Source organism: Paraburkholderia humisilvae (genome assembly GCF_902859855.1).
Lineage (GTDB): Bacteria > Pseudomonadota > Gammaproteobacteria > Burkholderiales > Burkholderiaceae > Paraburkholderia > Paraburkholderia humisilvae.
Genome location: NZ_CADIKH010000035.1, coordinates 1 through 55,718 on the forward strand (window position 1 = coordinate 1; position 55,718 = coordinate 55,718).

A 55,718-nucleotide genomic window follows, 5' to 3' on the forward strand; every position below is an offset into this window, starting at 1 on the left:
GGTGGTGTCGCCCTTCGGGAAGAAGGCCGGCGCGAAGTACAGCGCGCAGAACGAGTAGACGTAGAAATCGAACCACTCGACGAGATTGCCCGACGATGCGCCGACGATGGCCATGACGCGGCGACGCGTGTCACGAGCGGTGATTTCGGTGGGAATATTGAGATTGGTCATTGGCGTATGTGCTCCTACATGTTCCCCTGATTTTCTGATATGGATAACGAATTATTAAGACGCTCTCGCGGCGACTTGATTCGGCATTCTAATTGATGAAGGATTAAATGTTGGGAAAATATCTGTGCGTTTGGGTATTGCCTGGTTGTCGCCGCACCAGGATGCGGAGCAGCTGCGCCGCACAGTTGCCTTGTGATAGCCGCGCGAAGGGGAACTCAGGCAAAGCCTTGAAAAGCTCGAGGAAGACGCGATCCCTAACCTGAACGAGCTGAAGCAACAGGTCGCGATAGCGACAAGCGTTGGGTGTCACGAAGACCTGCAGTCGGAAACGAAGCTTGCAAAGCGGGATAAGCTGCCGTGCTCAATACCGCGTCGCGGGCAATGGTTTGCGTGACGACGCGCTCGACGGAGTATTGAGAGACGCATCCCGATTCGCAGAGGGGCGTTTGCAAGCCGGATGCCGGAACGGATGCGTGGCCGTTGGCTGCAACGGTTGCCGGCGAAAGCCGGCAACTGCGGGTTCGTTCAAACGCAGGTGACTACTGCCCGCTGCTTTGCCGCGATCCGACCGATGTGAATGCGGCAGTAGTCCGTGCTGCACGGGGGAATCAGGCCGATGCGCTGCCGCCGAGACCGCCCAGGATACCCGAGGCCATACCGCCCGCGCCGCCGCCGCCCGAACCGCCGCCCATCAAGCTCATCAGTGGAGTCAGCAGTCCCATCACCATCTGCATGATCTGGGCAGGGTCCATCTGTTGCCCTGAGCCGCTTGCCTGTGCACCGCTACACTGCCCGCCGCTACATGGCCCACCGCTTCCTTGTGCGCCGCTTTCGCTTGCTTCCCCTTGGTCTGCTGCGTCCAGAGCTGCGCCACCCTGCGAAGCGCCTTCTGGAGAAAAGATGCGAGGACCCGCCATCGCGTTAGTACCGCTCATCGCGTTGACCGCATCCGATACACCTTGCAGCCGGCCTGAATCATACGCCGTCGCTGCGCGATTACCCGGTGCGAATCCCGCGCCTGACGACATATAACCGCCGTTGCCGCCTATCGCGTTGACCGCGTCGGATAGACCTTGAAGTCGGCCGGAGTCATAAGCCGCCGTTGCGTGATTACCCGATGCAAAGCCCGCTCCGGACGACATAAAAGCGGGTTGATTGTAGGAATACGAAGTCGACGTAGTTTGAACCTGCATAAAATGATTTCCTTTGAAGGTTGCCCTGACCACGGCCAGGGTGAATTCTGAAGGGTCCGTATGGCCCGAGTACAAGGGGATTTTTTTTTACATGTAGATCTCCTGAATGCCGGATGCGGATTTCTTTCGACCATCCTTCAACCCGCCGGCCTATCCATTCACTGAACGTCGCGCGTATCCGCCAGACCAGACGAACTGGCGGCTCCGTCGACGGGCATCGACCCGGAACGCTTCATCAGTTGCACCACGCAGATTACTCGCACGTAGCCAGTGAAGTTCCACACATCTTCGTGCGCGAGATCCATCTCCAGTGCCCAGCGGGAAATCAGTTTTCCCACGGTCAGAGACTCTTCACGTGCGAGTTTTTCGATGATCGTCCAGTAGACCTCTTCAAGCCTTAGACATGTCGCGAGACCGTTGACGCGCACCGACCGCTGTCGCGGCCTCGCGAGGTCCGCGCTGAAATTGCAATACTGTGTAATGGGCATTTGAACCTGCTCAGAAATTTCGAAGCTGCTCAAAGTTATCGTTTGAATGCAAAGTGGAACTTTCTGCAATCCTCTTTCCAGAGACAGTTAGTTAGGCATATTGATGAAATAAGCTAAAGAACATTTGCCTGCTGGTGTGTCGTCTATCGTCGCGCAGTTCGCGGCGGTCCGGTGATACATTTGTATGACCGTGATCTATGCGTGCACAACTAAAGTTCCGTCATGACGAAGCCGGCCTTTGCCGGCAGAGGAGCTTTAATGTTCATGACGTGGTGCAGCGCGAGCAAAGAGAGACGATGTCGTTCCCGGCGACGCTATTCGACGGGTGCCGCGGTACGCCGTCTCGCGTTCGCATGGGTCACGTTGCACGCGTGTACGGCGCATGCAGGCGAGCCGCCCTGGCGCAATGCGCCGATGCATTATTTCGCGCGCAACTCGCAGCTCTCTGATGTATTGAAGGATGTCGCGAGCGCGGGCGGTCTGTCCGTCGATATTGCGAAGAACGTCAAAGGCGTCGTGAATGGCACATTCGACGAGCCGCCCGCGAACGTGTTCGCGAAGCTGACGGAGGCCTATGGCCTCGCATGGTATTTCGACGGCAGGACGCTGCATGTATCCGCAGGTTCGGACGTGAAAACCAGAACGATCCCGTTTGCGCCGATGAAGCAGGACGCCGTTTCGGGTTTGCTGCGCAGCCTCGATCTCGACGATTCACATCTACCGGTCCGCTATTCGGACACGACGGCGAAAGCCACGGGGCCGTCGCGCTACGTCGATTCGATTGCGGATGCGATCGAAAAGGCCCGTCAGCAGGCGGCGATCGAAACGCCCTTCGATCAGACCCAGATTCGTGTGTTTCGCTTGCGCTATGCGCAGGCCCAAGACATCACCTACACCACCGGCTATCGCACGACCACGATTCCCGGCGTCGCATCGCTGCTGCGCAAGTTGATGGGCGATACCTTCGTGCCACGTCCTGCTGCCCGCACCCCTCAGGCGAAGGAGGCGCGCACACAGCGCAATGGTCCGCCCCCGCTGCCGAGTCTGCGCGGCCTGGGACTCGCGGGCGGCGACGGCGCGGCCGACATGCTGTCGCCCGATCCGATCGCCACCACGCAGGTTGAACTCACGATGCCGTCGAACGTGACGTCATCGAGGCGCAACATCGTGGCGGACGCACGCACGAACTCGGTGGTCGTCTATGACGTTCCCGAGATGATGCCCAACTACGAGCGTGCCATCGCGATGCTCGATCAACCACAGGATCTCGTCGAGATCACTGCGGCGGTGATCGACGTGTCGACCGACGCGGTGCGCGAACTCGGCATTCGCTGGGGCGGCGGCACATCAGGAAGCGACGGCGGCGCGCATGCGATGGTCAATGCGAATCCGCCTGTCAGCGAGTCGGTGGTATCGGGCGTGCAAAGCGCGTTGCAGGGTGTAAGCCTGACGACGCTGATCGGCAACTCCGTGAACTACCTGTTTGCGCAAATCCGCGCGCTCGAAGAAAACGGCAAAGCACGCATCCTGTCGCGGCCGCAAGTGCTGACGCTGAACAATTCGGAAGCCGTGCTGTCGTCGCGCAACTCGGTCTATGTGCGCGTTGCAGGAAATCAGGACGTCGATCTGTTCAATGTCGATACCGGGCTGACCTTGAAGGTGACGCCGACCGTCGAGTCGGCGGGCGACCTTCGTCGAAACATCCTGCTCAATGTGCAGATCGAGGATGGCGGATTCGATTCGACGCTGATCGTCGATGGGATTCCACGTGTCAACAACCATTCGATCGTCACGCAAGCGATCGTGGCGGATGGCGAGAGTCTGCTGATCGGAGGGTATGAGTATGAGCGCAGTGAAACGTCGCGATCGCAGGTGCCGGTACTGGGCGATATTCCCTATGTCGGTGCGATTTTCAGCAGCACGCAGACGACGTCGCAACGTCTCGAACGACTCATTCTGATCACGCCGCGTTTGAAGCGGATGAGCGGTGAGGTCGCGGGCGCAGCACCGATCGATGTTGCTTCCGTGCGGCCTGCACCCGCTACGGTCGATCCCGCCGGGGCACACCGCGCGGACGTGGCTGTCACGGGCGCGCTGCTGTCGCTGTCGCGGCCCGCGAGTTTGTCCGGGCAGCCGCTGCTGCCGGACTCGTCGGTGGTCCTGCCGTCAGCGCTGGGTCAAACGCGATGAACGGCAATGCGCTGATCCTCGTGACCGACGGGCTTCATAAGGGAGCGAGTGTGCTGCTGTCAGAGGGCCACGATCTGTCGATCGGCAGCGGCGACGGCGTCGATCTTGTGTTGATCGACGATAGTGTCGCCGCGCATCACGCGACGATTCGTCTCGTCGGAGAAAGGCTCCGGGTCACCGCGCTGCAGGATCGCGTGTCGATGTTCGGCCACCCGTTGCACGCGGGAAAATCCACGGAATTGCGCGATGGCGCGACATTCGTGCTCGGCGTGGTCACGTTGCAGTTCAGCGGGCGCGACGCGATGACACCGCTCGCGGCGCGCAAGGCCGAACTTGGTTGGCTGCTTACGCATGCGCCATTGGCGTACGTGGCAAGACGCGGTGCACTGATGCCGGCTCCCGCGAAGGTGGGGGTGGCGGCGCTGGTACTGCTGCTGATGGTCGGCGCCGGCTGGCCGCTGATGTCGTCGCTATTTGGCGCGAAAGAACAGCCGCATGCGGCCAACCCCGCGTTCCGGCTTGTGCGCACGCACGTCGATGTGAAGACCGGGGCGACCGTGTACGAAGGGTATGTGCAGAGCTACGCCGATCTTGCGGCGCTTGCGATTGCGGCACGCGGCGCGTCGCGTGCGCCGGTGCTGCGTGTGATCGTGATCGATCAGTTGAGAGAGCAGTTGCGCACCTTTCTCGACAAGTACTACAGGCTTGCGGAACTGCGAGCTGGCGAAGCGGGCTCATTCGCGGAATGCCTCCGCCAGCCGATGGCTTTCTGCAGCCGGAATCATGGGACTACGCGCGTATTGCACGGCTTGCACATGCCGAGATCGATGGCTTGCAGAGCTTGAGCTTTGTAGGTCATCAGGCAAGCGAAGGGCCCGTGCGTGTACCGCTCGAATCGATCGGCATGAACCTCATGCGGTCGTCGCATGGTGCGTGGCTGGTCGATCAGCAAGGGGGAATGTATTTCGCCGGGGCGCGGTTGCGGATCGGAAAGCTGACGCGGATATCGGAGTGCGGCGCGGAAGTTGTGCGCGACGACGATGGTTCGGTATACGAATTTGTTACCAAAGGTGCTCAAGATACAAACGGATGTTGACCCGATGCGGAACATGGTCGACGTGCGAGGAACGGGCGGTCGCCGTTCTCCGCCTGATGAAACATCAAGAAATCGGGTACGCCGTGTCGGGCGTCCTGTTCCGCTTGCCTCGCGTGCGCGTCGCTTTGCAGGCGGTAGACGGAGCAATCGCTCCGCAATACGCGTGATCAAACTTTAAGGATGGAAATCATGGCTATAGGTGGAATCAGTCCGTTCGGCGGTCAGTATGGCATGACGCAAGGCGGCGGTTACGACAACAACGGTACGACGTACAACGCACTCGCGAACGCGGGTGCAAACGCGAATTCGACGGCGGCGCAATCGGCCCAGTCCGGCAGCCCGCAGGACGCTCAAAAGGCGAAGCAGGCCGCTAACAAGGAGCAGGAAGCGGCGCAAATGGCTGCAATGCTCGAAGAGAAGCGAAACGGCGCGGTGATGGCGTTGCTGCGATAACCCGGCTTAGTACTGGAAAAGGATTGAAGCGCTTCCGACGGGGCGCTTCAATGGGCCCGCGCATCCGGCTACGGTCCATGCGCGGCCAGGTGTTCCTGATCTAACCCAAAACGTTACTTGAAAGAGAAGAAGATGGTGCCGCACATTTCCGCCATTGCAATGAATATCCCAGAAGTTCGGCCAGCGACGCCCCCGTTGGAAGCAGCGGGCGCGGTGGCGAACAGCTTCGTCAGTTCGTTTGTCGAACCGCCGCGAGCATCTTTCGAGTCTCGTCAGGCCGCGTCCGCGGACGATATGTCCTCGCGCGTCGCCGACTTGATCGCACAGGGCGAAGAACGCTCCAGGGAGTCGCAGGAAGGTCTGGATAAAGAATGCGAACGCTTGCTTGGCAGCGGGGGCGCATTGAGGCCCGCCGACATGTTCCGGCTACGCCAGCACGCAAACATGAATTCGGAGATGCTGCAGTTTTACAAGAAAGTAGCCGACCAGTTCACTAACGGCGTGCAAACCTTGGCGCGAGGCAATTGATGCGTCGCTTGCTGATCGTGCTGTCGTTCGTGTTTCTTGCCGGCTGCAAAACGTCACTGTTCGAGGGCCTCGACGAAGACCAGGCGAACCGCATCGTCGCCGTGCTGAGTCATCACGGTATCGAGGGCGTCAAGCAACGCAATCCCGATAAGACATGGACCGTATCGGTTGACAGCAACGACGCAGTCGCTGCTACCGAGCTGGCCGGCGCTTATGCTCTGCCGCGTAGCAGTCACTCGAATCTCGGCGAACTTTTCAGTCGCCAGGGCCTGATTTCAAACCCGGACGAAGACCGCGTTCGCTTCATTTTCGGTGTTTCGCAGGAGCTTTCGGAGACGCTGGAGAAAATCGACGGCGTACTGGTTGCGCGCGTGCACATCGTGCAGCCTGAGCGGGACCCGGTCCTCGGCCTGATTACGCCGCCGTCCGCCTCGGTGATGCTGCGTTATCGCACCGACTACAACCTCGAGTTGATGCGCGACAAGATTCGCGGGCTCGTCGCGGGGGGCGTCGAAGGTCTGACGCCCGATCGCGTGAATCTGACGCTGATTCCCGTCACGCCGGTGCTCGTGGCAGGCGACGCTTGCGGCACGAGCAGTGCATGCGCGGGCGGGCGCGAACAGGATGAACACGCGAGCGCAACACTCGTAATGATGGCGACGTCCGTCGCCGTCATGTTGCTCAGCATTTCGGTGTGGATATGGCGCCGCGGCATCCGCTCGTTTCCGATCAGGTTATTCGGGCGTGGCGGGCGACTGCGCACCAAGCGTTCAGCGGCAAACGGCGATGCGCTGAGCGCGGAAGTGAAAGGAGATACCCCTTGACCCGTCTGTCTGCTTTATCGATCGGCGCATGGGCACATCACAGCTGGTTGATGCGGGAAAAGCCGATTCGCGGTGAGCGTGCGCTTGCCGAGGCGAGTGCACGACTCGTTGCCGAGTATCCGCAGTTGACGCGCATCGATTTCACGCAAACGCTGCCCTGCATCGGAGATCTGCCGCGTGCCGCGTGCGCGCGGCTGTTCCGGATCAGTGCCGCATTGGCCTGTTCCCGTTCTTTACGCCGCGTCGTAGCGGGATCGGCTCATCGGTGGTTCGCGAGGAACGTTGCGCCGCACGTGCTGCGCGAAATCCAGAAGCATGTGCGTGGCGAATCGGACGATCTGCCCGTGGGCGGGCCGCCGAATTTCTACGACCGCCGCGAACTGACTGCTGCTGGACTCGCGTTGTCGCTGCGCGGCCTGGGCGACAGCGGCGAGGTGCAGCACATATGGCTGAGACTGCGCATGCCGCGCGACATCGTTGAAGCCTCGGCACGCTTCAACGCCGGCGATATCACCACGGAGGCCGCACGTGCGCTGATCGACGACGCAAGGCAATTGATGCGAGGTGAGTCGTGCTGATCTGCAAGAAAGGAGGCTGGCGAATCGAGTCGGACGGCTATCTGTCCGCGGCCGAGCTCGTCGAGTTGGAGGATTTACGTGCGCTTGATGATGCGCGCGCGCAAGACGCCGCTCGTGAGACATCGCGTCTTGCCGCGCGCGTCCGCGAAATGAAGCGCCGCGCGTGGCGTCGCGGCTATGACGCGGGACGAGCTGCCGCAGTACGCGAATTCGTGGTGCCGCATGCGGCTGCATCCTTCGTCGCGCGCTGCGTCGAGGAGCGTCTTGCGCGGATCGTGCTGGACGCGCTCGTGCTGATCATCGGCAAGCTGCCGCCGGCCGCTGCGTTGCCGAATCAGTTACGGCGCTGTATCGCCGCGTCGCGCTCGCAGCAGGTGATGTCGCTGCGCGTATCGAACGTCGACTATCGCGAGGCAAAGCGCCTGATTGCCCGGCTGGAGCAGGAACTCGCCACGCCGTTGTTTACCGTATTGGCGGACGCGGGTCTGCCGCCGCACTCATGCATCGTCGAAACCGAGCGGGGAGTGATAGATGGCAGCCTGCGTATGCAATTGAACGCGCTGGAGCGAGGCATCAGAGATGCGATCGATACGATGCTTGGCGAGTATCGCGGTCTCGACGAGGCGCTCGACAGGCAGTTTGCCGTGGTCGAGCAGGGGCTACGCGACGTGATCGACGCGATCAACCTGGGCGAGCAAGACCGGCCGGAACTGCGAGACGTGCATGTTGCGCATGATGGAGGGGGGCGGTGAATCCATGGTCCTGCATGAGCCGTCTGTCGCATACCGATGCTGAACGTCTGAACGTAGCGGCGCTGCATTTCGGCGCGCCCTATCCGGTGAGCGTCGGCGTGCGCCGCTATGTGCTGCAGTTCGAAACGTGCCGCGCACGATATCCGCTAAGGCTCGCAGGCAGCGCGTCAGGACAGCCGTTCACACTGGATTGCGATGCGAGCGCGTTGCTGCCCACGTTGCCGGTGCGTGCATTGTCGCGTGAGGACGCAGACATGCGCGACCTGATCGAGGACGCACTGGAGGACTGGTTATCCGTGCTCGAAGGCGTGTTCGGATTTTCCATCGCGCTTCAACACATCTCTTTTGATGCCGCACCGCCAGCCGGCATCTACGGCATGGTGCTGACGCACGTGCAAAGCGGACGAATGGCGCATTTCTCGTTTCACTGCGAAGCGGTCGATCAATGGCTGCGGCGCCGGCCTGCGCCGGCGGCCGGCTCTGTTGAAACCGGACGGCGCCTGACGGTGTCGGCACCGGTGTGCATGGCGGGTCCGTCATTGTCGCTCGCACGCTTGCGGCGCATCAGACCAGGTGACGCGTTGCTGCTCGATCGAACGTCGTATTACTTGCGCGTGCCGCTGCGCGGCGGCGCGCGCCGCATATTGCTGAAAATATCTGGAGAGCAAATCTTGGTAGACCGCCCGCTGATCGACGACGAAAAGGATCAACCGGAAATGACCAGTGAGTTCATCGCGGTCGACGCGTTGACCTTTGCGTTTGATGCCGTTCTCGGCACGCTTTCGCTATCGCTTCATGATCTCGCCCATTTGCGGACCGGCTCGATTCTGTCGCTCCAGATTCCGACGCGGGAGCGCGCGGTGACATTACTGTGCCAGGGCGTACCTTTCGCACGCGGCGAATTAATCGACATCGACGATGCGCTCGGCGTGCGCATCACCGACATGATGCAGCACAAGAGCACGGACGCGGACGCATGAACGCGGCGCTCGATCCGCTCTCGATCATCGGCCTGATCACAGTGCTTGGCCTGATGCCGTTTATCGTCGTGATGGTCACATCGTTCACGAAGTTCAGCATCGTATTGACGCTGCTGCGCTCGGCGCTCGGCGTACAGCAGGCGCCGGGCAATACCGCCATCGCAGGTCTTGCGATGGCGGCCACGCTCGTCGTGATGGCGCCGGTGATGTCGAAGATCGGTGCGGAGTTGTCGATCGACGAGCGGATCGAAAGCGGCACGATGCCGGGCATCGCGGAGACGCTCAGGGCGGTGCGCGGTCCACTCGGCGAGTTCCTGTTCGCTCATTCGCGACCCTCCGAGCGCGCATTTCTCGTGAACGCGACCAGGCGGATCGACCCCTCGCGCGACGTGCAGGAAACGGACTTCTCACTGCTGATTCCCGCGTTTCTGATCAGCGAGATATCGAGTGGCTTCGAAGCAGGCTTCCTGCTTTACATCGCGTTTCTGGTGATCGACCTCGTGGTGGCCAACGTGCTCACCGCGATGGGGATGATGATGTTATCGCCGAGCACCGTGTCGATCCCGCTCAAGCTATTCGTGCTGGTGTCGGTGTCCGGTATCTCCCGATTGATTCACGGTCTGATTGTCAGTTACATCGCATGAACTCGTTTCCCTCGCTTGCTTCTCTTTCGAGCGACGCGCTGCTGCTCGTGTTCTGGCTGTCGCTACCGTCGCTCGCGGTGGCGACGGGCATTGGCCTGATCCTTGGCCTCGTGCAATCGATTCTGCAAATCCAGGACCAGAGCCTTCCGTACGGTGCGAAGATCATCGGTGTAGGCATTACGTTGATCGTTACCGCACCATGGGCAAGCCGTGAGGTAACGCGTTTTCTGGAACATGTATTCGAATTCGTAGCCGCGGGGCGCATGCATTGACCATGGAAGTGTTCGGTTATCTCGAGGGACTCGCGTTCTGCTCGATCCGTCCCGCTGTGGCACTGAGCCTCGTGCCGTTCGCATTCGGCGATTCGCTGGGCACGAAATTGCGTGTTCCGCTGGTGCTGCTGTTCGCCGTGCTGCCGCTAAAAGTCGGAGTACCGGCACCGCTCATTCTGGCGGCGCTCATGGAGGCACTGGTGGGACTCGCGCTCGGATTGCTGCTTGGCGCGGTGTTTCATGTGGCATCGTGCGCCGGCGCGCTGCTCGACCAGCAAGGCGGCTACTCGATTGCGGCCGTGTACGACCCGAACTTCCAGCAGGAATCCGCGCTTTTCGAAACGTTGTTCACGCAGTTCGCCGCGCTCACGTTCTTCACCGGCCCCGGCCTGCGCTGTGTGTGCGGATTTTTTGCCGACGCGTGGGCAATCTGTCCGCCCGGTGCGACCCGCGTCGACATGACGCAGCTCTTTCAGCAGATTTCTGTTGAGCATGTTGCCGCGTGGTTCACGGAAGGTGTGCGGCTCGCGATGCCGCTGATTGGCCTGATGGTGATGGTCGATCTGTCTCTCGGTCTGATGTCGCGTCACGTGAAGCGGCTCAATCCGTTTGCGACCGCGCGCACCGTGAAGGCGATGGTGATCTCGTTCGCGGCAATGTCCTGCGTGCCGGTGTTTATCGACCGGTTATTCGTCCTGTTCAGGCAGAGTCTGCTTCTGCGATGAGCGATAAGACCGAAGCGCCAACCCCACAGCGGCTCATCAAGGCGATCAGGGACGGCGACATCGCGAAGAGCGCGCATGCGACCGTCGCGGCAAGCGGGCTGATCTGGTGGCTTTTTCTTGTGATCGAGGCGCCGCACCTGTACCAGCTGTTTCAGACGCTGATCCGGGAGGTCACCGGTATCGATGAAGCGCGCACCTTCGCGGAGCGACTCGCACAAGTCGTTTCGTCGTTCCGCGTACTGCTGCCTGCGACGCTCGTCACGCTGGCGGCAGGCGTGCTAGCCGCGGTGGTGCCGGAAGTCGCGCAGACACGCGGCGTCATTGCGTGGAAGCGCGCGGCGCCCGATCTGAAGCGCGTCAATCCGGTGGCCGGGCTGAAGAACCTCTTCAGTACGCGTGTCGTCATCGATACGCTGATCGCGCTCGCCCAGTTCGTGATTCTGCTCGCCGTGTTCTGGTACGCATTCGTGAAATGGTGCGCGCAACTGGTGCCTTCGTTCACGCTGCCGATGCCGATGCTGCTTGCTGACCAGAGCGTGTCGAGTGCATCGTTGCTCGCGATGATGTCGGCGTCGCAACTGGTGCCGGCGATTGGCGACTTCGTGATGCAGCGCGTGCTGTGGAAGCGCCGGCTGCGGATGGACAAGGAAGAAATCAAGCGTGAATACCGCGACAGCGAAGGCGATCCTCACGTGAAGGGCCGGCGCCGTGCATTACATAGAGAGTTGAGCCGCTGATATGCAAAACCCGACGCAAAACCCGAAGCAAAGCCGCTGGATATTCGCACGCGCCGATATTCCAGGGCTACTTGGCCGCCACGCGGACCTAGCAGTAGGCCTCGGCATTCTGTTCGTGCTCGTACTGCTGATCCTGCCGGTTCCCGCGTTTGTGCTCGACTTCTTTATCTGTGTGAGCTTTTGCGCGAGCTTTGTGATGCTAAGCACGACCATCTACGTGACGAAGGCCGCGGAACTGTCGAGCTTTCCGTCGCTACTGCTCGTGACGACGCTGTTGCGCCTTGCGCTCGCCATCGCGTCAACCAAGATGATCCTGCTCTACGCGCACGCTGGCGACATCATTGGCGCGTTTGGCGAGATGGTCGTGGGTGGCAATGTTGCGGTCGGCATCGTGGTATTCGTCGTGTTGTCTGCGATTCAGTTCATCGTCGTCGCGAAAGGTGCGGATCGCGTGGCCGAGGTGTCCGCGCGTTTCACGCTGGACGGCATTCCGGGCAGGCAGATGAGCATCGATGCCGATTTGCGCAGTGGGCTGATCGCACCGCATGACGCAGGGCGGTTGCGTGGCGAACTGGAGCGCGAGACGTATTTCTACGGTTCGCTCGATGGCGCGATGAAGTTCGTCAAGGGCGACGCGGTCGCCGGCCTCGTCGTCGCGCTGGTCAACATTGCCGGGGGGCTCGCGGTGGGCATCGCGCAGCGTGGCATGTCGTTCAGCGACGCGTTGCATACGTACACGATTCTCACGGTCGGCGATGGGCTCGTGTCGCAGATCCCGTCGCTGATTGTGTCGATCGCGGCGGGCCTGCTGGTGACGCGCGTCTCGTCCGGTGGGCCGCCGACGAACCTCGGCGGCGATATCTTCCGGCAACTCTCGCTGCATCCGAAAGCGCTGGCGATGGCCGGTGTGGGCTGCTTTGCGCTGGGCGCGATTCCGGGTTTCCCGCATCTGCAGTTCGTGCTTGCGGGCGGCGCGTTGATCGGCCTATCGCTGCTGATGATGCGCGAGGCGAGGAGCCGCGAGCGCATGCTGCGACCGTTCATGCCGGCGATGACGCGCGACGGCGGCACCTATACGCAGCGCATCCTCGATGATGTCGAGCTGGGCACGAGCGCGATACTGAGGGTGCGCATGGGACACAAAGCTTATGAAGCATTGCGTCCAAAAGTGCTCGATGCGCAGCTTGGCAGGGTGCGTCGCGATCTGATGACGCGTCTGGGTTTGCCGTTTCCGGGGCTCGCATTACAGCGAGATGCACGCCTTGAAGCGCAGCGCTACATCATCGACATCGAGGAGGTGCCGTACGCGAGTGGCTCGCTCGTGGCCGATCACGTGCTCGTGAGCGGCAGCCACGAGCAAATCGCGCTGGCGGGTATGTCCGGCCATAGTCCAGGCGCACCGAAAGCGGTATGGGTCAGTGTGGCCGATGCGACCGCGCTCGACGATCCGCAGATCGGCAAGGCAAGCGTAGAAGAGGCGCTATGCGCGCATCTCGCCGAAGTATGCGAACAGAGTGCGGCGGAATGCATGGGCACGCAGGAAGCGCGCTTTCTGCTGAATCAGATCGGCATCGAGTTTCGCGAGCTTGCGGGGCAGGTCGATCAGGCGGTTGGACCGGTGCTGCTCGCGAGCGTGCTGCGCCGCTTGCTCGAAGAGCATGTGCCCATCCGCAACCTGCGCGCGATTATCGAGGCCGTCATCCGGATTCCAGATGGCGAACGCACGGTCGACCGTATGGTCCGCGAAGCGCGCATCGCACTTGGAACGCGCCTCGCGCGCCGTTATGCGGACCTCGACGCGTGGCGCATCGATGCGGCCGTGTTCGAGCCGTCGTGGGAGGCGGAGCTCGAAGACCAGATCCGCAGTGGCCCGGACGGCGAGCCGTACTGCATGCTCGGTATCGACGATCTCGAGCGCCTGCAGCGTGCCTTCGCGGATGCGTACGCGCGAGGTGTGCGTTTGCTGGTCACCACGGCCGTGTTGCGGCCGCATCTGCGCCGCCACCTGAAGACATTCGGCATTCGCATCGATACGCTGGCGATCGAGGAGATTCCGCTCGATACCTTCAGCGTGCGAACGGTCTTTACGCTTTCCTCGAACGGATCGGAGCGCGTGTGAAGACGTCCCAGCATCTCGTTCCCGTGCTGAACGGTGAGCCGACGTTGTATGGCCGCGTCGCGGAAGCGCGCGGCGTCGTCGTGCGCGCGGTCGGGGTGTCGCTGCGCATCGGCGAGATGGTGCGGCTGGTACGGCCCGATACGCTCGATATGCAATTGGGCGAAGTCGTCGGGTTCACCGACGACGGTGCGCTCGTGATGCCGCTCGACGGTCTCGCGGGCCTGTCGAATATCACGCAAGTCCACGGGTGTGGTCTCGCGTGGGGCCAGTTCGATGCGCCCGATCTGCTCGGACGCACCGTCGACGGACTGGGACAACCGCTCGATGGCGGTCCTGCATTGAAAGAGGCAAGCGGAGCGCAACACGGCGCGCCGCTCGCGAGCATCAATCCGCTGGCGCGGCCGGTCATTGCGCAGCCGTTCGCGACCGGCGTGCGGGCAATCGACGGATTGCTGACATGTGGCGTTGGGCAGCGCGTCGGCATATTCGCACCCGCTGGCGGCGGTAAAAGCACGTTGATGGGGATGATCGCAAACGGTGCGAATGTGGATGCGATTGTCGTTGCGTTGATTGGTGAGCGGGGCCGTGAGGTGTCGGAGTTCATTCACGATCATTTGTCGGGGCGGCGCGATTCGTCGGTGGTCGTTGCGTCGACTTCGGAACGGCCGGCTGCGGAACGGCTCAAGGCGGCTGAACTGGCATGCGAAGTCGCGAGCGGTTTGCGTGCGACCGGGCGCCGCGTGCTGCTGCTGTTTGACTCGCTGACGCGCTATGCACGTGCTCTACGTGAAGTGGGGCTCGCGGTTGGCGAGCCGCCGGTGCGGCGCGGCTACCCGCCGCGCGTGTTCGCCGAGCTTCCAAAGCTGATCGAATCGACTGGATTGACGCATGAAGGTAGCGTGACCGCGTTCTTCACGGTGCTGGCCGAAGACGAAGAACTGTCCGATCCGATCGCTGAAGAAGCGCGTTCGCTGCTCGATGGGCATATTCAGCTTTCGAGCAAGCTCGGTGGCGCGGGGCATTATCCGGCGATCGATATTCTGAAGAGCAAGAGCCGGGTGATGACGCGCGTGACGGATGCGGTTCATCGAGCGGAAGCGGATCGTGTGCGTAGCTGGATCAGCCGTTATCAGGAACTCGAACTGCTGATTCAGATCGGCGAGTATCAGCGCGGCAGCGATCCGGTGAGTGATCTGGCGATCGACCGGCAGCCTGAAATCGTGCGATTTCTGCGGCAGCGTCATGACGAGCACTGTGCCGTGCAAGACACTCGCTCGATGCTTCGAGCGCTTTGCGGCGTCACGACACGATGATCGACGCGCAGCGTAACGCGCGACTATGGCGGCTGCTCGCTCGCGTGCGGGAATTGCGTGTGCAGCGCAAACGGCGCACGCTTAACGCGGCTCGTGATGCATTACAGCGGGCCGATGCGCTGGTCGATCAGCGACGGGCGGAAATAACGCGGCATGAGCTGCAACGCCGATCGATCTTGCAGTTGTGTGGACATGACAAACGCATCGGTCGCTTGTGGCGCGACGCGTTGCGTTGGCATGACGAACGTACGCCAGCGCTGCATCGGGCACTGGCGTTGGCGATACACGAGCAAGCGGCTGCGGCCGGGAACGTGTCGAAGGCGTCCATGCAACTGCAGCGGGAAACGATTGGGCGCGATGACGCGATTGAGCGCGCACGCCGCTTCAAGGCGGCGCTGGTCGAGCGGGATTAACCGCCGAGGCGATCGCTGCGCAGGGGCCGTGGAAGGCCCCATGCATTTTCGATTCCGATTAATGCGCGTTGATGTCCGCGTTGGTAATCGCCTTATGGGTCGTTGAATCGATCATCTGACCGTTGCTGTACGTTGCGGTGTGCGCGTTGTTGGCAATGTTGCGCAGCTCACTCTGTTCGCCCGCATCCGTCACCTCGCGGTAAGTCGGGTTCGACGACTTGTCCGTCTGGCTAAGGTGTTCCATCACGTACATCGACCCGTCCTTCTGCTGAATAACGGCTTTGTCCAGATACGGAGCGGGACCGTTATTGCTCTTTTTCACTTCCGGGATCATCGTGACATCTGTGTCGCCAGCCTGCACACGGAACGGATCCTTGTAGTCGCCCTTTGCGACTTCCTTTCCGTCGATGGACAGGCTTGCGTGCGGATCACCTTTTGACGAGATCGAGATATCGTGACCGTCTTTCGTTTTCGTATTGATGATGAGGTCGGAGTCGGATTTTTTGGTGTCCAGGGTTGCATTGTTGCCCATGCGAACATTCAGATCGTTACCTTTCGAGGTCACCGACATCGGCAAGTGCGACGTCTGTTGGGAGGGTTTGTCCCAGCATCGGTCGTCGAAGCCACGGTGACGCGAATCCGGTATCGAGTCACGTTGAGAGGCGGGTTGCTGGACCCGGGTGAACGATGTCTTCGACATCATGCCGCCATCCGGGGTTCTCGTGACCTCTCTCGAGAAGTTCGTCATGGATGCCGCTTGTGCGCTGCCAAAGCCGGAATTCGAGTACGGATTGCCGCGCGACATCTGCGAATGGATCGCCGGCTGACTGAACGCGCGCGATGAACCGAATGGATTGAACGCGCTGCCTGATGGCGAACTGAATGGGTTCTGTGAACGTGCCTGGTTGAACGTTTTGGCGAAATTCCATTGATTGTTGAATGTCTCAATCGAACGGCTGTCGAACGTAGGTTGCATGTGCGAATCCTCTAACAGGACAATGCGTTAAACAAAAAAATTATGATTTGCAGGACGCGCCGGCCGCGCACACGCACGTACCGTCGATTCCGCATGCAGAGTCTAGATTTAGAGAGCGGCACAAGGGCACTACATACGTAGTGCTACAGGATCGCACACGCTTTTAACGAACAGACGCACTAAAGAAAACAGGCCCGCGCGTTCGGTGCGCGGGCCTGTTTTTCTTCCCAGCGGCGATTTTTCTACTGCACGCTCACGGTCGCAAAGTTCTGCCGACCAAACGCACTCACCTGATACCCGCTCACGTTCTTCGTCGTAATCGCCGTCGCGGTCGGATACCCAAGCGGAATCCACAGCGCCGCATCGTGAATGATCTGTTGCGCGGCTTCGTAGGCTTTCGTGCGCTTGGCCTGGTCGGACGTGCGCTTGCCCTGGTCAATCAGCTTGTCGAGATCCGGGTCGCAGAAGCGAGAGAAATTGATGCCCGACTTCACCCCGTTACAGCTGAAAAGCGGCGTCAGGTAGTCGTCCGGGTCACCGTTGTCGCCGGCCCAGCCCATGAACAGCGTGTCATGCTGACCCTGCTTGGCTTCCTTGATCAGTTCGCCCCATTCGATCACCTTCACGTCGGCCTTCACGCCGATCTTCGCGAAGTCCGCCTGCAACAGTTCCGCGCCGGCTTTCGGGCTCGGATTCAGCGAACTGCCGGTTGGGCGCACCCAGATCGTGGTCGAGAAGCCGTTCGGATAGCCCGCGTCGGCGAGCAGTTTCTTTGCCTTTGCGACGTCGTAAGGCCACGGTTTGACCGCCTTGTCGTAGCTCCATGTGTTCGGCGGATACGGGTTGGTCGCGGGCATGGCGGTATCGTTGAACACCACCTTCAGGTACGTTGCGCGATCGAATGCCATGTTCAGCGCGGCGCGGACCTTCTGGTTGTCGAGCGGCTTCTTTTCAGTGTTCAGCGCGACGAACGCTGTCATGAAGGCCGGCGTTTGCACGATCTTGAGTGCCTTGTCGTTCTTCGCGTCGGCGATATCCTGCGGTTTCGGCGACAACGCGATCTGGCATTCGCCCGCCTTCACCTTCTGCGCGCGCACCGTCGGGTCCGGCGTGATCGCGTAAATCAGCCGGTCGATCTTCGGCTTCGGCCCCCAGTAGGTCGGGTTCACGTCATAGCGGATCACCGCGTCCTTCGTATAGCTTTTCAGGACGAACGGGCCGGTGCCGATGGGTTTCGAGTTCAGGTCGTTCTGTTTGCCGGCTTTGAGTAACTGGTCCGCATATTCGGCCGGGTAGATCGATGCGAAGCCCATCGTCATCACCGACAGGAATGGCGCGTCCGGTTCGGTCAGTTCGAACCTGACCGTCTGATCATCGACCTTCGTGATCGACTTCACGAGCTTCGTGAGGCCCATCGACTGCGCGTGGGGAAAGCCGTTCGCGCCCGCCACCTTATGCCACGGGTTGCTGTCGTCGAGCATCCGGTTGAACGTGAAGAGGACGTCGTCCGCATTGAGCGGCCGGGTCGGTTTGAAGTAGTCGGTGGTCTGGAATGGCACGTTCGGACGCAGATGGAACGTGTACGTGAGGCCATCGGCGCTGATCTCCCACTTGTCGGCGAGGCTCGGCACGACCTTCTTCGATGCTTCATCAAACGCAACGAGCGTGTTGAAGATCACGTCGGACGATGCATTGCTCGTGACGAGCGAGTTGTACTGGACGACATCGAAGCCGTCGGGGCTCGCTTCGGTGCAGACGGTGAGCGGCTTGGCCAGCGCGAGTGCGGGCGAAGCGAGGAGGACGGCGGCAAGTACGGCAAAAGCAGCGGCAGCGGACGGCTTGAAGCGCATGACATCTCCCGGAACGATCGTGGTCAGGTAAGGCGGCTGGCGTGTTGGCCGGTTCGAAGACGGTTACGGCAACGGCCGCTAACGATGGCTAGTGGGTGGCTAGTGGGTCGTTGGTGGCCGATGGTGTGCGACCCGCGATGGACGTGCCACACCGCGATGGCGAAAGCTTATCGAACGGTCGTTGCGGCGACAACCACGCATGGTACATACCGATATGGTCGCATGACACGCCGTTCAGTGCCGTGAGGCATACCGTTGCAGATAGCCGATGCCCTCGATCGCGCGCGAGCCGTACCACGACACCTGTTCGCCGTCGATCAGCTCGATTCGCTTGCCGGCCAGTCCGCCGGCGACCTGCGGATTCTGCGTGAGCGTGTCGCAGTGCGATTGAGTGAAGCGGTACGGTTCACTTGATAGCAGCACACGGTCGACGTCGGCTAGCCATCGTGCGTTCAGATCGAAGGCCGGATAGCGCTGCGCGCCTGTCGGTCCGCCATCGATGTCGGGCAGCGTGTGCCAGTTCACCAGACGCAACATCGCGGAGATATAGGTGTCGCGCGCGACGGTCATCCACGGATCGCGCCAGATCGCGTAAAGCACGCGTTGTCGCGGCCAGGTGCGCGCCGTGACCGCGTCCAGCTCTGTGCGCAACGCATCGCTCAAGCGCTGCGCCGCGTCGCGGCGGCCGAATATCGCGCCAAGCAGCGCGAATAACGCAACGTTGTCTTCAGGTGCCAGCGGATGCGTGACCACAATGTGCGGGACAAATGTGCGCAGTGCATCGACCGTCGTCCGTTCGTTTTCGTCGATGTTGACGATCGCATGCGTTGGCCGCAGCGCGCGCACTGCATCGATGCGTATGGACTTCGTGCCGCCCACTTTGGGTATCGCGCGCACGCGTTCGCGTGGATGCACGCAAAAGCCGGTGCGCCCGACGATCTGCCGATCGAGGCCGAGCGCGAACAGCAGTTCGGTAATGCTCGGCACCAGCGAGACGATCCGTGCGTCGTCACCGGCGCTTGCGTGCTCGACGCCCGCTGCATCGACTGTCTGCTCGCTCATCGCGGATTCCGTCGACAGTAGGAAGCTTTCAATCGTTCAATCAGCCGCCGCGCGCGGCTTGTGCGGGGCTTTTTTCATTGCTGCATCGTAGAGCCAGCGCGGCATGATATGCAACATGATGGCGACGAAGCGCATCTGCCATGGCAGCACGACATAGCGCTTCCGGTGTTCGATCGCGTCGGCCGCCTCGCGCGCGAAGCGTTCGGCGTCCATCAGGAACGGCATCCGGTACGGGTTGCGCGCGGTCATCGGCGTGCGGATAAAGCCGGGCGCGATCGTCACGACCGCGACGCCTCGCGACCGCATCTCGACGCGCAGCGCCTCCAGATACGTGCGGGCGGCGGCCTTCGAGGCGCTATATGCGCCCGAGCCCGGCAGGCCACGCACGCCCGCGACGCTCGATATGCCGACCAGCGTGCCTTGGCGCGCGGCGGCCATCGCAGCCGCGAACGGCTCGAAGGTCGCGACCATGCCGAAGTAGTTGATGTCCATCACGTCGCGGAAGATCTGCAAGTCGCCGAGACCGGTGACGGTGCCGCGGCTGACGCCGGCGTTTGCGATCACGATGTCCGGGCAGCCGTACCGGGCGACGAAGTCCTGCGCGGCGGCCGCGAGCGCATCAGCGTCGCGAACGTCCGCGGGATAGATTGAGACCGGGTGTTCAGGATGCGCTTGCCGGAAGCGCTCGAGCGCGTCGCCGCGCCGTGCGACGAGGGCGAGAATCGCGCCGCGCCGCGCATATTCGGCGGCGATTGCGAGGCCGATGCCGCTCGATGCGCCGGTAATGAAGACCTTTAGCGGTGTACCCATACCGGCGCGTCGCAATGTCACGCGTTACATCTTCTTCGCGCGAACCTGGCTGACAAGGTAGTCGAGCACCTGGATCGTGCCCGGCAGGCTGTTCGTCTGCGCGGGACCGGTTTCATACTTGCCCTGCACAGCGAGGGTCGGCACGCCGTCGATCTTGTAGTCGTTGATCAGCTTCGTGTCGCGCTGCAGCGCCGTTTGCGTCGAGAATGAGTTGTACGCGTCCATGTACTTCTTCGGATCCACGCCGTTCTTTGACAGGAATGCCGCCTGGGCTTCCGGCGTCAGCAGGTAGTCCTTGTTGACGTGGATTTCGTGGAAGATTTTCGGCGTCAGTTCCTGGGCGAGGCCGAGCGCATCGACCGCGTGATACATCTTCGAATGCGGGATGAAATCATCGCGGAACGCGACCGGCACGCGCTTGAACACGACATCCGGACCCTGCTTCTTGATCCAGTCTTCGAGATACGGGTCGAATTCGTTGCAGTGCGGGCAGCCGTACCACATGAATTCGATCACTTCGATTTTGCCGGCCGGCACTTCGACCGGCTGCGGCGATGACAGCACGGTGTAGTCCTTGCCGGCGACCGGTGCGGTCGGGCTGGCGCCTGCCGTGGCAGTGATGAGACCTAGCGAGAGGCAAAGAAGGCTAAGCAGCTTTTTCATGTCTTGTCATCCCAATCGGGAAATAGCGTGGACAGTTGAATGGCTGGCGACGGGCCTGTTACCGTGAACGCTGCGACGGACGGCAGGCTTTCGCCGTGCTTGAGACTGCGCGTGCGCGCCGAAGGTTCAGCGGCGCGCACGAATTCGTACGGCGGATTACTGCTTGGTGAAGCGGATGACGGCCGTGTCGATACCGGCGTCGGACAGGCGTTGACGTGTGGCGTTCATGTCCTCGAACTTCGAGAACGGTCCGATCCGTACGCGATAGTACGTGATACCGCCCGCATCGCGCTGCGTGACCTTCGATTCGAACCCTTGGAATGCGAGCCGCGCGCGCTGCTGCTCGGCGTCCGCGGACGTCTTGTACGCGCCCACCTGCAGCAGATAGCCGGTGTTCGCGTCGGCGGCGGACGGCGGCGCGGACGCGGCGCCAGGCTTGGTCGGCGGCGGAATATTGGCCACCGTCGTGCCGCTCGAGCCCGGTTTCTTCGCACCGGCGGCGGCAGCCGACGACGCGTTGCTGTTCGGCGCGGGCGCGACGCCGCTGGCAGCCGGCGGCACCTCGACGATCTGCGGTTCTTCCAGGATGCCGGACGATTGCGTCTGATTGTTGGTCTGCCCCGGCGCGGTATTGGGTGGCGCCGGCTGCACGGCTTGCGGTACCGGCTGGCCTGGGCTCTTGCCCTGCAACGGCCGGTTCGGATCGAATTGCGGCTGGCTTGCACCCGCGTCCGACGCGGCGGGCGGCGCAACCTTCGCGACGAACGGCGTCGGCGCGCGCGTGATGTACAGCGCGACCACTACGGCGATGGCCAGACCGACGATCAGGCCCAGCACGATGCCGAGAAACGTCCCCCCGGTTTGCTTCGACTGCTTCGTTGTGCGGCGTGGCTTTGCCATTGTCTGAATCACCTGCAAAAGGAAAAACTTGAATGACGGTCGATTATAGCGACGGCAACCGGCGGTGCTGCCGCTGCCGCCGCTTTGCTACGACCGCGCGTTATGGTCGCATAAGCGAATGCCGGGGGCGAGTCGAATTTACATCTTGGGCGGAGCCGATACGCCGATGATGGCGAGGCCGTTCGCCAGCACCTGGCGGGTGGCCGCGAGCAGTGCGATGCGCGCGTTGCGGGTCGCTTCATCGTCGACCAGCACGCGTTCGGCATTGTAGAACGAGTGAAATTCGCTCGCGAGGTCGCGCAGGTAGAACGCAACCGCATGCGGTGCGAGCTCATCGGCCGCATGCGACAGCATATCGGGGAATTCCGCGAGCTTTTGCAGCAGCGCCATCGCGCGGTCGCTCGAAAGCGGCGCGAGCTCGACCGACGGCAGCACCGCTTCGTCCGCGTTGAAGCGTGACTTCCATTCGCCGAGCACCGAGCAGATACGCGCGTGCGCGTACTGCACGTAGTACACCGGGTTTTCGTCGTTTTGCTTCAGCGCGAGATCGATGTCGAACACGAACTCGGTGTCGGCCTTGCGCGAGATCAGGAAGAAGCGCACCGCGTCGCGGCCGCGGCGGATGGTTTCTTCATCGAGCAAATCCGGCGCCGCTTCCTGGCCGGGCACGGCGCCACCCGACCATTCGATCAGGTCGCGCACCGTCACATAGCTGCCCGCGCGCTTCGAGATTTTCACTTCCTGGCCGTCGCGCATCACGGTGACCATCTTGTGCAGCACGTAGTCCGGGTAGCCCTTCGGAATGCCGATGCCGAGACCCTGCAGGCCGGCGCGCACGCGTGCAATCGTGCCGTGATGGTCCGAACCCTGAACGTTGATGACCTTAGTGAAGCCACGCTGCCACTTCGCCACGTGGTACGCGACGTCTGGCACGAAATACGTGTACGTGCCGTCTTTCTTGCGCATCACGCGATCTTTGTCGTCGCCGTCGTCGGTGGTGCGCAGCCATAGCGCGCCCTCTTCCTCATAGGTTTTGCCGGCGGCAATGAGCGCGTCGACCGTCTGTTCGACGCGCCCTTCCGTGTACAGCGACGATTCGAGATAGTACTGGTCGAACTCGACGCCGAATGCCTGCAGGTCCATATCCTGTTCGTGCCGCAGATAGGCGACCGCGAAGCGGCGGATCGCTTCGAGGTTTTCAACGTCGCCCGCGCCTTTGACCGGCTCGCCGTCGCGCGCGGAGACGGTCTCGCCGTTCAGATAGTCGCGTGCGATATCGGCGATGTACTCGCCGTTGTACGAGGATTCAGGCCAGCCCGCGTCGCCCGGTTTCAGGCCGCGTGCGCGCGCCTGCGTGGACACCGCGAGGGTATGGATCTGCACGCCGGCGTCGTTGTAGTAGAACTCGCGATGCACGTCCCAGCCCTGCGACGCGAGCACATTCGACAGCGCGTCGCCGAGCGCGGCCTGGCGGCCATGGCCGACGTGCAGCGGACCGGTTGGGTTCGCCGATACGAATTCGACCAGCACATGCTTGCCGGCTTCGCGCTGCGAGCGGCCGAACGCCTGCTGCTGCGCGAACACCTCGCGCACGACGGCCTGCTTCGCGGCCGGTGCGATACGCAGGTTGATGAAGCCGGGGCCCGCGACGTCGGCGCTTTCGATCAGGCCTTTTGCCTGCGGATGCGCGAGCACCGCATCGACAATCTGCTGCGCCAGCTGACGCGGATTCGCGCGCAGCGGCTTGGCGAGCTGCATCGCGACATTGCACGCGATGTCGCCGTGCGCGGCGACCTTCGGCCGTTCGAGCGTGATCGTCGGTGTGACGAAGGCGGCTTCGGACGCGCCCGCGGTGGCCGTGGCGATCTGCTTCACAGTGTCGGCGAGCAGGGTTTCGAGAGTGTGTTTATGTGCAGGCAGCATGCTTGTTGCGAGTCCAGTGAGGCAGTCGGGTAAGGCAAGATTGCGCCGGAATGCGGCAACTTCCAGTGCGGCAAATTGACGGCGGCCTCGCGCGGACGGCGTGCGTCTGAGTCGACCGCGTTCGCTTGCCGGCGCAGACGAAGTGCCGGGTGCCGTTTGCGCATAACTCGCGCAATGCGACGCGAAGTCCGCGCACCACCGGCGGCCTTGCCACTCATCATTCGGTCCGCGGCTCGATGGCACGCCCCGGACCGCGCCGGCCCAGCGTACGCGTGCGCCGCGCGGCGGGCTTTTCCGTCAGGACGGATTTTAGCAGGTGCTAATATGTCCATTGACGCGCCCGGTCCAGACGAGGCGGCCCGGCGCGGCCGGACGGGCTCCCCGGAACAGTTGGGAGCAGGGGGTGGAAAACCCGGTGGCAAGTCTGTTTCAAACCGCGGTTGAAACCCTGTTTGAAGTCCCGGCCAATACGCCGCGAAGGGACCTGCGGAGCGCACCGCGGAGAGCCGCTTCGCCGCCGGCCGGCGAGGGAGAGGTCAACAGAACGAAAAGGGAACAGTCATGCTGATTACTTTCAAATGTCGTGCCGCGCCGGACGTGGTGATGTTGGAGAACCTGGCTCAGTATCTTGTCGGCATTGTCGGCAAGAGGCTGGGTCAACGCGGCGTCATCACGCATGACGAACTCGGCGACGCGATTACGAAGCTCGAAGCGGCAATCGTCACCGACAAGCAGGAGCGCGCCGAACACGAAGGCCATTTTCATGAGGGCGAAGAGGGACACGACCGGCATGAAGTCCCGATCGGCCTTGCGCAACGCGCGTATCCGTTCCTCGACATGCTGCGCGTCGCGAAGAAGGAAAACGCGGATATCGTCTGGGGGATTTAACGCGCGGCGCGCGCCCGGTTGATCCGCGGTCCAGTATCGAAGCCCGCCTTGCATCCGATGCAGGCGGGCTTTTTCGCTGTGCCTGGCGTTATTGGCTTGCGCCTTGCGGCGTGGCGGCCGGTGTCGATGCGCCTTTCTTCGCCTTCTTGTGCTTCGGCTTCTTCACATGCTGCTCGGTCGGCGGCGAATACGAACTCACCGAACTGGACCCGCCTTGCGCGAGCGCCGGCATGGTGCCGACAGCAAGCGATGCGGCCATCAAGATCAGCGACAGCTTCTTCATACAATTTTCTCCGGGACGGTTGCGAGTCGACATGCCGTGCGTTCTTGACGACGCACTCGGCGAGATGAGGCCGCTGCAGTTTACAAAGCCGAAAACTGCACCGCCGGAAATATTCGGGCTTTGCGCGCCGATATAGTGGGGGGCGGCGCCCGCGCGCGTGTCGCTCGCGGGCGCGTCGTGTGACCGGTTACAGCAGGGGTGCGAGCGCGCGTTGCGCGTCCGTCCTGGACAACGCCATGCGCTGTGCGTAGTCTTCCAGCTGATCCTCGCCGATCTTGCCGACCGAGAAGTACGTGCTGTCCGGATGCGCAAGGTAAAAGCCCGACACGCTCGCGGCCGGCAGCATCGCCAGCGACTCGGTTACGCTCATGCCGATCTCGCCGGCCTGCAACACGTCGAACATGTCGCGCTTCACCAGATGGTCCGGGCACGCTGGGTAGCCCGGTGCGGGACGAATGCCGCGATACTTCTCGTCGATCAGTTCATCGCTGGTCAGCGACTCGCTTGCCGCGTAACCCCACAAGTCGCGCCGCACGCGCGCATGCATCGCTTCGGCAAACGCTTCCGCAAAGCGGTCGGCAAGCGCCTTCAGCATGATCGCGCTGTAGTCGTCATGGTCCTGTTCGAACTGCTTTTCCTTCGCGTCGACGCCGATACCCGCCGTGACCGCGAACAGGCCGATATAGTCGGCCACGCCCGAGTCTTTCGGTGCGATGAAATCGGCAAGCGACCGGTTCGGCCGCATGACGCCGTCGACCACCGGCCGCTCGCTTTGCTGACGCAGGTTGCGCCAGGTCAGCGCGACTTCGCTGCGCGACTCGTCGGTATAGATCTCGATGTCGTCGTCGTTGACGGTGTTCGCCGGCAACAGCGCGATCACGCCGTTCGCGCTCAGCCAGCGGCCCTGAATCAGTCGCGCGAGCATCGCTTTCGCATCCGAGAATACGCGACGCGCCGATTCGCCGACTACTTCGTCGTTGAGGATCGCAGGATATCGGCCGGCAAGGTCCCACGTTTGGAAGAACGGGCCCCAGTCGATGTAGTTCGCGAGTTCGTTCAGATCGTAGTTTTTGAACACACGGCGCCCGATGAACTTCGGCCTGACCGGTTGATACGTACTCCAGTCGATTTTCGTCCTGTTCGCACGCGCCTGTGCCAGCGTGACCATCGGCTGCGCTTTCCGGTTGGCGTGCTGATGGCGAATGCGCTCGTAGTCGGCTTTCAGTTCGTCGAGATACTTCGTCGCGCCTTCATCGGACAACAGGCTCGATGCGACTGACACCGAGCGCGACGCATCCGGCACATACACGACCGGCCCTTCGTAGTGCGGCGCGATCTTCACCGCCGTATGCACGCGCGACGTGGTCGCGCCGCCAATCAGCAGCGGAATCTTCTTCAGTCGGAAGTAGTCGTCGCGCTGCATTTCGGACGCCACGTAGGCCATTTCCTCGAGACTCGGCGTAATCAGCCCGGACAGGCCAACGATGTCCGCGCCTTCCACTTTCGCTTTCGCGAGAATGTCATTGCACGGGACCATCACGCCCATATTGACCACTTCGAAGTTGTTGCACTGAAGCACGACCGACACGATGTTCTTGCCGATGTCGTGTACATCGCCCTTCACGGTCGCGATCACGATCTTGCCTTTCGCGCGCACGTCGCCGCCGGCCGCGGCCAGCTGCTTTTTTTCTTCTTCGATAAACGGAATCAGGTGGGCGACGGCCTGCTTCATCACGCGCGCCGACTTCACGACTTGCGGCAGGAACATCTTGCCCTGGCCGAACAGGTCGCCGACGATATTCATGCCATCCATCAGCGGGCCTTCGATCACGTTGATCGGGCGGCCGCCATTCGCGGCGATCTGCGCGCGCGCTTCTTCGGTGTCTTCGACGATGAAATTCGTGATGCCGTGCACGAGTGCGTGCGCAAGACGCTTCTCGACCGGCTGATTGCGCCATTCGAGGTTCTCTTCTTTTTTCGCGGCGCCGGTTTTGAACTTGTCGGCGATTTCGAGCAGACGGTCGGTCGCGTCTTCACGGCGGTTCAGCACAACGTCTTCGACGCGCTCGCGCAGTTCGGGGTCGAGGTCCGCATACACGCCGAGTTGCCCTGCGTTGACGATGCCCATGTCCATCCCCGCCTGGATCGCGTGATAGAGGAACACGGTGTGAATCGCTTCGCGCACCGGGTCGTTGCCGCGAAACGAGAACGACACGTTCGACACGCCACCGCTGACCTTCGCATACGGCAGGTTCTGCTTGATCCAGCGGGTCGCATCGATGAAATCGACCGCATAGTTGTTGTGCTCTTCGATGCCGGTTGCGACCGCGAAGATATTCGGATCGAAGATGATGTCTTCGGGCGGGAAGCCGACTTCATTGACGAGCACGTCGTACGAGCGCTTGCAGATGCCGGTCTTGCGCTGGAACGTGTCGGCCTGGCCCTGCTCGTCGAATGCCATCACGACCGCCGCCGCGCCGTAGCGGCGAATCAGCTTTGCGTGATGGACGAACGCGTCCTTGCCTTCCTTCAGCGAGATCGAGTTGACGATCGCTTTGCCTTGCACGCGCTTGAGGCCCGCTTCGATCACTTCCCACTTCGACGAGTCGATCATGACCGGCACGCGCGCGATGTCCGGTTCCGACGCGATCAGATTCATGAAGCGCTCCATCGCCGCTTTCGAATCGAGCATCGCCTCGTCCATGTTGACGTCGATCACCTGCGCGCCGTTTTCGACCTGTTGACGCGCAACCGCCAAGGCTTCGTCGAACTGGCCGTTGAGAATCATCCGGGCGAATGCCTTGGAGCCGGTCACGTTGGTGCGTTCACCGACGTTGATGAAAAGCGTCCCGGACGTGACGTTGAACGGTTCGAGGCCGGAAAGGCGCAGCGTATGATCGGTCATGACTTGCACTGGTGCGTGAGTTGGCGTCGTAGACAACGGAAGATGCGTGGCGGATCGGAGGCAGGCCTAGGCCGCGTCGCGGTATTGCGTCGGCCACTTGCGCGGCTTGACGTTGGCCAGCGCTTGAGCGATTGCGGCAATGTGCTCCGGCGTCGTGCCGCAGCAGCCGCCGGCGATGTTCACGAGTCCCGCCTGGGCAAATTCCTTCAGGAACCCGGAAGTATCGGCCGGCAGTTCGTCGAAACCGGTGTCGCTCATCGGATTCGGTAGCCCCGCGTTCGGGTAGCACGACACATAGGTATCGCACAGCTTCGCGAGTTCGGCGATATACGGCCGCATCAGCGCCGCGCCGAGCGCGCAGTTCAGGCCGAAAGTCAGCGGCTTCGCATGGCGCAGCGAGTTCCAGAATGCTTCGACGGTCTGGCCGGACAGGATGCGTCCGGAAGCATCGGTGACGGTGCCGGAAATCATGATCGGCAAGCGCTCGCCGGTGTCTTCGAACAGCTCGTCAAGCGCGAAAAGAGCGGCCTTCGCATTCAGCGTGTCGAAGATCGTTTCGACAAGGAACAGATCGGCGCCGCCTTCGAGCAGCGCTTTCGCCTGCTGATAGTACGCGCTGCGCAATTCATCGAAGGTCACGTTGCGCGCGGCCGGATCGTTGACGTCGGGCGAAATGCTCGCCGTCTTCGGCGTCGGTCCGATCGCGCCCGCGACGAAGCGCGGCTTGTCGGGCGTCGAATACTTGTCGCACGCCGCTCGCGCGAGCTTTGCCGACGCGATGTTCATTTCGTCGACGAGGTTTTCCATCCCATAGTCCGCCTGCGCGACGATGGTGGCGCCAAACGTATTGGTTTCGACGATATCGGCGCCTGCGGCGAGGTATTGCTCGTGAATCTCGCTGATGATTTGCGGTTGCGTGATCGACAGCAATTCATTGTTGCCTTTTATGTCGCGGCCGTAGTCCTTGAAACGCTCGCCGCGATACTGCGCCTCGTTCAGCTTGTAACGCTGGATCATCGTCCCGGTCGCGCCGTCGAGAATCAGGATGCGCGACTGGAGCAGGGTGGGCAGGGCCGCGCCGCGCGTATAGCCGGCGGCGCTGTTCGAAGCGACGGTGGAGGCAGGCTTGTTCATGGCAGAGAGACGTTGGCCGGTTTGTTAGCCGACTTTTTCAGGAAACTCGACATTGTAGCCCGCGCGGTGCGGGACCGTCCGGCACCGCTGCCGTAGCGATAGTGACGGGACGCGAACAGGTGGCGAGCACGATTGATGCGAGTGTCGGCGCACAAAGAAAAACCCCGTCCGGCAGGCCGGACGGGGTTCGTAGAACGTTGCCTGGCGTGTCGCAGTATGAGCTTTAATGCAGCACAACCGGCTGGTGCATCAGGCTATCGAACTGGCCGAGAAACTCGTCCACTTCGTCGAGCGACGGTTCTTCTTCGATTAGCTTCTGTACGTGCTCACGGAAACTCGCCGCCATTGCTCCATCGATGTAAATCTCACGCTGGGTGTTCTTGTCAACAATCTCGTAACCGCCAGACTTCATCGCAACATGGCCGTCCTGAGGTGGGAACTCAACGACACAATAGTTGGGGCTGTTGTAGATCATTTGCATGGCGACACTCCTTATTTCCGTTGGCTCCGGGCCAGTCCTGCACCCTACGTGGAGCACTTGGCTTGGAATTCAAGGGGTGGGTCCGGTGTGGCGCTTGTCAATTCTCCGGACCTATCAGTTAGACCTGCGATTGCAAAAACGTTTCGAGCAGCGCGGTGAATCGTTGTGATTGCTCGATCGGCGCGAGATGAGCCGCGTCCAGCACCTCGAATCGCGCCCCTGGGACTGCATCTGCTATCGCCTTTGTAGCAGCAGGAGGCGTGCCTGTGTCGTGACGCCCGGCTACCGCCAGTGTAGGTGAGCGTATTTCCGCCAGTCTATCGCGCACGTCGAAATCGCGCAGCGCCGCGCACGCGAGTGCAAAGCCCTCGACGGTCGTATGGAGGTACACGTCGCGAATCTGTTCGACGACTTCCGGGTGCGCTCCCCGAAAGTTGGGCGTAAGCCAACGTTCGAGCGACGCCGGCATCAACGATGCAAGGCCGTCGCGCCGCGCCGCTTCGGCGCGTTGATCCCAGATACTGCGCGCATCGGGCAGGGTACAGGCGAAGGTATCGGCGAGCGTCAGCGTATTGACCCGCGACGCATGATCGAGCGCGAACTGCTGCGCGATCGCGCCGCCCATCGACATGCCAACCAGGTGTGTACTTTTTGCGCCGAGCGTATCGAGTAGCGCGGCGAGATCGGTGGACAGATCGGCAACGGTGAACGGAGCGGTCGGTGCGGCCGTGTTGCCGTGGCCGCGCACGTCGTAGCGCAGCACGGTGAAGTCGTTGCGAAAGTAGCCGGCGAGCTGGTCCCAGATCGACAGATCGCCGCCCAACTGATGGATGAAGGTGAGCCATGGGCCGCCGCCCTCATTGCCCAGCACATAGCGTGTGTCGATGCCGTTGACATTCACTTGCATGCTTGCTCCTTTTTCAAAGGTGATGCGATGCGCAATGCGTCGTGTGTTTCGACGCCGGATCTGGTGCGAGTGGCGCCGCGTGCGGAAGTTTCCGCAGTCGAAACACGATGCGACCACGTGCGCATCAGGGCTTTTCGGCGTCCACGCCTGGGTCCGCGGCCGCAGGCGCGGCAGGCTGCGGGCTCGCCTGCATATCGGTTGTATCCGCGGCGCTTGGGCTGGGTGTGTTCGGATTCGTCGCGGCCGAATTCGGTGTTCCGGTCTGACCATGCCACAGCAGTTCCACTTGCGTGCCGTTCGGTTCGGTTTGCACGAAGCGCACCGGTAACCAGCCGAGCGACGGCGCAAGCCACACGTCGATGCGGCGACGGTCGCCTTCGCGACGCGGCAGACGCATGAAATGCCGTGCATCGACGAAACCTTGTTGCGTGCGTACGGTTTCGTCACCGATCGTCTCGATCGGCCAGATTTCCCCACTGTCGTTGTCCGTCACGTAGAACTCGCGCGTGACGCCGGGCCGATACACGTCGGGCGCGCCGCGCACGAGACTGGCAAGCTGCATGATCATGCTGAAACGGTCCTGTGCGCCGTCCGGTAGTGCGAGCGTCGTGGGTGTGCGCGTGAACGCGATCTGCTTCGTTTCGCGGTTGAAGACCGTCACGTCCTCACCGCGATGTCCGCGCGTTTCGATGTATTGATCCGGCGCAAGACCGAATGCGTCGACGTGGCCATGGCTTTCGTAGCTGTATGTGCCGACGAACGGCAGCGGCACCGATACGACGAGGCGATAGGTATGACCGTCGCTTTCCCAATGAATCGTGCCGGGCTGGTTGCGCACGCCGTTATAGAACGTGTCGTATTCGAGGTCGCCCGACGGCGGAACCGAAAACCTGACACCCGGTGCGGCGTGGGCGGCATTGCCGTTACCGTTGTTCGTGCCGCTTGCTGTGCCTGTACCGCTCGCGGCGTTCGGGGCCGATGACGACGCGGTCGCCGCGGTGCTGGCTGCTTCGCTGGCGGCTTCCGGTTGAGCAGGCGCGGCTGCGGCTTCGGCCTGGGTGGCCGGTTCGGGCCGCGCCGGCCTGGACGGTTTCCTGGGTTTCTGTTCAGGTCTGATCGCGGTCAGCGTGTTTTCATGCGGAGCACGAACAGACGGTTTTTGCTGCGGCGTCGGGGTTGGCGTAGCACGCGCCGTCGCCGCGCCGGCCGGGCGCTGCTCGATGCGTTCGGGCCTCAGTAACTCGACCTGTACGGGCACATGCTTCGTATCGGCTGGTTTGAAGGTGTCGCGATGACGCTCGAACCATTGCGCGGCGATCCAGTGCATACCGGCCACCAGGACAAGCACGCCAATCCAGCGCCATCGCAACGCGCGGCGGGGCGCAGGCGAAAGCGGTGGGCGATTCGGGTGGCGTGCGACGGACGGTGAAGACATTAAATCAACAGGTTCTACTGGCGAAGGGTGATCGGGCAGGTGACGTCAGGACGATGCCATACAAACGCATGCATCGCGCGTATTACGATTCGACGAGCGTTATGCATGCAGACCCCGCGCAGTGTGCTCTGGCGGTAAAGCGCCGCGGCGCCAGGCGGCAACAGCATTCGACCGCGCCGCTTCGGCTGGTGTTCCGCGCCGAACGGCAAACGACCCTAGCGCGGCGTCGAACTGTACCCCAGTTCATACGACAGTTTTCGCGCGCATTCACGCAATGCGGTATCCACTTCACCGTCCCAGCGAATATCGAACGCGCCTTCATGACCCAGTGCAATCAGTCCGAGCGCAAGCGCGCCGGTCGAATCGAATACCGGCACGCAGAATGCGTGAATGGTGGGCAACAACATGCCTTCGACCCGCGCGGCGCCATGCGCTCGCACCTCTTCCAGCAGGCGTTCAACGTCTTCGGCGTTATGCGGGCCGCCTGTTTGCGATGAGCGGCGCGTATCGGCGAGTTCACGGTCGATCATCGCAGCCGTCTTGCCGCGCGGCATATACGCAGCAAACAGCAGGCCGGTTGCCGAACTGAGCAGCGGCATCACATCGCCGAGCTTGAGCGACGCCTTGGCGGGATAGCTCGATTCCATCCAGTGCACGACGGTCGGGCCCTGATTGCCCCATACGGCGATGCCGACCGTCAGATCGAGTTGCTCGCGCAATGTGGTCAGCGCGACGCGCGCGAGTTTCACGCCGTCGACTCGCGCGAGGCGCGCAAGGCCCAGTTGCAGCGCAAAGCCGCCGAGTTCGTAGCGGCCGGTCAGCGGGTCCTGCGCGACGACGCCCAACCGCAGAAAACTCACCAGATAGCGATGCGCCTTCGCAGGACTCATGCCCGCGCGCTGCGCGAGGTCGCGCAGCATCATTGCACGCGGTTCCTGCGTCAGCACGTCGAGCAGACGGAAACCGACCTCGATCGACTGGATGCCTGAGCGCAGTTTTTCCTCGCCGCCTTCAGGCGTATCGCCGGCGTCGTCATCGGTCGTGGATTCGGATTCGGGCAGTTCGGTTGACGCGCTGGAGCGGGCTACGGGTGACATGAGCGATAGGCACAATTCGAAGAGTGACAGGCCGCACGAACGGCTTGATGACCATGCAGAATGGGCGGCACGGATTCACCATCGTAGAATACATTCCTCATATCGTCACCCACACGCTCCATTCGCCTATGAAACTTGCCACGCTGAAGGACGGCACGCGCGACGGTCAGTTGATCGTCGTGTCGCGCGATCTGCAAACTGCCGCGGTTGCCGACGCGATCGTCGCCACACTGCAACGCGCACTTGACGACTGGACCTTTTACGCGCCACAACTGCGCGATCTGTACGACGCGGTGAACCAGGGCCGCGCGCGCAATACGTTCGCGTTCGATGCAAACGACTGTATGGCGCCGCTGCCGCGCGCGTTCCAGTGGGCTGACGCCTCTTCATATGTGAACCATGTCGAACTGGTGCGTCGCGCGCGCGGTGCCGAGATGCCGCCTGAGTTCTGGACCGACCCATTGATGTATCAGGGCGGCAGCGACGACTTTATCGGTCCGCGGGACGACATCGTCTGTGCGTCCGAGGAATTCGGCATCGATTTCGAGGCGGAGGTGGCGGTCATGACCGGCGATGTGCCGATGGGCGTGAAGCCCGAGCACGCATTGAGAAGCGTGCGCCTCGTCACGCTCGTCAACGATGTGTCGCTGCGCAATCTGATTCCGGCGGAACTCGCGAAAGGCTTCGGCTTTTTCCAGAGCAAGCCGGCGACAGCGTTCGCACCGGTCGCGGTGACGCCCGACGAGCTTGGCGAGCACTGGCGCGAAGGCCGCGTGCATCGTCCGATGATCGTGCACTGGAACGGGAAGAAAGTCGGCCAGCCGGATGCGGGCGTCGACATGGTGTTTCACTTCGGGCAACTGATTGCTCATGCCGCGAAGACGCGCAATCTGCGCGCCGGCACGATCGTCGGCTCAGGCACGGTGTCGAACAAGGATGCGAAGCGCGGCTACTGCTGTATCGCGGAGAAGCGGTGCCTGGAGATGATCGAAAGCGGCGCGCCGCAAACCGGATTCATGAAGTACGGCGACACGGTGAAGATCGACATGTTCGACGAAGCGGGCAAGTCGATTTTCGGCTCGATCGAGCAGGCGGTGGCGCCGCTGGCGCAATGACGCAACGGCGACCGGCGCTGGTGAAATCCACGGCGCCTCGTACGCGGGTTTTTCGTCATGGAGATTCGCGACGGCAAATGAATGGATCAGCCGGATCGATCAGCCGCGCTGAACACGCGGCGGCGGTGTCGTGTCGGAACGCCGCCGTCGCGCGGACCGACGTTCCTCCGACACGGCAAGCAGCGGTATCACCGGGGCATCGCCATGGCGCACGAATCGCAGCTCAGCAATCCCGCGTTTTACTCGCACTATCAGTCGCTGCGGCTGCGACGACATGCGCACGGCATCCTCGAAATCGTGATGAGCGGCGAAGGCGCGAACCGCAGCGGCCTTTCGACTGCGAATGCGCAGATGCATCGTGAACTCGCCGAGATCTGGCGCGACGTCGATCGCGATCCGGATGTGCGCGTCGCGTTGATTCGCGGTGAAGGCAAGGGCTTTTCCGCAGGCGGCGATCTGCAACTCGTCGAGCAGATGGCCACCGACTTCGCGGTGCGCACGCGAGTGTGGCGCGAGGCGCGCGATCTCGTCTACAACGTGATCAATTGCGGTAAGCCGATCGTGTCGGCGATGCACGGGCCGGCGGTCGGCGCGGGGCTGGTGGCCGGGCTGCTCGCCGATATTTCGATCGCGGCAAAGACCGCGCGCATTATCGACGGTCACACGCGCCTGGGTGTCGCGGCGGGCGATCATGCGGCGATCGTCTGGCCGCTGCTGTGCGGGATGGCGAAGGCCAAGTACTACCTGCTGCTATGCGAGCCGGTGAGCGGTGAGGAGGCGGAGCGCATCGGACTTGTGTCGCTGGCGGTCGACGAGCAGGATGTGCTGCCAAAGGCGCTCGACGTGGCGCAGAGGCTCGCGCAGGGATCGCAAACCGCGATCCGCTGGACCAAGTACGCGCTGAATAACTGGTTGCGCTCGGCAGGGCCGGCGTTCGATACGTCGCTTGCGCTCGAATTCATGGGCTTTGCCGGACCGGACGTGCGCGAAGGCGTGACATCGCTGCGCGAGCGCCGCGCGCCGGACTTTCCGGCCGGCGACCTATGAGATGAATCGGCGGCGAAAACAGCGGCACAAGCGCAGTGGGTCTTGTTGAGTGAATGTGCCGCGTCGCGTGTCGGTGGACTCCGCAGGAAGCACAATGGACGCATACTTTTGCAATACGCTCGCCACCCGCATCGACGGTATGATCCGTCGGGCGTTCGCCGAAGCCGTCGCCGGCGGCGGCCCGCAACCCACATCAGCTTCAGTTTTTCCCGCGCTTCGTTCTTATAGCGCCCGTTACGCTGCGAGGAGATCAACATGACCGACACGCCCGGCTCCACGCCGCCCTTTCCCGGATTTCCCGGCTTCCCGCCCGCCGAAATGCTCGACCGGATGTGGGGGATGATGCGTCTCACGCCGTTCGGCGCCGCCTTTCCCGGTACGCACCCGGGCGCTGCGCAGGGCTTCGTGCCGTCATTGTCGATGATGTCCGACATGATGGCGCCGCTGACCAACGTCGAAGAACTCGACAAGCGCATTACCGACATGCGCGCGGTCGAGCAATGGCTGAAACTGAATCTGAATATGCTGCAATCGGCGATTCAGGCGCTCGAGGTGCAGCGCGCAACGCTCGCGACGCTGCGGGCATTCGGCGCATTTGCCCAGTCGTCGATGACACAGCCGGTGGCCGACGCGCCGCGACGCGCGCAAACACCCGCCCAGCAACAGGCGGACGACATGGCTGCGTCCCGCGCGGACGCGGCCGCCGGAACGGGCGAGTCCGCGCAGGACACCGGCGAAAGCGCACCGCCGCCGGGGTTCGATGCGTCGGGATGGTGGAATCTGCTGCAATCGCAGTTCAATCAGATCGCGCAATTCGCGATGTCGCAACCGGGGATGGCCGAAGGCAATGCCACAGGCGCTGAGGGCAGCGACGGTGGCGGGCATCAGGCGGCCGAACGAAGCGAAGCGGCGGCGGCCCACACGAGCGAACCGCGTGCGAATCACGGGAGCCGGGCCGAGCGCAGTGCGGGCGCATCGTCGCAGCAGCCGGCAGCGAAACGGCCGGCTGCGAAGCGCGCGCCGGCAGCCAAACGGGCAGCCGCGAGCACACCGAAGAAGACGCCGGAGCCGGATCAGTCGGAGTAAGTCCGGCCCGGCGGTGAGGCGGACTTGCCGTCTGGTCGAGCTGCCGCGCCAGACGTTCGTTTGAGGCCGCGTGTTCGTCATGACCGGGTGTGGCCGCGCGGCTTCTCATCGGCCATGCGGCCCGCTTCTGTGCCGCTTCGGCCTCGCTTCGGCTCGCTTGCGCCGTTTTCGCGTCGCTGGTTGCCGCGTCGCGTCGTCTGTGTCGTTCCGCTCAAGCGGCAAAAGCAGCCTTGTTCCAGATCAATCAACGGCGTCCTTGCCGGTTGCGATGGCTTTTACAGCGCGGTCATTCAAGGCGTGCGTGTTATTATTCGTTAAGATTTTCAGCCCACGAGCCTGCGTCGAAAATCACCATTCCAGCAGCTCGCCAAGCGTCGGCATCCCGGCGTAGGGCTTGCCGCGGCGTTGCGCCGCACGCTGGCTTGACCTCAGGCACAGGGTCTCCCTCACCCACGGTTGGCCGCGCATTGTGAAATCCCGCATTTCGCAAGCGCTTAAAACGCCGCTGGTACTTCTTTGCCACAGAATTTTCTGGGCGACCGATTACCGCGTAAAATTGAATGCTGCGCCGGCGAAAGCGCGGTTTTCGTTCGTCAGCGGCAAAACGAGCAATAAGTGGTTGGACAGACACAAACAGACGTGGCCTTGCGCAGAACAGGGGTGGGACTATGAACACCATGCTTTATCCGGAACTATATAAATCGCTTGAATCCGTCCGATGGGACATGGAAAAAGACATCCCCTGGGACAAGTTCGACGCGTCATTGCTCACCGACGAGCAGGCCGCAACGATCAAGATGAACGCGATCACGGAATGGTCCGCGCTGCCCGCCACGGAAATGTTCCTGCGCGACAATCATCACGACAGCGATTTCTCAGCGTTCATGAGCGTGTGGTTCTTCGAAGAACAAAAACACTCACTCGTATTGATGGAATATCTGCGGCGCTTTAAGCCGGAACTGGTCCCCACTGAAGAAGAATTGCACGCGGTGCGCTTCGAATTCGATCCGGCGCCGCCGCTCGAAACGCTGATGCTGCATTTCTGCGGCGAAATCCGTCTGAATCACTGGTATCGCCGGGCTGCCGAATGGCATACCGAACCGGTCATCAAGCACATTTACGAAACGATCTCGCGCGACGAGGCCCGTCATGGCGGCGCGTATCTGCGTTACATGAAAAAAGCCATGGGCAACTTCGGCGACGTGGCACGCGCGGCGTTCGCGAAAATCGGCGTGCTGATGGCGTCGGCGCGCCGCACCGAAAAGCCGCTGCATCCGACCAACCTGCACGTGAATCAGGCGCTGTTCCCGCGCGATACGATCCAGTCGCGTCTGCCCGATCCCGAGTGGCTCGAACGCTGGCTCGACGAGCAGATCCGCTTCGATGACGGTTGGGAAAAGAAGGTCGTCGAACGGATCTTGCATAACCTGTCCATTCTGTTCGAGCGCACGTTCAACACGGCGCAGGAATTGAACCGTTACCGCAAGGAAGTCACCGCGCGCCTGCAGAGCGAACAAGGTCCGGCGCGGCAGCCCGCGTGATGCGCTGAAGCGCGGCTGAGAAACTCACACAGGCATGCTTGTCCTTGATCGCGGCCCGGCAGGCGTAAGCCCGCCGGGCCGTTTTGCGTCGGTCGCCTGACGTGGGCGTGCCGGCCTCGGCATGGATTCGTCAGAACCTGTCGACACGTGTATCGTTGCGGCAACCCCGGCTACTCCCATTTCCTTCGTCATGACCGCTTCTTTCGAACGCAAGTTCACGACCCGCGACGCGCTCGCGCAACGCCGTCCGTCGCTGCGCGGGCCGGTGGTATTCACCAATGGTGTGTTCGACATTCTGCATCGCGGTCACGTCACCTATCTCGCGGATGCGAAGGCGCTGGGCGCGTGTCTGATCGTCGGTGTGAACAGCGACGCTTCGGTGCGTATGCTCGGCAAGGGCGACGATCGGCCGATCAACCACGAAGACGACCGGATGGCGCTACTCGCAGCGCTCGAAAGCGTTGACTGGGTGGTGCGTTTCGACGAACGCACGCCGATTGAGCTGATCGAAGCACTGCGTCCCGACGTGCTGGTGAAAGGCGGCGACTACGATATGGACGCATTGCCGGAATCGGCGCTGGTGCGTGGCTGGGGCGGGCGGGCGCTAGCCATTCCGTTCGAGCATGACCGCTCGACCACTGCGCTGCTAAAGAAAGTCCGCGCGCCGCAACAGTAGGACGGTCGCGCGGCTCGATGCGAGCGGCCGGATGCCGCCGCGTGGCTATTGCAACAGCGCCGACGCCGCGATCGGCGCGACCGGTGCGGGGCCGCCCACGACGGCCTGGTCCGCCGCGTCGGCGGCCGACATCGGTTGTACGCGCAGCCATTCCGGATGAATCTGGCGGTTCAGATGAAACGGCTCGTGCGCGCCGGCGGCCGGCGCCGACCCGAATAAGCCGCGCACCGCGGCGAATGCCAACAGATTGGCAATGACGAGCAGGGTGATCAGCCAGCGCAGCATCGGTGGACTCTCCGTTGTGTGGTGTCAGTCGTCGTGAGCGACAACCTGTTTCTGTTCTTATGCGGCGTGCGGGGCGCCATCGGTGGCGATCAACGCGAGCCCCGCGAGCACCAGCGAATCGTGCCGCGTATGCGGCACCTGCAGCGACCTGACCACTTCGCCTGCTGCGCCGCCGCCGACCACGAGCCGCATTGGCGTACGCCATTCGTCCTGCAGACGGCGCCACATCCGCTCGATGAACGCCGCTTGCGCCAGTGCGCATCCCGCTGCGATCGCATCGTGCGTATTCGTCGCGAAGCATAACGCATGCGGATCAGACCACGCAGGGATGGCGGCCTCGGACGGGTGATCGTCCGTCAGCGGGTCCTGTGTGTCGAGCGTGCCTAGCGTCGGCAATTGCGCGGTGTGCTCGCCGAGCGAGCGCATCATCAGCGACCAGCCCGGCGTGATCAATCCGCCCGCGAACGTGCCGTCCTTGCGTAGCGCTTCCAGCGTGGTCGCAGTGCCGAAGGTCGCGATGAGCAGATCTTCATCCGGAAATGCCGCATGTGCGCCGATCATGCCGGCCCAGCGGTCACTACCGAGCGACGCCGGCACCGTGTAGCCGTTGCGCACGCCGCATTGCTGCGCGGTGGCGTGAATCGTTGTGCGCGGCAGCGCGGGCCAGTACGCGTCGAGCAGCGTGTCGACGCGCCGCGCGACGGCTTCACCCGCGACGTTCGAGATCCATGCGCCACGCGGCGCCGGGAGCGCGTGCCAATCGGGTTCGTGCTCGGCGACGAGGGGGTCGCCGATGCCCTTCACCAGCAAACCGCTATGCGTGAACGTGCCGCTGTGCGTTTGTGCGCCGTTGCCATCGACCAGCGCCCATTTGACGCGGCTATTGCCGGCATCGATCAGCAAAAACGGCGCGCGGTTCACGATACGCCCCGCTCGACAAGCCGCAGCGACACGTCGCCGGTCGAGATCGCGGTACGGCCGATATGCGTATCGAGCAGCAGTTGCCCGCGCTCGTCGACGCCCTCGGCGATGCCGCGCCCGACTTCGACGCCTTGCTCGAACAGCAGCACCTCGCGGCCGGCATAGGCGTGACACGCGTTCCAGCGCGGCTGGAACGGCGCGAAGCCTTCCGCCGCAAAGCGTTTGAGCGCCGGTTCGAGCGCGTTGAGCTCGGCGGCGAGCGTATCGGTGAGATTGGCTGTCGGCAGCGCACGCGACAGCGCCGTGGGCGTCGCACCGCGCGCTTCGGGCGGCACGCCGGCATTCAGCGCGCCGACCTTCGCGGCCAGTTCGTCGGCGCCTTTCACATTGGTGCCGATGCCGATCACCACCGCGCTTGCGTCGTCGGTGCTCCACGCGGTTTCGATCAGGATACCGGCCAGCTTGTCGCCTTCGAGCAGCACGTCGTTCGGCCACTTCAGCGCGATCTGGCCGGGGCCCGCGACCGGCAGCGAGCGCAGCCCGTCGACCAGCGCGACACCGACCGCCAGACTCAGGCCCGCCAGCCCTTCGAGCGGACACGGCAGCACACAGGCGACCGAAAACAGCAACGCGTTGCCCGGTTCCGCGTACCATGGGCGGCCGCGGCGGCCGCGGCCCGCGGTTTGCAGATAGGCGACCCGCACGATCGGCCGCTCGAGCGCGCCGGCCTTACGCGGCAATGTTTTCACGCGGGCCATCAGGTCGGCGTTGGTGGAGCCGGTTTCCTCGACGATCTCGATCGGCCAGTCGTGCGCGGCCGGACCGAATAGCGTCACCGCGCGGGCGCGGTCGATGCGCCAGTCGTCGGTATCGTGGGCGCCAGATGAGGTGGGGATAGTCATGCGGCGTATTGTAGCGACCACTCGCACCGGCCGCGACCCACCGCTCGTCAATGCCGGTGGCGCGGTGTTGCCCAGTGTTGCCGAATGACGCTGGTTTTCGTCAATTCCCGTCGCGTCCCATCGGTGTTTGCCGCTTTTTGCCGCTTCTTGCCGCTTCGTGCAGTGACCCGCCGACCTCCGGCGGCGCAGGGCCGGGCATGCCCGCACGGCCGCGAGGCGGCGCGTTCGTTACAATGCCCGTTAATCCGACAACGACCATCCAGCGCCTTGAACTACGACACTCCGCCCGGCCTTGAAGTCGCGGCAGGCAGACAGGGCAAGATCGTCCGGCTGTCCGGCCAGTGGACTGCGCTCGCACTCGCGCGCGACCGCTCGCAGGGCCGTGCGCTGCCCCGCCTGCGCGAGCTGATCGGCACCGACAAGGTCGCGCAATGGGACTTGTCGCGCATCGAGCGGCTGGACCACGTCGGCGGCCAGGCGCTGTGGCGCATGTGGGGCTATCGACTGCCCGCTGATCTGGTTGCGTTGAATGCGACACAGCGTGACATTTTCGACCGGATCGCACTGCTCGACCGCGAACGCGAGAACCCCGAGAGCGTGCTGCGCCCCGACCCGTTCACGCGGCTCGGTCTTGGTCTCTTCTCGTTCTTCGAGCATCTGTACGGCGGCGTCGCGATGTTCGGCCGCGTGGTGCTGGACCTGCTGTCGGTCGCGCGCAATCCGAAGATCATGCCGTGGAAAGAAATTTCCGCGAACGTCTACTACGCGGGCGCGAGAGCGCTGCCGATCATCGCGCTCGTCGCGTTCCTGATCGGCATCGTGCTCAGCTATCTGTCCGCGCAGCAATTGCGTCTGTTCGGCGCGAACCAGTTCATTGTCAATATCCTCGGGCTAGCGGTGATCCGCGAACTGGGGCCGGTGCTGTCGGCGATTCTCGTCGCGGGGCGTTCGGGCTCGTCGATCACCGCGCAGATCGGTGTGATGCGGGTCACCGAAGAACTCGACGCAATGCGCGTGATGGGCATTCCGCACGGGCTGCGGCTGATTCTTCCGCGGGTGATCGCGCTCGCCGTCGCGATGCCGCTGCTCGTGATGTGGACCAACATCATCTCGCTGCTGGGCGGTGCGCTCGCCGCGAAACTCGTGCTGCAGATCGATATGTCGTACTTTGCGCGCTCGCTGCCGAGCGTCGTGCCGGTCGCGAACCTGTGGATCGGTCTCGGTAAGGGCGCGACCTTCGGCATGCTGATCGGGCTGGTCGGCTGCCATTTCGGCTTTCGCATCAAGGCGAATTCGCAAAGCCTCGGCGAAGGCACAACGGCCTCGGTCGTTACCTCGATCACGGTCGTGATTCTCGCGGACGCGGTGTTCGCGATTCTCTTTCAGAACGTGGGGCTCTCATGATTGCGCCGCTTACACATGCCGTACGGGACCAGCCGCTGCCGGAGATCGCCGAAACCGTGATCGAGGTGCGCAACCTGACGAAACGCTATGGCCGCAACGTCGTGCACCAGCACCTGAACTTCGACGTGAGGCGCGGCGAGATCGTCGCGATCGTCGGTGGGTCAGGCTCGGGCAAGACCACGCTGATGCGCCAGATCCTCGGGCTCGATAAGCCGACGTCAGGCACGATCAAGGTGTTCGGCGAGGACACGTCGCAGATCGATCCGGAAGAGGCGCGCCTGATGCGCAGCCGGATGGGCATGCTGTTCCAGCAGGGCGCGCTCTTTTCATCGCTGTCGGTATTCGACAACATCGCGCAGCCATTGCGCGAGCTCGGCAAGGTGCCGGAAGAACTGCTGCGCGACATCGTGATGCTGAAGCTCGAGATGGTCGGCCTGCCATGCAAGAATGCGTCGAAGATGCCGGCGGCGCTGTCGGGCGGGATGATCAAGCGGGTCGGCATTGCGCGCGCGATCGCGCTCGAGCCGGAACTGCTCTTCCTCGATGAGCCGACCGCGGGGCTCGACCCGCAGGCGTCCGACGAATTCGTCGAATTGATCAGCGCGTTGCATCGCGCGCTCGGGCTGACTGTCGTGATGGTCACACACGACCTCGACACAATGGTCGCGTTGTCGTCGCGCGTCGCGGTGCTGGCCGACCGCAAGGTGCTGGTCGCCGCGCCGGTCGAGGAAGTGGCGCACGTCGATCATCCGTTCATCCGCGAGTATTTCCTCGGCCTGCGCGGACGTCTCGCGCTGCAAGGGCTGTCGCCGGAGCGCCGCGCGAAGCTGCCGTCCGAGGCGCTCGAACCCGCGTGCGACGCAATCGCGCTGCGAACCGCGATGTAAGCGGAGAACCTGGGGAACCTGACGATGGAAAACAAATCGCACGCCTTCTGGGCCGGGCTTTTCACCGTGGCGCTGGCGTTCGCGATCGCGGCAGCGGCGTTTCTGTTCAACGTCGACCGGTCGGAGCGCATACCTTACGACCTGATTGCGCGCACCAATGTGACGGGGCTCTATCCGGACGCGGCAGTGCGCTTTCGCGGACTCGACGTGGGCAAGGTGCAGTCGTTGAAGTTCGATCCGGACCATACCGGACAGATCCTGATCCGCATTCTGGTCGACAAGCGCGCGCCGATCACCCATTCGACATACGGCACGCTCGCGCTGCAGGGGGTCACCGGCATCGCGTTCGTGCAGCTCGACGATACGGGCAAGAACCAGACGCCGCTTCCTTCGACGCCCAAAGACGTCGCGCAGTTGCCGTTGCACCCGGGCCTGTTCGATCAGCTGCAAAAACGTGGAGAAGTGCTGCTGCGACAGCTCGAACGTGTCGCGTCGGACGTCGATGACCTGCTGTCGCCGGAGAATCGCAAGCAACTGGTCGCAACCGTGGCAAGCCTGCAGCAGGCGGCCGACGGCGTCACGTCGCTGACGCAGCAAATGGCGCCGGCCGCCGGCAAGCTGCCCCACACGGTCGATCAGCTGAACGCGACGCTCGCGTCGACGAACCAGTTAGTGTCGAGCCTGAACCGGGCGAACGGTCCGCTCGAAACCAACCTGAACAAGGTCGGCACGGCGGCACAGCAGGCGGGCGATGCACTGACCGAAATGAACGCATCATTGCAGGAGATGTCAGCGCGGGTCGGCTACGACACGCTGCCGAAGGTCAATTCGCTGGCCGACGATGTGCGCACGGCGGTGCGCTCGGTCGATCGGGCCGCGAACACCTTGAGCGACGACCCACGCAGCATCCTGTTCGGCGCGCCGCGCCAGCCACCGGGTCCGGGCGAACCGGGCTTCTCATGGCCGGAAGCGACGGGTGCTGCGACGGGTGCTATCACGCAAAAATGATCTGAAAGGAATACGCCCATGTCACGCGCGATCAATCGCCTCATTCCGTGCGGTGTTCCGCTTGTTCCCATGTTTGCTGTGGCATTCGCCGTCGGCGCGCTGCTAAGCGGATGCGCGAGCAGTTCGACGGTGATGTCGGACATCCGCTACGATCTCGGGCCGCCCGCGCAGGTGGCGAGCGCGGGTCCGCTGTCGCCCGTCAAGATGCTCGACGTCACCGCGCCCGAGACGCTCGGCTCCGACCGGCTGATCTACCGGCTGAGTTACGTGGATACGCAGCGCACCGCGTCGTATGCAAATAGCCACTGGACGATGCCGCCCGCCCAGTTGCTGACGCAACGGCTGCGCAACGCGTTGTCGGCGCGCGGCACTGTGCTGACCGGTGGCGACGGCATGCGTGCGCCGGTGCTGAGGGTCGATCTCGAAGAGTTCGAACAGGACTTCGACGCTCAGGCGCAAAGCCACGGCGCGGTGACCGCGCGCGCGACGCTCTCCTTCCAGGGCAAGGTCGTCGGCCAACACACATTCGCCGCGCGTGCGCCGGCGAGCACACCGGATGCGGCGGGGGGCGCGCGGGCAATTGCAGCCGCCACTGACGACCTCGTTGCGCAGATCACCGCATGGCTCGACGCGCAGGCGGTCGTCGCCGCGCAATGACGGGCGGGCCGCGCGCGCCGCGGAGCGCGGCATGACTGACAAGCCGTGGCAGCGCCGTCCGTCGGCGTTGGCGAGGCAGGCGCTCGCGTTCTACGCGGCGCTGATCGTGTACGGTTCGTGGTATCCGTTTTACGGCTGGCGTTCGCTCGGGCTTGCGCCGTTCGCTTATCTCACCGATCCGCTGCCGCAATACCTGACGCTTTTCGACGTCGTCACCAATGTGCTTGGCTATATGCCGCTCGGCGCGCTGGTCGTGCTGGCCGTCTATCCGCGCGTGCGCGGCTCGCTGGCGGTGGGGCTCGCGTTCGGCGCCGGCGCGCTGCTGTCGGCGCTCATGGAAGCCGGGCAGACCTATTTGCCGACGCGCATCGCGTCGAATCTCGATCTGGCGGCCAATGCGCTGGGTGCGCTGCTGGGTGCGGCATTGATGTCCCCTGCCACCGGAGCGTTGCTCGACCGCGGCCTGTTCAGACGCATCCGCTTTCTGTGGTTTGAACGCGATAGCGCGGCGATCACGTGTATTGCCGCGCTGTGGCCGTTCGCGACGATGTTTCCGGCGCCACGGCTGTTCGGCCTCGGCGATTGGCCGCGCGCGTTGTGGCTGCGCTTCGATGCGGGCATGCAGGAGACGCTGCTCGCGTGGGCGCCTGCCGCGTGGCACGTGCCGTCGTGGCCGGGGTTCATCTCCGCGTGGCTACCCGATGACGGATGGGAGGCATTGATCACCGCGCTTAACCTGCTCGCGGCTGGCGCGCTCGCCTCGCTGCCGATGCGCCGGCGTGCGCCGCGCCGTCTTCTGCTCGTGGCGTTTATCGTGTCGACGCTCGCGGTCAAAGCGGGTGCCACCTTTCTGCAGTCGCAAAGCGGCCTCGCATTCGATTGGGCTACGCCGGGCGCATTGATCGGACTGGCGTGCGGCACTGCCGCGGTTTTGCTCGTGCTGGTGCTGCCGTTCGCATGGCGCGCGACGCTTGCGGCCACCGCGCTGATGACCGCGTTGATATTCGTCAATCTGCTGCCGGTGAACCCCTATTTCGATGTCGTGCTCGCCGATTGGCGCCAGGGCCGTTATCTGCACTTCAACGGTCTCGCGCACTGGCTTGCGTGGACATGGCCGTACGCGGCGCTCGTGTGGCTCGCGTTTTCCGCCGAGCGCGCATGGCTCACGCGGCGGCGCGCGAGCGGCGGGCAACGCACGTGATCGGCCCACCCAGCCGCGCCGAGTTGCGCGTGTGCGCCGCGTGAACGCTGTGTGATGCCTGCATGAGCGCTGTACGAGCGGCTCACGGAAGCGGTCGCTATAATCGGTTGGATCGATCGCAAGCGACGACGCTTGCCCCGCCTTTAAGCCCGTGCCGCGGTCTTCAAGGTCCGCACTTTCAAAACCATTTCGCCTTGCCGCCTACGCCGATGGATTCATTTTTCAAGTATCACGTGTTCTTTTGCCTGAACCAGCGGGAACCCGGCGCGGCGCGGCCGTGCTGCGCAAACTGCAATGCGCAGGAAATGCAGGAATACGCGAAAAAGCGCGTCAAGCAGCTGGGGCTCGCCGGGCCGGGCAAGGTGCGCATCAACAAGTCCGGATGTCTCGACCGCTGTGAAGAGGGGCCGACAGTCGTGATTTATCCGGAAGGAACGTGGTACACGTACGTCGATTCAAGCGACATCGACGAAATCATCGACTCCCACCTGGTGAACGGCAAGGTGGTCGAGCGTCTGAAAATGGATCGGTAAATCGATCAGCCAGTTGGGTCATCCATCAATCGACCCGTCAAATTGACCCGGAAGCGGCGCCAATGAACGCTCATACGAAGAAATTCCTGATCGACGGTCCGGTGGGCAAAATCGAGGTCGCGCTCGATCTGCCCGACGGCGAACCGCGCGGCATCGCGCTTGTCGCGCATCCGCATCCACTGTTCGGCGGCTCGATGGACAACAAGGTCGCGCAAACACTCGCGCGTACGCTGGTGCAATTGAAGTACGTGACGTACCGTTCGAATTTCCGCGGCGTTGGCGCGACCGAGGGCGAGCACGACAACGGCGTCGGCGAGCGCGATGACCTGCGCGCGGTGCTCGATTACATGCGCGCACAACCCGGACAGGCTGACCTGCCGCTCGTGCTCGCCGGATTTTCATTCGGCACCTTCGTGCTTTCGCATGTTGCCGCGCGGCTGCGCGAAGAAGGGCGCGCAATCGAGCGAATCGTGTTTGTCGGCACCGCGACGAGCCGTTGGGACGTCGCGCCGGTGCCGGACACGACGCTCGTGATTCACGGCGAAATAGACGACACGGTGCCGGTTCAATCCGTGTTCGACTGGGCGGCACCGCAGGAATTGCCGGTTGTCGTGATTCCGGGCGCCGAGCATTTCCTGCATCGCAAGCTCCACATTCTGAAGCGGATCATCGTCGACGCCTGGCGCTGAGCTTTGCCCGCGTCGCGCTGTTGCTGCGCGGCGCAGAGTGCGTGTTCCAGCGCAATGCGGCTTCGGCTCGCGTTGATGCACGCAGTGCGTGAACACAACACCGTCGCAAGAAATCGCGGTAAAAGCGGGGCCAGGCTGGAAAAATGTGGTCTGGCGGCGCGTATAATGAGCGCTCTTTTTTTGGGCGCAGCGCGCCCTTTCCGCCACAGGCGTTGCGCAATGATCATGCATCGATCACGCATTAATCATGTCCGCGCCGCAGCGGATACGAGGTACGCTGCGCGAACCGATCGTGTCGCCGGTAGTCCAAAAAGCGCTGCGCTGTCTTGCCGCTGTCCTCTCGTGGATACGCACGGCGCGGTGCGACGTGTGCTCGCCGGTTTCCGCAAATTGCGCGCCGCTCACGCGTGAATGCTCATTTCTGCCCGAACCCATCCTATGCGCTTCTCCAATTCCGGCTTCCCGTCACTGGCGTCTTTCGTTCCCCAATCCATTAGCCGCGCAGTGACGCTCGGCGTCGTGCTGCCTGCGACGCTTGTCGCGAGCACCGCGTTTGCGCAGGTGCCGCCACCGGCCGTCAATGCGCGCTCGTGGGTCCTTGTCGATGCGACCAGCAATCAGGTGCTCGCGTCGGGCAATCCGGATGAGCGTGTCGAGCCCGCTTCGCTGACGAAGCTGATGACCGCGTACCTCGTGTTTCAGGCACTGGACACGAAGAAGATCTCGATGGATCAAACGGTGATGCCGAGTGTGGCGGTCCGCCGCGTACGCAACGACGAATCGCGGATGTTCATCGAAGCGAACAAGCCGGTGACCGTGCACGATCTGGTCTACGGGATGATCGTCCAGTCGGGTAACGACGCGGCTATCGCACTGGCTGAACTGGTGGGCGGCACTGAAGCGCAGTTCGTCGCGATGATGAACGCGCAAGCGCAGAAGCTCGGCATGAAGAACACGCATTACGCCGACGTGAACGGCATGCCCGACGCGCAGCACTACACGACCGCTGGCGATCTCGCGCTTCTGTCGACGCGCCTGATTCGCGATTATCCGGACTACTACAACATCTTCTCAGTCAAGGAATTCACGTACAACAAGATCAAGCAGCCGAATCGCAACCGCTTGCTGTGGCTCGATCCGACGGTCGACGGGCTGAAGACCGGCCATACGCAAGCGGCGGGCTACTGCCTGATCGCGACCGCGAAGCGTCCCGTGCCGGGCGCACCGGATGCGTCGCGCCGCCTCGTCACCGTGATGATGGGCGAGGTGAAGGAACACGACCGCGTGCAGGACAGCCTGAAGATGCTGAACTACGGCTATAGCGCATATGACGTGGTGCGCCTCTACAAGGCTGGCCAGGTAATCGAAACGCCGCGCGTGTATAAGGGCACGCAGGATACGGTCAAGCTCGGTGTGTTGACCGATCAGTACATCACGGTTCCAAAGGGGCTCGGTGACAAGCTGAAGCCGCAAGTCGAGCACGCCGATCCGCTGATCGCGCCGCTTGCGGCGGGCCAGCAGGTCGGTACCGCGAAGCTCGTGTCGGACGGCAAGACGCTTGTGCAATTCCCGATCGTCGCGCTGCAGCCGGTGCCGCAAGCGGGTATCGTCGGCCGTGTGTGGGATTCGCTGATGTTGATGTTCAACAAGAAGAAATAAGCCTGCAACCGCAGCGGCGGCTGGCCGTTTCAATTGCCGCGCGCGTGCCGGCCGGTACGCGCGCGGTTTGCCGCAAAGAGGCGATGGTATGAGTTCCGAAAACGAGTCATTGATTGATTTTCCATGCGATTTTCCGATCAAGGTGATGGGGAAATCGCACCCCGACTTCGTCGCGACGATCGCGGCGGTGATCCTGCAGTTCGACAGCGATTTCGACGCCGCACGCATCGAGACTCGCCCGTCGAGCGCCGGCAACTACATGGGTTTGACCGTGACCGTGCGCGCACAGAACCGCGCGCACCTCGACGATATCTACCGTGCGCTTACCGGTCATCCGATGGTGAAGGTGGTCCTGTAGCGGTTCTGTCGCTTTACGCGCCGGATTCGATCGGCGACGACATGTCGCGGTCGAACGGAAGCGTCAGTCTTAATCGCGGACCTGCAACGGGTCCTGCATAGGGCTCTTCGTGCGGCCCTGCATCGGGCCCTTCCGACCGTTCGAGCAGACTTGCTCGAGTTCAGCCTTGAAGCGCGTGGCCTCGCTGAAAATCCAGTCATGGAACGCTTCAACGCGCGGCGTATGCCGCAGCTGCGGCGGGCAGACAAAAAAGTATTGCCACGGGCACGGACCGTCGATGTCGAATAACCGCACGAGCCGTCCGGCCGCTATTTCGTGCGTCGCGAGCGCCCGGCGCGCGAGTGCGACGCCCTGGCCGTCCATGGCCGCCTGCAGCAGGTTCGACGAATCCTGATACAGCACGCCGCGGCTCGGTTCGGGCCAGTCCTGCAAGCCCGCCGCATCGAACCAGCGCTTCCATAACTGGTCGTCCGAGCGCAGCAGCGGCACGTTCGCCAGATCGGCCGGCGTCCCGGGCAAGTTGCCGCCGTTGAAATTGGGCGCGCAGGCCGGGAAGAACACCTCTTCGAGCAACAACTCGGCTTGCAGCCCCGGATATCTGCCGTAACCGAACCGAATGGCGACGTCGACGTCGTCGCGCGCGAAGTCGACCAGGACATTGCTGGTTTGCAGTTCAAGATCCCATTGCGGATGCGCCTCGATAAAGCTGCCGACGCGCGGTGTAATCCAGCGTGCGGCGAACGACGACAGAATCGACACGACGAGCCGTCGTTCCCGCTCGCTCGCGCGAATTTCGCGCGTGGCGTCCGCCAGCGCGACCAGCGCCGTGCGAACGCGCACCGCGTAACGCCGGCCGACGTCGGTCAGACGCAGGCGCTTGCCGTCGCGCGTAAATAGCGCGACACCGAGTTCCGCTTCCAGCGCGCGAACCTGATGGCTCACCGCGCCGTGCGTAACAAACAGTTCGTCGGCCGCGCGCGAGAAGCTTTCGTGCCGCGCCGCGGCCTCGAAGGCTTTGATGGCGTTCAGCGAAGGCAGGTCACGAAGGTCCATTGCTAAATTTTCTCACATACCCGTGAAAATTGATCGTTTGGTGCAAACCCTTGTCACGACTAGGATTCTAGTCAGAAACGTTCTTTTGTGAGGGTGTCATGCGAGAAATTTCCTCTAGCATCCGCTTCGAAGTCCGTGCCGGTGAGACGGTGCCGTTGTTTGTCACGGCCAGCACACGGTTGTCGGTACATGGCGGCGCGGTTTGGGTGACCCGCAGCGACGACGTCAACGATTACTGGCTTGAACCGGGCAATACGCTGCGGCTGCGTCGCGGCGAACGGCTGTGGCTGAGTGTCGAGCGCGGCGCGCAAGCCTATGTCGTTTTCTATGTGCCAAAGCGGGCGGACGAGCGCGCGATCAACTGGTTTGCGCGGGTCGCCGAGCGGATCGGCGCGCGTCTGCGCGGCGGCTGGCGCACCGTATGACGTGGGTGACGGTGGAGCGTTGATGGAATCTGTGCCGATCCGCGCCCGCGCGGATCGGACCGCAGTCGGCGAGGCCCGCGAGATTTCGGTAAACTTGCGCCATCATGTGCGCCACGCCGGTTACCCCGTCTGTTGCGCTGTCCGGATCTACCCCATCCGGAACGGCGCTGTCTGAAACGACCCCCGTTGGGACCACGGTTGCGAATGCCGTTGCTGCTCGCGCGTCCGCGTGTGCGCCCGTCCTGCTGCATTGGCGCGGCGTCGAACCGTATCAGGTCAGCTTCGACGCGATGCGCGCGTTCACCGAAGCGCGCACGGCCGAGACCACCGACGAAATCTGGCTCGTCGAGCATCCGCCGGTGTTTACCTTGGGCCAGGCCGGCGACCCTGCGCATCTGCTGGCGACGGACAGCGGCATTCCGCTCGTCAAGGTCGATCGCGGCGGGCAGATCACCTACCATGGCCCTGGCCAGATCGTCGCTTACCTGTTGCTCGATTTGCGCCGGCGAAAACTGATGGTTCGGGAGCTGGTCAACCGGATCGAGCAGGCCGTGATCGAAACGCTCGCGGCGTATAATCTCGCCGGAGAACGCAAGGCAGGCGCACCTGGTATCTATGTCGCACCGGCTCCTGCGGAGTCTGCCTGTGAGCTGCACGCCGGCGCGAAAGTCGCCGCGTTGGGGCTCAAAATCCGCAATGGCTGCAGTTATCACGGCGTAAGCCTGAACGTGGACATGAATTTGCAGCCGTTTCTCGCGATCAATCCGTGCGGCTACGCCGGGCTCGAAACGGTGGATATGGCTACACTCGGCGCGCGTGCCGACTGGAACGACGTCGCTCGTACGCTGGCAGCGCGCCTCACCGCAAACATCGACGGCGTTTCGCAAGCCGCCGCCCAATTACAGGCCGGTGCCCCCACCGCCTGACTGGAACGAACGAATGACTGACGTCACCGCGAACCTCGCAGGTCATCCCGCCCCTGACGCCACTGCGGCCCCTGCCGCATATGACGCCACCGCCAAGCAGAAAGCGCAGGCGAAGACTGCGCGTATCCCGATCAAGATTGTCCCGATCGAAAAGCTGAAGAAGCCGGACTGGATCCGCGTGAAGGCGGCGACGGGTAATTCGCGCTTCTACGAGATCAAGCAGATTCTTCGCGAACACAACCTGCACACGGTGTGCGAAGAAGCCAGCTGTCCGAATATCGGCGAGTGTTTCGGCAAGGGCACCGCGACGTTCATGATCATGGGCGACAAATGCACGCGCCGCTGCCCGTTTTGCGATGTCGGTCACGGCCGGCCCGATCCGCTCGACGCCGATGAGCCGCTCAACCTCGCACGCACGATCGCTGCGTTGAAATTGAAGTACGTGGTGATCACGAGCGTGGACCGCGACGACCTGCGCGACGGGGGGGCTGCGCATTTCGTCGAGTGCATCCAGAAGACGCGCGAGCTGTCACCCGACACGCGCATCGAGATTCTGACGCCAGACTTCCGCGGGCGCCTCGATCGCGCGCTCGGCATCCTGAATGCGGCGCCGCCCGATGTCATGAATCACAATCTGGAGACCGTGCCACGTCTGTATAAAGAGGCGCGTCCAGGCTCGGACTATGCGCACTCGCTGAAGTTGCTGAAGGATTTCAAAGCGCTGCATCCCGATGTCGCGACGAAGTCCGGACTGATGGTGGGTCTCGGTGAAACGGAAGAAGAAATTCTGCAGGTGATGCGCGACTTGCGCGCGCACGACGTGGACATGCTGACGATCGGCCAATACCTGCAACCTTCTGAACATCACCTGCCGGTGCGCGCCTATGTGCATCCCGACACATTCAGGATGTACGAGGAAGAGGCGTACAAGATGGGGTTCACGCATGCCGCCGTCGGCGCGATGGTGCGTTCGAGCTACCACGCCGATGTCCAGGCACACGGAGCCGGTGTGGTCTGAAGACGCCACCACGCTTCGATTCAGATAAATCGCTGCAAAGCCCGCCGCATAATGAACTGACCCCGGGAAGTTGGACAGTGAAAAGCTAGGCAGCTAAGGGCTGGGTTCTGTACTGCACAGGACTCAGCCCTTTCAATTTGAGTTTGATGCGCTCGTGATTGTAATAGTGGATGTAGCGCCGTAGTCCGGCCTGCAACTGTTCAATACTGGTACAGCGGTTCAGCCGGAAGAACTCTGACTTGAGCGTGGCGAAGAAGCTTTCCATGGCCGCGTTGTCCAGACAGTTTCCCCTTCTCGACATGCTTTGCTGCACGCGATGCATGGCCAGCGTGTGCCGCCAGGCAGACATCTGGTACTGCCAGCCCTGATCCGAATGCAGCAATGGTGTTTCGCTGCTGCGCAGCCGGGCGAGGGCTTTCTTCAACATGCCGCTGACCAGTTCGAAGCTCGGGCGACGAGCTGTCTGCCAGGCCACGATCTCGCCGTTGTACAGATCCAGCACCGGTGACAGGTAGAGTTTCTGGCCGTTGACATTGAATTCCGTCACGTCGGTGACCCACTTCTGGTTTGGCGCATGAGCCTCGAACTTGCGGCTCAGCAGGTTCGGCGCGATGCGTCCGACCTCACCGCGCCAGGACCGGTAGCGCTCGGGCGCACGAGTGACTTCAGTTGCAGCTCGCCCATGAGCCGCTGCACTGTCTTGTGATTGACGATCTGGCCGGCGTTGCGGATGGTAGCCGTGATGCGCCGGTAGCCGTAGCGGCCCTGATGGTGTTCGTCGATCGTACTGATCTTCTCCTTCAGCTCGACGTGACGTTCGCCGTCCTCCAGTATCCGCAACTGGTAATAGAACGTGCTACGCGCCAGTCCGGCGACCTTCAGCAGTGCGGCAAGCGGATGCTGGCCTCTGAGCCCGTTCACGATCTGTGTTTTTTCTTTTGCGCTGCCCGCTTCTTTGCCTTGAGCAGCGCATCGAGCTTTTTTAGGTACGCCACCTCCGCGCGCAGGTACTCGTTTTCCTTGAGCAGTTCTTCGCGCGTGCGTGTCTCAGGCGCTTTCTCTTCAGCAGGCTTGTCGGGCGGGGTGTTGACCATTTGCCGGGGACGCCCCTTCGAACGGGACGCCAGAGCGTTAATACCGCCCTCATCATACAGTCGTGCCCAGCGTGGCACACTGGCCGCCTGGCGGATGTCGTACAGCGCCATGACTTCCCGCACAGACAGCCTGTCACGCCACATGTGCTGCAGCACCTTCAGCTTGAAGCAGGCGTCATAGTGGGTGTACTTGCCACGCGGTGCAGCGCCGCCGTGCAGACGAAACGCCGCCACCCAGCGACGCAGCATCGAGTAGTCGATCCCGTGACGCGCAGCCAGCATCGGCAAGCCGATGTCACCGCGCAAATACGTGTCGACTAACTTCCGTTTGAACCGCTCATCGTACTTCGCCATGAAAAACACCCCAGAGGTCGGATCGGTGTCCAACTTTTGGGGTGCAGTTCAATAAAGGCGGGCTTTTTATATTTCCATCGCTGATGGATGTGGCGCGCCAAATGATTCGGACTACATCGTTTGGCATATTGATGTGACATCGCTTGCCCGGCACGATGCTTCTTCTTTGAACACGTGGTGAGGGCATATATGGATCGTTTGGCATTCTTAAAATACGACGGGCCGAGACCGTCTGCTGACTTCTGTTGCATCTCAAAAAAGTTGTCATTTGACAACTCATCGCAATCTCTCTAAGCTTGAGGTCAGCATGTCGCGGTCAGTTCATCCAAAGAAGGAAATCGAAGAAGCGCTCAGGCACGCCGAAGCCCATGGTTGGCGCGTGGAAGTCGGTGGGGCTCATGCGTGGGGAAAGCTTTATTGTCCGTACAAAGACGACGATTGTCGTTGCGGAGAGTTTTGTATCACCTGTGTCTGGCGTACGCCGCGCAGTTCCGGCAATCACGCGAACGCTTTGATGCGGGTTGTCGACAACTGCACAACGCACACGAAGCAAAGGTCTGCCACACGGCACGCACCGCAGAAGGAGTAGTCATGGAGTACATTTTTACGCTGAAGTACCAGTTGTCGGAGAACGACACCAATATGGACGATCTCATCGAGCGCCTGGGTGCGGCCGGATGCGATGACGCACTGGTCGGTATCGGTCAGCCAGGACGTATCGCACTCGAATTTACGCGCAAGGCGAGATCTGCCGAAGAGGCACTGGTCAGTGCGCTTGCGAGTGTGAAGACGGCTGTTCCGGCGGCCAAGCTGATCGAGGCCGCGCCCGATTTCGTCGGGCTTACCGATGCTGCGCAAGCGGTCGGGGTCACACGGCAAAACATGCGCAAGCTGATGATCACGCATGCAACGAGCTTTCCGACGCCGGTCCATGAGGGGACCACGACGGTATGGCATCTGGCCGATATCCTTGCGTGGCTGCAGGCGAAGGGCAACTACAACCTGCAGCAGAGTCTGGTCGACGTTGCGTCGACCGCGATGCAAATCAATCTGGCCAAGGAGGTGCGCCAGATGACGCCGCGCATGCAGCGGGAAGTTCGCATGCTGGTTGCTTAGCGAGCGCGGCCGCTTCATTCCGCCGGGTCGACGCAAGCATCATCCGGCCCGGCCTTCTCTCCACGCGCGCGACCTCAGGTGCCACTCACCCATCCACGCCGGCCTCGCCGAATCGTTTCGCACGATACGCAAGGCGCTGAGTTGATGCGCTCGGTCGATATCTGCCTGACGCCGTGGCCGACCTATCGAAATTGCATGTCGCCGACATGACAAATCGGCTGATTGGTTGCGCACCCATTCGTGCTTTTTTGGAAGCTTGCAAGTTTGGCCTTTTGACTTTAGCCTTCGCACGTTATCGAACCCGATATCCTGCAACGCCGCGACGAGGATGCCGCGCAATATTCGCGATCCTCAGGATTTGCCTGGAACAACCGGCCCGCGCGGTCGCTGTGCAGTGAAGTCGCGTACGGGGAGCCTCACGGGGGAGTGGGCGGAACTCGCGGCCGTCTACAACAACACGCTATAGTCTCATCCAATCAATTCGCATTGACCGAATCAACCGGCATCGAACCAATCTTCGCAGCGCACAATGGGAAACGGAATCGACGACGCCCAATCCGCCGTTTGGCCGTACCCACGGCTTGTCGCGCACCGCTGCGGTGGCAAGCTCGCGCCGGAAAACACGCTGGCAGGTTTCGACGCGTGCGTGCAGCACGGTTACCGGATGGTCGAGTTCGATGCGAAGCTGTCCGCGGACAACCAGACGTTCCTGCTGCACGACGACACGCTGGGTCGCACCACGAATGGGCGCGGCGCGGCGGCGACACACACCTGGTCGCAATTGTCGGCGCTCGACGCCGGTTCGTGGTTCGATCGTCGCTTCGCGGGCGAACGCCTGCCAACGCTTGCGGATGCGGCTGCCCGCTGTGAACGCGACGGTCTTGCCGCCAACATTGAAATCAAGCCTTGCCCCGGTCGCGACGCGTTGACCGGCGAACGTGTCGCCCGCGCGGCGCTTGCGTTGTGGCGTTCG

Annotated in this window: 57 protein-coding genes and 2 pseudogenes (1 of these 59 running past the window's edge); 37 read left to right on the forward strand and 22 right to left on the reverse strand. The window is 62.6% G+C overall.

The features are described 5' to 3' along the window. The 3 genes and pseudogenes from HV796_RS28145 to HV796_RS28155 form a co-directional block, all read right to left on the reverse strand. Positions 1–171 (reverse strand): annotated as a pseudogene (locus HV796_RS28145) (alpha-ketoglutarate permease); the annotation flags it as partial. Positions 172–779: 608 nt separating this feature from the next. Continuing rightward, the gene (locus tag HV796_RS28150) at positions 780–1,364 is read right to left on the reverse strand and encodes a hypothetical protein (protein ID WP_175229898.1); all 585 of its coding nucleotides are present in this window, start codon (positions 1,362–1,364) and stop codon (positions 780–782) included. A 158-nt stretch (positions 1,365–1,522) separates the two neighbouring features. After that, the gene (locus tag HV796_RS28155; protein ID WP_134190763.1) at positions 1,523–1,852 is read right to left on the reverse strand and encodes a ribbon-helix-helix domain-containing protein; all 330 of its coding nucleotides are present in this window, start codon (positions 1,850–1,852) and stop codon (positions 1,523–1,525) included. A 264-nt stretch (positions 1,853–2,116) separates the two neighbouring features. On the opposite strand from HV796_RS28155, the gene sctC reads away from it, so the two are divergent. The 16 genes from sctC to HV796_RS28230 all read left to right on the forward strand — a co-directional run bounded on the left by sctC (position 2,117) and on the right by HV796_RS28230 (position 15,476). Continuing rightward, the gene (gene sctC, locus HV796_RS28160; protein WP_246356084.1) at positions 2,117–4,042 is read left to right on the forward strand and encodes a type III secretion system outer membrane ring subunit SctC; all 1,926 of its coding nucleotides are present in this window, start codon (positions 2,117–2,119) and stop codon (positions 4,040–4,042) included. Next, on the forward strand, positions 4,039–4,887 hold the full coding sequence (locus HV796_RS28165) for an FHA domain-containing protein (RefSeq protein WP_246356085.1): 849 nt from the start codon (positions 4,039–4,041) through the stop codon (positions 4,885–4,887). Before sctC ends, HV796_RS28165 begins: the two co-directional genes overlap by 4 nt. Positions 4,888–4,919: 32 nt before the next feature. Further along, positions 4,920–5,138: a hypothetical protein gene (locus tag HV796_RS44285; RefSeq protein WP_246356086.1), complete on the forward strand. Its 219-nt coding sequence runs from the start codon at positions 4,920–4,922 to the stop codon at positions 5,136–5,138. Positions 5,139–5,327: 189 nt separating this feature from the next. After that, the gene (locus HV796_RS28170) at positions 5,328–5,591 is read left to right on the forward strand and encodes a hypothetical protein (RefSeq protein ID WP_175229902.1); all 264 of its coding nucleotides are present in this window, start codon (positions 5,328–5,330) and stop codon (positions 5,589–5,591) included. Positions 5,592–5,708: 117 nt separating this feature from the next. Next, entirely contained in the window at positions 5,709–6,119 is a 411-nt protein-coding gene (locus HV796_RS28175) for a hypothetical protein (protein WP_175229904.1), read from the forward strand. Beyond that, positions 6,119–6,943: a type III secretion system inner membrane ring lipoprotein SctJ gene (gene sctJ, locus HV796_RS28180; protein ID WP_175229906.1), complete on the forward strand. Its 825-nt coding sequence runs from the start codon at positions 6,119–6,121 to the stop codon at positions 6,941–6,943. The genes HV796_RS28175 and sctJ overlap by 1 nt, the downstream gene beginning before the upstream one ends. Continuing rightward, complete coding sequence (locus HV796_RS28185; RefSeq protein WP_246356087.1) at positions 6,940–7,521, forward strand: hypothetical protein; 582 nt, start codon at positions 6,940–6,942, stop codon at positions 7,519–7,521. The genes sctJ and HV796_RS28185 overlap by 4 nt, the downstream gene beginning before the upstream one ends. Next, a complete protein-coding gene (locus tag HV796_RS28190; RefSeq protein ID WP_175229908.1) occupies positions 7,515–8,273 on the forward strand; it encodes a FliH/SctL family protein in 759 nt (252 codons plus the stop codon). The genes HV796_RS28185 and HV796_RS28190 overlap by 7 nt, the downstream gene beginning before the upstream one ends. Next, a complete protein-coding gene (locus tag HV796_RS28195; protein ID WP_246356088.1) occupies positions 8,270–9,253 on the forward strand; it encodes a FliM/FliN family flagellar motor switch protein in 984 nt (327 codons plus the stop codon). The genes HV796_RS28190 and HV796_RS28195 overlap by 4 nt, the downstream gene beginning before the upstream one ends. Continuing rightward, the gene (sctR, locus tag HV796_RS28200) at positions 9,250–9,897 is read left to right on the forward strand and encodes a type III secretion system export apparatus subunit SctR (protein ID WP_175229910.1); all 648 of its coding nucleotides are present in this window, start codon (positions 9,250–9,252) and stop codon (positions 9,895–9,897) included. Before HV796_RS28195 ends, sctR begins: the two co-directional genes overlap by 4 nt. After that, on the forward strand, positions 9,894–10,169 hold the full coding sequence (sctS, locus tag HV796_RS28205; RefSeq protein ID WP_175229912.1) for a type III secretion system export apparatus subunit SctS: 276 nt from the start codon (positions 9,894–9,896) through the stop codon (positions 10,167–10,169). Before sctR ends, sctS begins: the two co-directional genes overlap by 4 nt. Before the next feature lie 2 nt (positions 10,170–10,171). Next, complete coding sequence (locus HV796_RS28210) at positions 10,172–10,894, forward strand: EscT/YscT/HrcT family type III secretion system export apparatus protein (protein ID WP_175229914.1); 723 nt, start codon at positions 10,172–10,174, stop codon at positions 10,892–10,894. Beyond that, positions 10,891–11,631, forward strand: a complete 741-nt coding sequence (locus tag HV796_RS28215) for an EscU/YscU/HrcU family type III secretion system export apparatus switch protein (protein WP_175229916.1) — start codon at positions 10,891–10,893, stop codon at positions 11,629–11,631. The genes HV796_RS28210 and HV796_RS28215 overlap by 4 nt, the downstream gene beginning before the upstream one ends. A gap of 1 nt (position 11,632) precedes the next feature. Further along, a complete protein-coding gene (locus tag HV796_RS28220; RefSeq protein WP_175229918.1) occupies positions 11,633–13,750 on the forward strand; it encodes a flagellar biosynthesis protein FlhA in 2,118 nt (705 codons plus the stop codon). Next, positions 13,747–15,063: a FliI/YscN family ATPase gene (locus HV796_RS28225; protein WP_175229921.1), complete on the forward strand. Its 1,317-nt coding sequence runs from the start codon at positions 13,747–13,749 to the stop codon at positions 15,061–15,063. Before HV796_RS28220 ends, HV796_RS28225 begins: the two co-directional genes overlap by 4 nt. Next, positions 15,060–15,476 (forward strand): hypothetical protein, encoded by a 417-nt coding sequence (locus HV796_RS28230; protein ID WP_175229923.1) that lies wholly within the window; start codon positions 15,060–15,062, stop codon positions 15,474–15,476. Before HV796_RS28225 ends, HV796_RS28230 begins: the two co-directional genes overlap by 4 nt. A 58-nt stretch (positions 15,477–15,534) precedes the next feature. Here the strand turns inward: HV796_RS28230 and HV796_RS28235 are convergent, their stop codons facing one another. The 7 genes from HV796_RS28235 to argS all read right to left on the reverse strand — a co-directional run bounded on the left by HV796_RS28235 (position 15,535) and on the right by argS (position 23,660). Beyond that, positions 15,535–16,452, reverse strand: a complete 918-nt coding sequence (locus tag HV796_RS28235) for a hypothetical protein (RefSeq protein ID WP_175229925.1) — start codon at positions 16,450–16,452, stop codon at positions 15,535–15,537. Positions 16,453–16,694: 242 nt separating this feature from the next. Continuing rightward, positions 16,695–18,302, reverse strand: coding sequence for an ABC transporter substrate-binding protein (locus HV796_RS28240; protein WP_175229927.1), 1,608 nt, complete (start codon positions 18,300–18,302; stop codon positions 16,695–16,697). A 234-nt stretch (positions 18,303–18,536) separates the two neighbouring features. Further along, complete coding sequence (locus tag HV796_RS28245; RefSeq protein WP_175229929.1) at positions 18,537–19,364, reverse strand: helical backbone metal receptor; 828 nt, start codon at positions 19,362–19,364, stop codon at positions 18,537–18,539. A gap of 36 nt (positions 19,365–19,400) precedes the next feature. Then, positions 19,401–20,174: an SDR family oxidoreductase gene (locus HV796_RS28250; RefSeq protein WP_175229931.1), complete on the reverse strand. Its 774-nt coding sequence runs from the start codon at positions 20,172–20,174 to the stop codon at positions 19,401–19,403. A 24-nt stretch (positions 20,175–20,198) separates the two neighbouring features. Then, positions 20,199–20,837 carry a thiol:disulfide interchange protein DsbA/DsbL gene (locus HV796_RS28255; protein ID WP_175229933.1) on the reverse strand — a complete coding sequence of 213 codons (639 nt, stop codon included), beginning with the start codon at positions 20,835–20,837 and terminating at the stop codon, positions 20,199–20,201. Between the two features lie 156 nt (positions 20,838–20,993). Then, on the reverse strand, positions 20,994–21,737 hold the full coding sequence (locus HV796_RS28260) for an SPOR domain-containing protein (protein WP_175229935.1): 744 nt from the start codon (positions 21,735–21,737) through the stop codon (positions 20,994–20,996). 138 nt (positions 21,738–21,875) lie between these two features. Then, positions 21,876–23,660 carry an arginine--tRNA ligase gene (argS, locus tag HV796_RS28265; RefSeq protein ID WP_175229938.1) on the reverse strand — a complete coding sequence of 595 codons (1,785 nt, stop codon included), beginning with the start codon at positions 23,658–23,660 and terminating at the stop codon, positions 21,876–21,878. 561 nt (positions 23,661–24,221) lie between these two features. Here argS and HV796_RS28270 point away from each other — a divergent pair. Further along, positions 24,222–24,548, forward strand: coding sequence for a DUF1840 domain-containing protein (locus HV796_RS28270; protein WP_175229940.1), 327 nt, complete (start codon positions 24,222–24,224; stop codon positions 24,546–24,548). Positions 24,549–24,636: 88 nt separating this feature from the next. On the opposite strand, the gene HV796_RS28275 is transcribed toward HV796_RS28270, so the two are convergent. From HV796_RS28275 to HV796_RS28300, 7 genes are all read right to left on the reverse strand, one after another. Next, positions 24,637–24,831: an acid-shock protein gene (locus HV796_RS28275; RefSeq protein WP_175229942.1), complete on the reverse strand. Its 195-nt coding sequence runs from the start codon at positions 24,829–24,831 to the stop codon at positions 24,637–24,639. 187 nt (positions 24,832–25,018) lie between these two features. Next, positions 25,019–27,736 carry a methionine synthase gene (gene metH / locus HV796_RS28280; protein ID WP_217478022.1) on the reverse strand — a complete coding sequence of 906 codons (2,718 nt, stop codon included), beginning with the start codon at positions 27,734–27,736 and terminating at the stop codon, positions 25,019–25,021. A 66-nt stretch (positions 27,737–27,802) separates the two neighbouring features. Next, on the reverse strand, positions 27,803–28,870 hold the full coding sequence (locus tag HV796_RS43470; RefSeq protein ID WP_217478023.1) for a homocysteine S-methyltransferase family protein: 1,068 nt from the start codon (positions 28,868–28,870) through the stop codon (positions 27,803–27,805). Positions 28,871–29,093: 223 nt separating this feature from the next. After that, positions 29,094–29,351 carry a BTH_I0359 family protein gene (locus tag HV796_RS28285; protein ID WP_134190710.1) on the reverse strand — a complete coding sequence of 86 codons (258 nt, stop codon included), beginning with the start codon at positions 29,349–29,351 and terminating at the stop codon, positions 29,094–29,096. Positions 29,352–29,469: 118 nt separating this feature from the next. Continuing rightward, complete coding sequence (gene pcaD / locus HV796_RS28290; protein WP_175229944.1) at positions 29,470–30,258, reverse strand: 3-oxoadipate enol-lactonase; 789 nt, start codon at positions 30,256–30,258, stop codon at positions 29,470–29,472. 124 nt (positions 30,259–30,382) lie between these two features. Beyond that, positions 30,383–31,693, reverse strand: a complete 1,311-nt coding sequence (locus HV796_RS28295; protein WP_175229946.1) for a DUF3108 domain-containing protein — start codon at positions 31,691–31,693, stop codon at positions 30,383–30,385. A gap of 215 nt (positions 31,694–31,908) precedes the next feature. Then, positions 31,909–32,790 (reverse strand): IclR family transcriptional regulator, encoded by an 882-nt coding sequence (locus HV796_RS28300; protein WP_175229948.1) that lies wholly within the window; start codon positions 32,788–32,790, stop codon positions 31,909–31,911. A 128-nt stretch (positions 32,791–32,918) separates the two neighbouring features. On the opposite strand from HV796_RS28300, the gene HV796_RS28305 reads away from it, so the two are divergent. The 5 genes from HV796_RS28305 (at position 32,919) to rfaE2 (ending at position 38,255) form a co-directional block, all read left to right on the forward strand. Next, positions 32,919–33,905: a fumarylacetoacetate hydrolase family protein gene (locus HV796_RS28305; protein WP_175229950.1), complete on the forward strand. Its 987-nt coding sequence runs from the start codon at positions 32,919–32,921 to the stop codon at positions 33,903–33,905. 204 nt (positions 33,906–34,109) lie between these two features. Next, positions 34,110–34,952, forward strand: coding sequence for an enoyl-CoA hydratase/isomerase family protein (locus HV796_RS28310; protein ID WP_175229952.1), 843 nt, complete (start codon positions 34,110–34,112; stop codon positions 34,950–34,952). Between the two features lie 255 nt (positions 34,953–35,207). After that, positions 35,208–36,038 (forward strand): PhaM family polyhydroxyalkanoate granule multifunctional regulatory protein, encoded by an 831-nt coding sequence (locus HV796_RS28315; protein WP_175229954.1) that lies wholly within the window; start codon positions 35,208–35,210, stop codon positions 36,036–36,038. Between the two features lie 677 nt (positions 36,039–36,715). After that, the gene (locus HV796_RS28320) at positions 36,716–37,579 is read left to right on the forward strand and encodes a ferritin family protein (RefSeq protein WP_175230031.1); all 864 of its coding nucleotides are present in this window, start codon (positions 36,716–36,718) and stop codon (positions 37,577–37,579) included. Positions 37,580–37,769: 190 nt separating this feature from the next. After that, complete coding sequence (rfaE2, locus tag HV796_RS28325) at positions 37,770–38,255, forward strand: D-glycero-beta-D-manno-heptose 1-phosphate adenylyltransferase (protein ID WP_175229956.1); 486 nt, start codon at positions 37,770–37,772, stop codon at positions 38,253–38,255. A gap of 45 nt (positions 38,256–38,300) precedes the next feature. Here rfaE2 and HV796_RS28330 read toward each other — a convergent pair whose 3' ends face one another. From HV796_RS28330 to HV796_RS28340, 3 genes are read right to left on the reverse strand one after another with little or no spacing between them, the layout of a single operon-like run. Then, complete coding sequence (locus HV796_RS28330; protein ID WP_175229958.1) at positions 38,301–38,540, reverse strand: hypothetical protein; 240 nt, start codon at positions 38,538–38,540, stop codon at positions 38,301–38,303. Between the two features lie 57 nt (positions 38,541–38,597). Then, the gene (locus tag HV796_RS28335; RefSeq protein ID WP_175230034.1) at positions 38,598–39,464 is read right to left on the reverse strand and encodes a type III pantothenate kinase; all 867 of its coding nucleotides are present in this window, start codon (positions 39,462–39,464) and stop codon (positions 38,598–38,600) included. Further along, positions 39,458–40,363, reverse strand: a complete 906-nt coding sequence (locus HV796_RS28340) for a biotin--[acetyl-CoA-carboxylase] ligase (RefSeq protein WP_175229960.1) — start codon at positions 40,361–40,363, stop codon at positions 39,458–39,460. The genes HV796_RS28335 and HV796_RS28340 overlap by 7 nt, the downstream gene beginning before the upstream one ends. 267 nt (positions 40,364–40,630) lie before the next feature. On the opposite strand from HV796_RS28340, the gene HV796_RS28345 reads away from it, so the two are divergent. From HV796_RS28345 to HV796_RS28385, 9 genes are all read left to right on the forward strand, one after another. Beyond that, positions 40,631–41,767, forward strand: coding sequence for an MlaE family ABC transporter permease (locus HV796_RS28345; protein WP_175229962.1), 1,137 nt, complete (start codon positions 40,631–40,633; stop codon positions 41,765–41,767). Further along, entirely contained in the window at positions 41,764–42,654 is an 891-nt protein-coding gene (locus HV796_RS28350; protein ID WP_175229964.1) for an ABC transporter ATP-binding protein, read from the forward strand. The genes HV796_RS28345 and HV796_RS28350 overlap by 4 nt, the downstream gene beginning before the upstream one ends. Before the next feature lie 24 nt (positions 42,655–42,678). After that, the gene (locus tag HV796_RS28355) at positions 42,679–43,662 is read left to right on the forward strand and encodes an MlaD family protein (protein ID WP_175229966.1); all 984 of its coding nucleotides are present in this window, start codon (positions 42,679–42,681) and stop codon (positions 43,660–43,662) included. 18 nt (positions 43,663–43,680) lie between these two features. After that, entirely contained in the window at positions 43,681–44,319 is a 639-nt protein-coding gene (locus HV796_RS28360; protein WP_175229968.1) for an ABC-type transport auxiliary lipoprotein family protein, read from the forward strand. Between the two features lie 31 nt (positions 44,320–44,350). Further along, a complete protein-coding gene (locus tag HV796_RS28365) occupies positions 44,351–45,520 on the forward strand; it encodes a VanZ family protein (protein WP_175229970.1) in 1,170 nt (389 codons plus the stop codon). A 209-nt stretch (positions 45,521–45,729) separates the two neighbouring features. Further along, the gene (locus HV796_RS28370; protein WP_175229972.1) at positions 45,730–46,053 is read left to right on the forward strand and encodes a (2Fe-2S) ferredoxin domain-containing protein; all 324 of its coding nucleotides are present in this window, start codon (positions 45,730–45,732) and stop codon (positions 46,051–46,053) included. 62 nt (positions 46,054–46,115) lie between these two features. After that, positions 46,116–46,742, forward strand: coding sequence for an alpha/beta hydrolase (locus tag HV796_RS28375; RefSeq protein ID WP_175229974.1), 627 nt, complete (start codon positions 46,116–46,118; stop codon positions 46,740–46,742). Between the two features lie 438 nt (positions 46,743–47,180). Continuing rightward, positions 47,181–48,401 (forward strand): D-alanyl-D-alanine carboxypeptidase family protein, encoded by a 1,221-nt coding sequence (locus tag HV796_RS28380; RefSeq protein ID WP_175229976.1) that lies wholly within the window; start codon positions 47,181–47,183, stop codon positions 48,399–48,401. 88 nt (positions 48,402–48,489) lie between these two features. Beyond that, complete coding sequence (locus HV796_RS28385) at positions 48,490–48,759, forward strand: DUF493 family protein (RefSeq protein WP_175229978.1); 270 nt, start codon at positions 48,490–48,492, stop codon at positions 48,757–48,759. A gap of 69 nt (positions 48,760–48,828) precedes the next feature. Here HV796_RS28385 and HV796_RS28390 read toward each other — a convergent pair whose 3' ends face one another. Further along, the gene (locus tag HV796_RS28390) at positions 48,829–49,812 is read right to left on the reverse strand and encodes a transcriptional regulator GcvA (RefSeq protein WP_175229980.1); all 984 of its coding nucleotides are present in this window, start codon (positions 49,810–49,812) and stop codon (positions 48,829–48,831) included. A gap of 98 nt (positions 49,813–49,910) precedes the next feature. On the opposite strand from HV796_RS28390, the gene HV796_RS28395 reads away from it, so the two are divergent. The 3 genes from HV796_RS28395 to lipA all read left to right on the forward strand — a co-directional run bounded on the left by HV796_RS28395 (position 49,911) and on the right by lipA (position 52,181). Then, positions 49,911–50,237 (forward strand): DUF2917 domain-containing protein, encoded by a 327-nt coding sequence (locus tag HV796_RS28395; protein WP_175229982.1) that lies wholly within the window; start codon positions 49,911–49,913, stop codon positions 50,235–50,237. A gap of 104 nt (positions 50,238–50,341) precedes the next feature. Further along, positions 50,342–51,163 (forward strand): lipoyl(octanoyl) transferase LipB, encoded by an 822-nt coding sequence (gene lipB / locus HV796_RS28400; protein ID WP_175229984.1) that lies wholly within the window; start codon positions 50,342–50,344, stop codon positions 51,161–51,163. Between the two features lie 13 nt (positions 51,164–51,176). Next, the gene (gene lipA, locus HV796_RS28405) at positions 51,177–52,181 is read left to right on the forward strand and encodes a lipoyl synthase (protein WP_175229986.1); all 1,005 of its coding nucleotides are present in this window, start codon (positions 51,177–51,179) and stop codon (positions 52,179–52,181) included. Positions 52,182–52,266: 85 nt separating this feature from the next. On the opposite strand, the pseudogene HV796_RS28410 reads toward lipA, so the two are convergent. Then, a pseudogene (locus HV796_RS28410) lies at positions 52,267–53,629 on the reverse strand (IS3 family transposase). A gap of 307 nt (positions 53,630–53,936) precedes the next feature. On the opposite strand from HV796_RS28410, the gene HV796_RS44290 reads away from it, so the two are divergent. The 3 genes from HV796_RS44290 to ugpQ form a co-directional block, all read left to right on the forward strand. Further along, entirely contained in the window at positions 53,937–54,218 is a 282-nt protein-coding gene (locus HV796_RS44290) for a hypothetical protein (RefSeq protein WP_246356089.1), read from the forward strand. A 2-nt stretch (positions 54,219–54,220) separates the two neighbouring features. Continuing rightward, positions 54,221–54,745 (forward strand): helix-turn-helix transcriptional regulator, encoded by a 525-nt coding sequence (locus HV796_RS28415; RefSeq protein ID WP_175229988.1) that lies wholly within the window; start codon positions 54,221–54,223, stop codon positions 54,743–54,745. A gap of 529 nt (positions 54,746–55,274) precedes the next feature. After that, positions 55,275–55,718, forward strand: the 5' portion of a protein-coding gene (gene ugpQ / locus HV796_RS28420; RefSeq protein ID WP_175229990.1) for a glycerophosphodiester phosphodiesterase. It continues 321 nt past the right edge of the window; only the first 444 of its 765 coding nucleotides appear in the window; its start codon is at positions 55,275–55,277; its stop codon lies beyond the right edge, outside the window.

What these genes read in the sequence shown, in the direction of transcription:
- HV796_RS28150 (WP_175229898.1), bottom strand. Translation starts at nt 1,364, where the DNA reads ATGCAGGTTCAAACTACGTCGACTTCGTATTCCTACAATCAACCCGCT.
- HV796_RS28155 (WP_134190763.1), bottom strand. Translation starts at nt 1,852, where the DNA reads ATGCCCATTACACAGTATTGCAATTTCAGCGCGGACCTCGCGAGGCCG.
- sctC (WP_246356084.1), top strand. Translation starts at nt 2,117, where the DNA reads ATGACGTGGTGCAGCGCGAGCAAAGAGAGACGATGTCGTTCCCGGCGA.
- HV796_RS28165 (WP_246356085.1), top strand. Translation starts at nt 4,039, where the DNA reads ATGAACGGCAATGCGCTGATCCTCGTGACCGACGGGCTTCATAAGGGA.
- HV796_RS28170 (WP_175229902.1), top strand. Translation starts at nt 5,328, where the DNA reads ATGGCTATAGGTGGAATCAGTCCGTTCGGCGGTCAGTATGGCATGACG.
- sctJ (WP_175229906.1), top strand. Translation starts at nt 6,119, where the DNA reads ATGCGTCGCTTGCTGATCGTGCTGTCGTTCGTGTTTCTTGCCGGCTGC.
- sctR (WP_175229910.1), top strand. Translation starts at nt 9,250, where the DNA reads ATGAACGCGGCGCTCGATCCGCTCTCGATCATCGGCCTGATCACAGTG.
- sctS (WP_175229912.1), top strand. Translation starts at nt 9,894, where the DNA reads ATGAACTCGTTTCCCTCGCTTGCTTCTCTTTCGAGCGACGCGCTGCTG.
- HV796_RS28210 (WP_175229914.1), top strand. Translation starts at nt 10,172, where the DNA reads ATGGAAGTGTTCGGTTATCTCGAGGGACTCGCGTTCTGCTCGATCCGT.
- HV796_RS28215 (WP_175229916.1), top strand. Translation starts at nt 10,891, where the DNA reads ATGAGCGATAAGACCGAAGCGCCAACCCCACAGCGGCTCATCAAGGCG.
- HV796_RS28220 (WP_175229918.1), top strand. Translation starts at nt 11,633, where the DNA reads ATGCAAAACCCGACGCAAAACCCGAAGCAAAGCCGCTGGATATTCGCA.
- HV796_RS28230 (WP_175229923.1), top strand. Translation starts at nt 15,060, where the DNA reads ATGATCGACGCGCAGCGTAACGCGCGACTATGGCGGCTGCTCGCTCGC.
- HV796_RS28235 (WP_175229925.1), bottom strand. Translation starts at nt 16,452, where the DNA reads ATGCAACCTACGTTCGACAGCCGTTCGATTGAGACATTCAACAATCAA.
- HV796_RS28240 (WP_175229927.1), bottom strand. Translation starts at nt 18,302, where the DNA reads ATGCGCTTCAAGCCGTCCGCTGCCGCTGCTTTTGCCGTACTTGCCGCC.
- HV796_RS28245 (WP_175229929.1), bottom strand. Translation starts at nt 19,364, where the DNA reads ATGAGCGAGCAGACAGTCGATGCAGCGGGCGTCGAGCACGCAAGCGCC.
- HV796_RS28250 (WP_175229931.1), bottom strand. Translation starts at nt 20,174, where the DNA reads ATGGGTACACCGCTAAAGGTCTTCATTACCGGCGCATCGAGCGGCATC.
- HV796_RS28255 (WP_175229933.1), bottom strand. Translation starts at nt 20,837, where the DNA reads ATGAAAAAGCTGCTTAGCCTTCTTTGCCTCTCGCTAGGTCTCATCACT.
- HV796_RS28260 (WP_175229935.1), bottom strand. Translation starts at nt 21,737, where the DNA reads ATGGCAAAGCCACGCCGCACAACGAAGCAGTCGAAGCAAACCGGGGGG.
- argS (WP_175229938.1), bottom strand. Translation starts at nt 23,660, where the DNA reads ATGCTGCCTGCACATAAACACACTCTCGAAACCCTGCTCGCCGACACT.
- HV796_RS28270 (WP_175229940.1), top strand. Translation starts at nt 24,222, where the DNA reads ATGCTGATTACTTTCAAATGTCGTGCCGCGCCGGACGTGGTGATGTTG.
- HV796_RS28275 (WP_175229942.1), bottom strand. Translation starts at nt 24,831, where the DNA reads ATGAAGAAGCTGTCGCTGATCTTGATGGCCGCATCGCTTGCTGTCGGC.
- metH (WP_217478022.1), bottom strand. Translation starts at nt 27,736, where the DNA reads ATGACCGATCATACGCTGCGCCTTTCCGGCCTCGAACCGTTCAACGTC.
- HV796_RS43470 (WP_217478023.1), bottom strand. Translation starts at nt 28,870, where the DNA reads ATGAACAAGCCTGCCTCCACCGTCGCTTCGAACAGCGCCGCCGGCTAT.
- HV796_RS28285 (WP_134190710.1), bottom strand. Translation starts at nt 29,351, where the DNA reads ATGCAAATGATCTACAACAGCCCCAACTATTGTGTCGTTGAGTTCCCA.
- pcaD (WP_175229944.1), bottom strand. Translation starts at nt 30,258, where the DNA reads ATGCAAGTGAATGTCAACGGCATCGACACACGCTATGTGCTGGGCAAT.
- HV796_RS28295 (WP_175229946.1), bottom strand. Translation starts at nt 31,693, where the DNA reads ATGTCTTCACCGTCCGTCGCACGCCACCCGAATCGCCCACCGCTTTCG.
- HV796_RS28300 (WP_175229948.1), bottom strand. Translation starts at nt 32,790, where the DNA reads ATGTCACCCGTAGCCCGCTCCAGCGCGTCAACCGAACTGCCCGAATCC.
- HV796_RS28305 (WP_175229950.1), top strand. Translation starts at nt 32,919, where the DNA reads ATGAAACTTGCCACGCTGAAGGACGGCACGCGCGACGGTCAGTTGATC.
- HV796_RS28310 (WP_175229952.1), top strand. Translation starts at nt 34,110, where the DNA reads ATGGCGCACGAATCGCAGCTCAGCAATCCCGCGTTTTACTCGCACTAT.
- HV796_RS28315 (WP_175229954.1), top strand. Translation starts at nt 35,208, where the DNA reads ATGACCGACACGCCCGGCTCCACGCCGCCCTTTCCCGGATTTCCCGGC.
- HV796_RS28320 (WP_175230031.1), top strand. Translation starts at nt 36,716, where the DNA reads ATGCTTTATCCGGAACTATATAAATCGCTTGAATCCGTCCGATGGGAC.
- rfaE2 (WP_175229956.1), top strand. Translation starts at nt 37,770, where the DNA reads ATGACCGCTTCTTTCGAACGCAAGTTCACGACCCGCGACGCGCTCGCG.
- HV796_RS28330 (WP_175229958.1), bottom strand. Translation starts at nt 38,540, where the DNA reads ATGCTGCGCTGGCTGATCACCCTGCTCGTCATTGCCAATCTGTTGGCA.
- HV796_RS28340 (WP_175229960.1), bottom strand. Translation starts at nt 40,363, where the DNA reads ATGACTATCCCCACCTCATCTGGCGCCCACGATACCGACGACTGGCGC.
- HV796_RS28350 (WP_175229964.1), top strand. Translation starts at nt 41,764, where the DNA reads ATGATTGCGCCGCTTACACATGCCGTACGGGACCAGCCGCTGCCGGAG.
- HV796_RS28355 (WP_175229966.1), top strand. Translation starts at nt 42,679, where the DNA reads ATGGAAAACAAATCGCACGCCTTCTGGGCCGGGCTTTTCACCGTGGCG.
- HV796_RS28360 (WP_175229968.1), top strand. Translation starts at nt 43,681, where the DNA reads ATGTCACGCGCGATCAATCGCCTCATTCCGTGCGGTGTTCCGCTTGTT.
- HV796_RS28365 (WP_175229970.1), top strand. Translation starts at nt 44,351, where the DNA reads ATGACTGACAAGCCGTGGCAGCGCCGTCCGTCGGCGTTGGCGAGGCAG.
- HV796_RS28370 (WP_175229972.1), top strand. Translation starts at nt 45,730, where the DNA reads ATGGATTCATTTTTCAAGTATCACGTGTTCTTTTGCCTGAACCAGCGG.
- HV796_RS28375 (WP_175229974.1), top strand. Translation starts at nt 46,116, where the DNA reads ATGAACGCTCATACGAAGAAATTCCTGATCGACGGTCCGGTGGGCAAA.
- HV796_RS28380 (WP_175229976.1), top strand. Translation starts at nt 47,181, where the DNA reads ATGCGCTTCTCCAATTCCGGCTTCCCGTCACTGGCGTCTTTCGTTCCC.
- HV796_RS28385 (WP_175229978.1), top strand. Translation starts at nt 48,490, where the DNA reads ATGAGTTCCGAAAACGAGTCATTGATTGATTTTCCATGCGATTTTCCG.
- HV796_RS28390 (WP_175229980.1), bottom strand. Translation starts at nt 49,812, where the DNA reads ATGGACCTTCGTGACCTGCCTTCGCTGAACGCCATCAAAGCCTTCGAG.
- HV796_RS28395 (WP_175229982.1), top strand. Translation starts at nt 49,911, where the DNA reads ATGCGAGAAATTTCCTCTAGCATCCGCTTCGAAGTCCGTGCCGGTGAG.
- lipB (WP_175229984.1), top strand. Translation starts at nt 50,342, where the DNA reads ATGTGCGCCACGCCGGTTACCCCGTCTGTTGCGCTGTCCGGATCTACC.
- lipA (WP_175229986.1), top strand. Translation starts at nt 51,177, where the DNA reads ATGACTGACGTCACCGCGAACCTCGCAGGTCATCCCGCCCCTGACGCC.
- HV796_RS44290 (WP_246356089.1), top strand. Translation starts at nt 53,937, where the DNA reads ATGTCGCGGTCAGTTCATCCAAAGAAGGAAATCGAAGAAGCGCTCAGG.
- HV796_RS28415 (WP_175229988.1), top strand. Translation starts at nt 54,221, where the DNA reads ATGGAGTACATTTTTACGCTGAAGTACCAGTTGTCGGAGAACGACACC.